This window comes from Pseudomonas sp. (assembly GCF_030150285.1).
Lineage (GTDB): Bacteria > Pseudomonadota > Gammaproteobacteria > Pseudomonadales > Pseudomonadaceae > Aquipseudomonas.
The window spans coordinates 1-43,338 of record NZ_JASLGE010000098.1 but is presented as its reverse complement, the minus strand read 5'-3'; the positions used below and the strand labels follow the sequence as shown (position 1 = coordinate 43,338).

Below are 43,338 nucleotides of genomic sequence, written 5' to 3'. Positions count from 1 at the left end.
CAAATCTGACCAAACTCACTTCCTGCAAAATTTTCGCGCCCGCGCCCTCTATGAAGTTCCGCAGGAAAAAGGGTTTTGCATGCCCTATGGCTTCGTTAAAGACGGCACACCACAAAGTCGAAGCATGGGCACCATCATGCGGCTTAAAGATCATCCTGACGTCAGAATCCTTTTCCGGGATCAAAGTGCATCCTTTATGAAAAGCTACTCAGGAGAAGAAAATCCAACCGTCGAACATGAACTGCGGGCATTTTGGGAACGTCCCGATTGGGATGGCCTTAAATACCAAGCCCTCGGCTTCCGCAAATTCCCCTCAGTCCAAATGGGTGGCTACAAAGGTCAATCGACCTTTGTCGAAATAACCCGCCGCACACGTTCATCCAAAGACCAATGCTCCTGGGACGATAAATACTTCTCCAAAGCCGAGAAAAAAGAAGCGGGCTGTTTGCCGCAAACGAAGGACTACGGCTATATCGCCTATGTCAAAGGCGACCCTGATGCCAAGGAAGACACCCCCAACCTGCTGCTCTACGTGATGCAAGACTCGCGGAACGCGCCTGACGGCAAGCCAACCATTGGCAAGGATGAACTTCGCAAGATGGCCGATACCATCGCTGCGTCGATCAAGCGCCGTTGAGGCTATGGCCGCTAACCCATCGTTGATGACGGTCTATTTGATCAAGGCCGCACTCAACCTGCGGTGGTCGATGAGCGACTGAGGCGCTACTGGCGGGGCATCGTGAGTCGAGTCCATTGGCCGATGCACACCGGGCAGTGGGAAGGGATAAAACCTCGAATAAAGGCTATCAAACGAATGGTGTACGGCTACCGGGATAGCGAATGCTTGTTCATGAAGATCAAGAGTGTGTTTCCCGGTAATCCGTGATGAACCTGTTTAAATCCCTACACGTGGTGCGTCAAACCCGTGAAGCGTCGCCCAGTATCAGGTCGGCACCGCGCTCCGCCACCGCCATGACAGCACCCTGGATATTACCGGACACCATCGACGGAATCACCGAGGCGTCCACCACGCGCAACCCGCTCAGGCCTCGCACCCGCAGGTGGGAGTCCACCACGGCATCGGCATCCTCGCCCATCCGGCAGGTGGCTATCGGGTGATAGATCGTCTGGCCGTTGGATTGCGCGAAATCCAGCCATTGCGCGTCGGTGCGAACCTCACTGCCCGGCCCGGTTTCCTGTGCCACAAATTCGCTCATGGCCGGTTGCGCCATGATCCGTCGGGCGATTTTCATGCCTTCAATCAGGCTGATGCGGTCCTCTTCCTCGCTGAGGAAGTTGGGCCGAATGGCCGGCATCACGTCCGGGTCGGCCGACTGGATATGAATGCTGCCCGTCGAGGTGGGCCGCAACTGGCTTACACCGATGGTCAGCCCCGGATGCTTGTCGAGAATCCGCTCGGCGGCGTTGGCATAGCTGGCATGCACCACAAAGTACTGCACGTCGGGCGTGGCCATCGCCGGCCGGGTTTTAACAAAACCGTGAACCAGCCCGGTGCCCAGCGTCAGAATGCCGGTGCGTTTGGTGAAGTACTCGGCCACCGCCAACCCCAGGCGCCAGCCGCGCGCCATTTCATTCAAGGTGACGGCGTTCTTGATTTTCCAGTTCATGCGGGTGGCGAAGTGGTCGATGTAGTGCTCACCCACGCCGTCCAGCCGGTGCTTGACCGTGATGCCCACTTTTTCCAGCACGTCAGGGCGGCCAATCCCGGACAGTTCCAGGAGCTGCGGTGACTGAACGGCCCCTGCGCATAAAATCACGTCTTGCGCCGCCGTCACCGTTACTTCCTTGCCGCGCTGACGGTACGTGACGCCGGTGCAGCGGTTGCCCTGCAATTCCAGACGCAACACGTGGGCGTCGGTTTCCAGGCTCAGGTTGGGCCGGCCCCGCGCGGGGTTCAGGTAACCGTCCACCACCGACCAGCGCCGCCCCTTGCGCTGGGCAACCTGGTAGTAACCGAACCCCGTCTGGTCATCGCCGTTGTAATCGGCATTCAAGGGCTGGCCGTCCTGCTGGGCGGCCTGCAAAAACGCCTCGGAAATCGGGTAGCGCTCGTTCACCTGGTCCAGGTGCATGGGCCCGTCATGGCCTCGGCCAGCATCGCCCTGAGCGTAGTTTTCGATTTTCTTGAAGTACGGCTTCAAGGTGCTGAAATTCCAACCCTTGGCCCCCTTCTGTTCCCAGGCGTCGTAATCGCCCGGCTGGCCCCGCACGTAAATCATGCCGTTGATCAGGGTCGAGCCACCCAGGCCCTTGCCCCGTGGAACGGCAATTTCCCGGCCACGGGTGTTTTCTTCGGCCTGGGTCTTGAAGCGCCAGTTGTAGCGCTTGTCGACCAGCAACTTGCTAAAACCGGCCGGGATGGGAATCCAGAAGCCGTTCGGCTCGCCACCCGCTTCCAGTACCAGCACCCGGTACTTGCCCGAGGCCGTCAGACGGTTGGCCAGGATGCAACCTGCCGTACCGCCACCCACAATAATGTAATCAAAGGTGCTCATGGCTTTATCCGTTTTTAGTAGACGCCATTGCTGCTGCCATCAATTCGATCTGGCAGAGCAGCATGGGTAAACCTGGGTGAATGCGGCAGCCGGCCTGTTGCGCCGCGGCCAGCAAGGGCGTGATGGCAGGCTGCATAATGATCTCCGCGACCACCTGCTGAGCCGTCAGGCGCGTCACGTCACACGGCAAGGCATCGCCTTCGCGCAAGCCCAATGACGTGCCATTGACCACCAGGTCATGCCCGGACGGGTCGCTGCTGCCCACCACCACGGGTACCCCCACAAAAGCCGCCGCCACGCGGTCGACCAGTTCCTGGGCCTTGGCCTGCGTGCGGTTGGCAATGGTCAGGCGGCCCACCCCCGACGCGGCCAGCGCAAAAGCGATGGCATTTGCCGCGCCGCCCGCCCCTGCCAGGTACACCGAGCGGCCCTCAAGTTCAATGCCGGCCTGGCGCAGCCCCGCGACAAAGCCTTCGCCATCGAGGATTTCGCCGTGCAGCGTGCCGTCACTCAAGCGTGTCACCACGTTCACCGCGCCCACCTGCCGCGCCGCTACTGAAACGGTGTCGCACAGCGGCAAAATTGCGGTTTTGTGCGGCACCGTGACGATAAAGCCGTCCAGGCTCTGAATGCCGCGCAGGCCCGCTACGACACCGGCCAACTCGGCAGGGTTCACATGAAAGGGCACCATCACCCGGTCTTCACCCCGTGCCGAGAACAGGGTGTTCATGGCCTGTGGGGTCTGCACATGGTGAATGGGGTCGGCAATAATGGCGTACACCCGGGTAGTGCCGCTGATTTCTTTGATATCGGTCATCGCATCAGGCCAGTGTGTAGGCGGTTTTAACGCCGGTGTAAAACTCACGCGCATAAGCACCTTGCTCGCGCGCCCCGTAGCTGGAACTTTTTCTGCCGCCAAACGGCGCGTGGTAGTCGACCCCGGCGGTGGCCACGTTGACCATGACCATGCCCGCCGCCGAACGCTGCTTGAAATCCGACGCATGCTTGAGGGACTTGGTGCAGATGCCCGATGACAGCCCGAACTCGGTGTCATTGGCCAATGACAGCGCCTCTTCGTAGTCCTTGACCCGAATCACGCTGGCCACTGGGCCAAAGACTTCTTCGCGGTTGATACGCATAGCGTTAGTGGTGTCAGTGAGCAACGCCGGGGCCAGGTAAAAACCCGGGGTGCCGCGTTCCAACCGCTCACCGCCGAACGCCACGTGAGCCCCTTCCTGGCGCGCAATATCGAGGTAGGCCAAGTCCTGATCCAGTTGCGCTTGCGACACCACCGGCCCCATGTCGCAGCCGTCTGCCAGCGCATGGTCCACTTTCAGGCTGGCGAGCCGGCGCGTCACCGCTTCGACAAAGCGGTCATGGATGCCGTCCTGCACAATCAACCGGCTGGACGCGGTGCAGCGCTGGCCCGTCGAGAAGTACGAGCCCGAGACCGCCACTTCCACGGCCTGCGGCAAATCAGCATCATCGAGCACCACCAGCGGGTTTTTGCCACCCATTTCCAGTTGCACCTTGGCCCCTCTTTCCATGCAGGCCAGGCCCACCTGACGGCCGGTGAAGGTCGACCCGGTAAAGGTCACGGCCCGCACTTTGCGCGACCGCGCAAACACATCACCGACCTTCGAGCCGGGCCCCATGACCAGATTGAACACACCGGCGGGCAGCGTCCCGGCCCGCACAATAATCTCTGCCAGCGCCCAGGCACTGCCCGGCACCAGATCGGCCGGTTTGAACACGACGGTATTGCCATAGGCGAGTGCGGGGGCAATCTTCCAGGCCGGGATGGCGATCGGGAAATTCCAGGGCGTAATGATGCCAATCACCCCTTCCGGCTCGCGGCGCACGTCTACCTCGACACCCGGCCGGATGGAAGGCAAGCGTTCGCCCGACAGGCGCAACGCCTCACCGGCAAAAAACTTGAACACGCGACCGGCCCGCACCACTTCACCGATGCCCTCGGCCAGGGTTTTGCCTTCTTCACGGGCGAGCAAGCGGCCCAATTCTTCGCGGCGCGCCAGCACCTCAGTGCCAATCCGGTCCAGCGCATCACTGCGCTGCTCGGCGGTGTACCCGGCCCAGGCCGGCAACGCGTCAAACGCCGCGTCGACGGCACACTGCGCCTGAGCGCCATCAGCCCGGGCATACTCGCCAATCACGTCATCCGTGTCCGAAGGGTTGATGTTCAGGTTTACATCAACGCCGGTAACCCACTCACCGCCTATATAGTTCTTGTTCACGCGCATGACTCCAACCAGGGCATTGACTCGAAAGTCCAGACGAACAGCGTCCCGTCGGCCCATGCGCAGCGTTCACAGAACGCCTGGCACGGGCCAATAAAAAGAGTTCGTTTTAACGAAAGGAGTGAGCCATTGGCAGGCTCACGATGGATGGACAAAACATACGCCACCCCCCTGCCCCGAGTCTATGAATTGGCCATGACGTGGATTCACACCGGCTATGCCAAATAGGCACACTGCGCGTGCGCGGCACGGAGTCAAACGTTAGCCAGCCACCTCGACATAGCTGGACTCACCGCCGCCCGTTGCCCCTGACAACCACCCCCACACAAAGAACAAGGTTGTTTGCCCGGCGTCGTTAACCCCGACCGTACCCCGCGACCACCCGGCCAACAGTTCCCCGTCAAGGGTCAGGCACTGGTAAAGCAGTTCAATGGTGTCGGGCCCTGTGACACGGCCGACCTGCTGCCCGGTCCGAATCCGCCCCCCCTGATAGGTGCCCGAAATGGCATCGCCCTCAACCTGGTAATGAAACACCGTGCCTGAACCGGACAGCCCGTGGGTGTTGCTGGCGACGGCAAAACGTCGGTTGTTCAAGCGTTGAGCGAGCTGAGACGAAGGCGTGACCATAGGTAGTGCGTCCTTGAGCATGAGAAAAAGAGCATCACGCTACCTCATAACGCGGTTATTTCCTGAATCGCAGGCAAAAAAAAGCCTGCATCGCTGCAGGCTTTTTCTTTATCTGGCTCCACGACCTGGACTCGAACCAGGGACCCAATGATTAACAGTCATTTGCTCTACCAACTGAGCTATCGCGGAATGGCGTCTATCTTACTGATATAAAAAGAGAAGTCAACACTTTCGATGACTTCTCAGTGCATTATTCAGATCACCTGAACAATGGCGTCGGTAACCGCTTCAATGTTGCTCTGGTTCAAAGAAGCCACGCAGATTCGACCGGTGTCCAGCGCGTAAATGCCGAATTCGCTGCGCAGGCGTGCCACTTGTTCAACGGTCAAGCCGGAGTACGAGAACATGCCCCGCTGGCGCGCCACAAAACTGAAGTCGTGACCGGGGGCTTTTTTGGCCAACAGCTCAACCATCTGCAAGCGCATGCCGCGAATGCGCAGGCGCATTTCAGCCAGTTCTTCTTCCCACATGGCACGCAGCTCAGGGCTGTTGAGCACCGCCGCCGCAATGGTTGCACCGTGGGTTGGCGGGTTGGAGTAGTTGGTACGGATCACGCGCTTGACCTGGGACAGAACGCGGGCGCTCTCTTCCTTGGAATCGGTGATGATCGACAGTGCACCCACGCGCTCGCCGTACAGCGAGAACGATTTGGAGAACGAGCTGGACACAAAGAAGTTAAGGCCCGAGCCGGCGAACAGGCGCACAGCGGCTGCGTCTTCATCGATGCCGTCGCCAAAGCCCTGGTAGGCCATGTCGAGGAACGGGATCAGTTTCTTCTCTTTAACCACGTCCAGCACGTTCTGCCAGTCAGCCGGGGTCAGGTCGACACCGGTCGGGTTGTGGCAGCACGCGTGCAGTACAACGATCGAGCCTGCAGGCAAGGCGTTGAGGTCTTCCAGCATGCCGGCACGGTTAACGTCGTGGCTGGCCGCGTCGTAATAACGGTAGTTCTGCACCGGGAAACCCGCGGCTTCAAACAGCGCGCGGTGGTTTTCCCAGCTCGGGTCACTGATGGCAACCACGGCACCCGGCTGCAACTGCTTGAGGAAATCGGCACCGATTTTCAGTGCGCCGGTACCGCCCACGGCCTGGGTGGTGATCACGCGGCCAGCGGCCAACAGTGGCGACTCGGCACCGAACAGCAGGGTTTGTACGGCTTTGTCGTAAGCGGCAATGCCATCGATCGGCAAGTAACCGCGCGAAGCATGCTGGGCAACCCGAATCGTTTCGGCTTCGATAACGGCACGCAAGAGTGGAATTCGTCCCTCTTCGTTGCAATAAACCCCGACCCCCAGGTTCACTTTGCTGGTGCGAGTATCGGCGTTGAATGCTTCGTTGAGGCCCAGGATAGGATCACGTGGTGCCATTTCGACAGCGGAGAACAGGCTCATTATTACGGCGGCTCTGAATGGGGAATGGAGGGGTCACAACGCTCCAGCCGATTGCACTAGAGCGGTGCACAAACGGGGAGCTAGTATAGAGGCGATCAGTGTCGCGAGCGACAGCCGAATCGGTGTTTTGACGAACTATTTCAGTTTATTTACAGGCCACTGGTCTAATTGCAATTCCTGCTGCTTCTGCCGTGTCAGACACGTACCTTGAAACCATCAGTCATCACCTCCATATTTATCAGTATCCTGTTTTTTCCTGCGGCATGCGTCGTGTGCAGTCATTCGCGTGCCCTTCAGCTTCTGGCTGATAAGGGCACGAACCCAGAGGTCAGCTATGTCCGATTTTCAACTCGTTACCCGCTTTAAGCCCGCAGGCGATCAACCCGTAGCCATTGCCCAGATGATCGAAGGCATCGAGGCCGGCCTGTCGCACCAAACCCTGCTTGGGGTAACAGGTTCGGGCAAGACCTTCAGCATCGCCAACGTGATCGCCCATGTGAACCGGCCTACGCTGGTGTTGGCACCCAACAAGACACTGGCGGCGCAGTTGTACGGCGAATTCAAGTCGTTCTTTCCGAACAACGCCGTGGAGTATTTCGTCTCGTACTACGACTACTACCAGCCCGAAGCCTACGTACCCTCCTCCGATACCTTTATCGAGAAAGACGCTTCGATCAACGACCATATCGAGCAGATGCGGCTGTCCGCCACCAAAGCGCTGCTGGAGCGCAAGGACGCCATCATCGTCACCACCGTGTCGTGTATCTATGGCCTGGGCAGCCCGGAAACGTACCTGAAGATGGTGCTGCACGTGGATCGCGGCGATAAGCTCGACCAGCGCGAACTGCTGCGCCGCCTGGCCGACCTGCAATACACCCGCAATGATATGGATTTTGCCCGCGCCACGTTCCGCGTGCGCGGTGACGTGATCGACATCTACCCGGCCGAATCGGACCTGGAAGCGATCCGCATTGAGCTGTTCGATGACGAAGTGGAAAGCATCAGCGCCTTCGACCCGCTGACCGGCGAAGTGATCCGCAAAATGCCGCGCTTTACCTTCTACCCAAAAAGCCACTATGTAACGCCGCGTGAAACCCTGCTCGACGCGGTTGAAGGCATCAAGGCCGAACTCAAAGAGCGCCTCGACTACCTGCGCACGCACAACAAACTGGTGGAGGCCCAGCGCCTGGAGCAGCGCACCCGTTTCGATCTGGAAATGATCATGGAGCTGGGCTACTGCAATGGCATCGAAAACTACTCGCGTTACCTCTCGGGCCGTGAGTCGGGCGCACCGCCGCCCACCTTGTTCGACTACCTGCCGGCCGACGCGCTGTTGGTGATCGACGAGTCTCACGTTAGCGTGCCGCAAGTGGGCGCGATGTATAAAGGCGACCGTTCGCGCAAGGAAACCCTGGTGGAGTATGGTTTCCGTCTGCCCTCGGCACTGGACAACCGGCCCATGCGCTTTGATGAGTGGGAGCGCATCAGCCCGCAAACCATTTTTGTGTCCGCTACGCCGGGCAACTACGAAGCCGAACACGCCGGCCGAGTGGTTGAACAAGTTGTACGCCCCACGGGCCTGGTGGACCCGCAAATCGAAATCCGCCCGGCGCTGACCCAGGTGGACGATTTACTGTCGGAAATTGCCAAGCGGGTCGCGCTGGAAGAGCGTGTGCTGGTGACGACACTAACCAAACGCATGTCCGAAGACTTGACCGACTACCTGGCTGACCACGGCGTGCGGGTGCGCTACCTGCACTCGGACATCGACACCGTGGAGCGGGTCGAGATCATCCGCGACCTGCGCCTGGGCGTATTCGATGTGCTGGTGGGCATCAACTTGCTGCGCGAAGGCCTGGACATGCCTGAGGTGTCGCTGGTGGCCATTCTCGACGCCGACAAGGAAGGCTTCCTGCGCTCGGAACGTTCGCTGATCCAGACCATCGGCCGGGCGGCCCGTAACCTCAATGGCCGGGCCATTCTGTATGCCGACCGCATCACAGGCTCGATGGAGCGAGCGATTGGCGAAACTGAACGCCGTCGGGAAAAACAAATCGCCTTCAACGCCGCCAACGGCATCACCCCCAAAGGTGTGTTCAAGGACGTTGCCGACATTATGGAAGGCGCGGTAGTGCCAGGCTCGCGCAGCAAGAAACGCAAAGGCATGGCCAAGGCCGCAGAAGAAAACGCCAAGTACGAAAACGAGCTGCGCTCACCGAGCGAAATCAGCAAACGCATTCGTCAACTGGAAGAAAAAATGTACGCCCTGGCCCGCGACCTGGAGTTCGAGGCCGCCGCGCAAATGCGCGACGAAATCGGCAAGCTGCGCGAGCGCCTGCTACAGGTCTGAACCATCACCTGCAGCAGTTAACCTGGCACGGCCCCGTCACAGCGCGACAGCCGCCACGGCTTCCACTTCAAACAGCATGGCGTCCAGCGCCAGGCGGGGCACAGGAATCAGGGTGCACGCCGGCGCGGGCAACGCACCCCAGACCCGCGCCACTTCAGCGCCCAGAATATGCAGCCGCTCCTGATTATGATCCACAATCAGCACGGTGATCTTGGCCACGTCCTTGATCTGCGCATCGGCCGCCGCCAGGGCGATCTGCAGGTTGGCAAACGCCTGGCGCACCTGCTCGGAAAAGTCCGGCGACAGGTCACTGTCAGCGTTCTCGCCCCCTTGGCCGGCGGTGTACACCAGACGCACACCGGGAGCCAAACGGGCGACATGGGAATAGCCGTTGCCCGACGGGTCATACAACCCTTGGGGATTAAGCAATTGCACAGCGGGTTGGGTGGGAGTCGTCATCGGGAACGCACCTGAGGCAGTTGATCTTGCAGGGGGCATTATTCAACCACTCGAGCCACGATCTGTGCCAGCCTCCTCGCGACAAACGACGCATATATGTCAGGATATTGAGCTGCGTCACAGACCCGCCCGCCAAGGATGCCCATGACCGCCCTCACCTCACGCACGCCCTTTGCCCCCGGGCGCCTTGAACAAATGTCGACCCGTGTTGCCTTTTTTATCGCTGGTTTGGGGCTCGCCGCCTGGGCCCCGCTGGTGCCTTACGCCAAAGCCCGGGCCGGGCTCGATGAGGCCACACTGGGGCTGTTGCTGCTGTGTCTGGGGGCAGGCTCGATTCTGGCGATGCCCGCTGCCGGGCTACTGGCCACCCGTTACGGCTGCCGTCGGGTATTGACGGGCGGCACGCTGCTGATTTGCCTGACCTTGCCGCTGCTGGCGACCGTCAGCTCCATCCCGCTACTGATTGCTACCCTGTTCGTGTTCGGGGCCGGGCTGGGCGTCGTCGACTCTACGGTGAACCTGCAAGCGGTTATTGTGGAGCGCGCCAGCGGGCGCACCATGATGTCGGGTTTTCATGGGCTGTTCAGTGTGGGCGGCATTGTCGGGGCCGCCGGTGTCAGCGCCCTACTCGCGTTGGGGCTGTCGCCGTTATGGGCCATTGTGGCGGTGGTGGTAGTGATCCTTGCCGCTTTGCTTAAAGCCGCACCGCACTTACTGCCTTACGGCAGCGAAAGCACCGGCCCGGCCTTTGCCGTACCCCACGGCGTGGTGTTGTTTATCGGTTTACTGTGCTTCACGGTATTCCTGGCCGAAGGCGCGATGCTCGACTGGAGCGCCGTCTTCCTGACCACGGAAAAACACATCGAAGACGCCTATGCAGGGCTCGGCTATGCCGCCTTCGCCATGACCATGACCGTTGGGCGTTTGCTGGGAGACGTGATTGTCAGCCGTTTGGGCGCACGCACGGTGATTGTGCTGGGCGGGCTGTTCGCGGCGGGCGGCATCGCCCTGGCCACACTGGCGCCGGGTTGGGAAATGGCCTTGCTGGGTTATGCCCTGGTGGGCGTAGGGTGTTCAAACATAGTGCCGGTGCTGTACACCGCCGTGGGCAAGCAAACGGTCATGCCCGAAAACATCGCCGTGCCGGCCATTACGACGCTGGGCTATGCCGGCATATTGGCAGGCCCGGCGGCGATCGGCTTCATCGCCCATGCCAGCAGCCTGGGCAGTGCATTTCTGCTGATCGCCGCCTTGCTGGTGGCCGTAGCCATCAGCGGGCGGATCTTAAAAGTCTGACCCGTAGGCGAAACATCAGCCCACTTCACCGCACCATAGGTGCGAGCTTGCTCGCGATCTGTTGATCTGACTTTTGATCCAAGGGCTCCTTAAACCACGCTGGCCGAACGCAGCAAGACCTGTAGGAACGAGCTTGCTCGTGATCTGTTGATCTGGCTTGTGATCTAAAGATCCCCCGTCAACCATGTGTCCGGTCTGTACAGCTTTTCAAAGTGGCACGGCGTAAGGCCGGAACCTTAAGTGGCCGTGACCGCAGCAATGGATTGGATTGCTGAACGACAGCGCGGCGTGATTGCGCTTTTAAAGATCAACAGATCGCGAGCAAGCTCGCTCCTACGGATCACGGATGGCAGCGTTTGTAGGAACGAGCTTGCTCGTGATCTGTTGATCTGGCTTGTGATCTAAAGCCCCCCGTACACCCGTCAACCCTATGCCCGGTCTATACGGCTTTTCAAAGTGGCACGGCGTAAGGCCGGAACCTTAAATCGCCGTGACCGCAGCAATGCATAGGATTACTGAACGACAGCGCGGCTGTCATTGCGCGTTTAAAGATCAACAGATCGCGAGCAAGCTCGCTCCTACGCTGGCTGTTGATGTTTATTCGCGCGTCAGAAGCCTACACTCGCCTGTACAAAGAACGTGCGCGGTTCGCCCAGGTAAAGGCCCGCGTTGTTGTCGCTGGAACGCGTGTAGTACGACTGATTGAACAGGTTCTTGATGCCCGCACCCACTTTCAGGTTCGAGGCTTCTGGCCCGAAGTCATACCCCACACGGGTGCTCCAGGTGGCATACCCCGGAATGTCACCGTACTGGCCGTCCGGTGTCGGGTCGGTGATATACACACCGCCGGTGCCCGGTGCCCGTTGCTGGGATTGGGCGAACATGTCGAGGTTGTATGTCCAGCGGTTCACCACGTAGCGCGCCCCAAGGTTCACAACCTGACGTGAATACAGCGGCAAATCACGGCCTTTGAAGTTGACGATATCGCCTTCCGCGGTGGCCTTGGTGTAGGTGAAGGCGGCATTGACCGACAACCCGTCCAGGCGCGCATCGAGGTTCGACAGGTCGTAGTGGGCGGACGTCTCGATCCCCACGTGCTTGGTCGCCCCCAGGTTGGTCCAGCCCACATCGTTACTGACGTACTGCAACTCATCGGCAAAGTCGATGTAGAACAGCGTCACTTCACCGCCCCACACACCATTGTCAAACCGCGTGCCCAGCTCATACGTCTTGGCTTTTTCCGGTTTCAGTCCGGCCGCGGCCTCGTCGCCCTGGCCACCCTGACCCAATTGGAAGTACTGCAGGCTGCCAAACGAGGTTTCGTAGTTGGCAAACAGTTTCCAGTCTTCCGACACGTGGTACATCACGCTCAGCGCTGGCAATGCCTCGTTGCTGTCAATGTTGCGGTTCTTCGCCTGAACCGGCACGCCCTTGTTATCCAGTACCGCGTGGTCTTGCCAGTGCGTGCTGATCCGCTCAAAACGGATGCCCGGGGTGACCGTCCAGTTGCCGACATCAATTTTGTCATCAATATAGAACGCATTGGCTTCGGAGCCGCCCGTGCGTCGTTGATACACATGGCCGTCTGCGCCAGGCCGTGGTACGGGCACGTTATTGACCAGTTGCAGTTGGCTGGCCTCTTCCTGCATAGCCTCTTTGAGGTAGCGGTAACCCACGCCCACTTCCTGCGTGACCGGCCCCAGCGTAAACACATGGGACACCCGCGGTTCGATGCCGAAGGTGTGGTAGCTACGCGGGTAAGCCGCCAAGGTTTGCAGGTTACGGGCGGCGATATGACTGCCACGGAAACTGTCGGTGTAGTACGTCAGGACTTCAAACTGGGTTTGGTCGCTGATCTGGCGCAGGTACTTGAAAGACACGTCCTTGCGTCGGCCCGTGAAGTTGTCGTAGTCACGCACCGACTGATACGGATCGGCATCAAATTGCTTTTGTGTCAGGCCGCCGGGCATGTCGGCCGTGGCATCGTAGTAGTGGAAATTAAGGCTGAAATCGTCCTGATCGGTAGGTGCCCAGTGAGTCTTGAGCAACACGTCATCGATGTCGTTGTTATTGTTGTTGGTGCGGTAGCCATTGCCCTTGACCCCGGAATACAACAGCGCCGCGCCGATGCCATTGTCGGCCGTGCCGCCCAGGAAAGCTGACTCCATGTGCTTCCAGCCGCCGCGCTCGGACGTTTCAAGGGTGCTGCCCACTTCACCCTGAAATGTCTCGGGGATGGCGCGGGTCACAAAGTTGATCACCCCACCGACGTTTTGCGGGCCATACCGAACCGACCCCGCACCGCGGACAACGTCAATACTGTCCAGGTTGCCCGATGAGATCGGGGCCATCGACAGTTGCGGCTGGCCATACGGCGCGAAGGCCGCCGGAACACCGTCAATCAATACCGTCGAACGCGGCGACAGGCGCGACGTCAGGCCGCGCACGCCCACGTTCAGGGAAATATCACTGCCACCGGTACCGTTGGACTCTTGCACCTGCACACCGGGAATGGTCTTGAGGACGTCAGCGACATTCATCGCGCCTTTCTCGACCATCGCCTCGCGGCGCACCACTGTGCGGGCACCAGGGTGGTTCTGCACCACCGCTTCATTGGCATCACCCAGCCAGTTGCCGACCACCTTGACGTCCACCGGGCCCAATTCCAGCGGCCCGGAACTGCTCGAGGTGCCCGCTACCGGAGCGGCCAACAGGGTCACGGCATCGCCATTCAGTTCATAGCTCAAGCCGCTGCCCTGCAACAACTGGCGCAAAGCCTGTTCAGCAGACACCTGACCATTAACGGCCGGGGCTTGCTTGCCGGCCACCAGTTGCGGGTTGAAGAACAGTTGCAGTGAGGTCTGTTGCGCCAACTGGCTCAATGCGGCCCCCAGGGGTTGGGCCTGAATATGAATCGCGCTCGACGTGGCCTCGCCCGCAAAAGCACTCGGCATTGCAGCACTGACCGCCAGGGCCAGGGCCATCGGTAACCAGCGGCCCCGCGCCATGGCAACTGGAGTGCCCCCAGGGGTTTTAAACGAAGATAGTCGCCCACACAGCTTGTTATTGTTCACGTCGAGTCTTGCCCCATTGATCGCAGTTGAGTGCGACTGTTAATGCAAACCAGTTGCAGTTGATCAAGAAGACGAAGAACTCGAAAAAAACCTGAATCTAACGTGAAATTATTTCCTGGGAGCCGTCTGCACGGGTTTGAATCGCCACCGGAAGGATGCGCGGCAAGGCCTGAATCAACGCGTCGGTGTCATCGGTTTTAAACACGCTGGAAAGACGCAATTGGGCCACCGCCGTAGCGTTCACCACCAACGGCTGTTCACGGTAACGCGAGACTTCCTCGGCCACTTCGCTAAGGCTGGCGTTATCGAACACCAACTGACCGTTGCGCCACGCCATCAGCGCGCTGACATTGACCGGCTGCGCCGCCGCTACCCGCCCTTGGGCATTGACCCGGGTACCCAGCCCGGTGATGAGTTCGACCGCCTCCAGCGGGTCAGTGCCTTGCACCCGCACGGTGCCCGACTCCACAACCACCCTCGCCTCCTCGCTGTCGTGGCGCACATCAAAGCGGGTGCCGGTGACCGTTACCCGGCCGGGGCCCGCCTGCACCACAAAGGGCCGGGCGGGGTCGCGGGTGACGCTGAACATCGCCTGCCCCTGTTCAAGGTCGACGGCACGCTGCTGGTTCTCAAAGTGCACCTGCAGCCGAGTGTGGCTGTTGAGCTCTATCACTGAACCGTCGGGCAAGGTGACGGTGCGCCGCTCACCCGGCGCGGTGGCGTACGCTTCGCTAAACTGCAAAGACGGCTGCAACTGGGTCCAGACACCCGCCCCGACCGCCACGGCCAGCACCCCGGCCGCCAGCCCGAACCCCACCAGCGAACGACGGCTGAGCCGGGGCATCGGCACCTCGCACAATGCCTGCAAGCGGGCCTCGGGCAACAAGTCAGCCGCCGACCACAAGCCCGCCAGCCACTGGTATTCCGCTTCATGGCTGGCATGCCGGGCACGCCAGGCGTCAAATTCAGCCTGCTCGGCCTCATTCAGGGGCTGATCCTGCACCCGCGCAAACCAGGCAGCGGCAGCCTCCCGAACAGTGGCGCTGCCACACGAACACTCACGCGTATCCATCATGCAATCCTTACTGGTGCAGGCGCGCAGGCACAACGCCACACCTTCTTTGGTTGCGACCGAACCGATGTCATCACGGTGCCTCCACCCGTTCACGCAGATGACGCAGGGTGCGAATCATGTATTTTTCCACCATGTTCTTTGATAGCCCCAGGCGCTCAGCAATTTCGGCCTGGCTCAGTCCTTCGAGTTTCTGCCACACAAAGACCTTTCTGCAATTCAATGGCAGCTCCTGCAGAGCCCTTTCGACTGATTCCGCCAGCTCGATAGCGCGCATGTACTGCTCCGGATCGCCCGTTTCGGACGAACTTGGTGGAACACCGGCCTTCTCCTTGGCGTCACGTAGTTCTTCTCTGCGAAAGCCATCGATGGCGATGTTGCGCGCCATCTGATGCAAATATGCACGCGGTTGCTCGACCGCCTCCGATTTGGACTCGAGCACGCGGACAAAGGTGTCATGGGTCAGGTCCTGCGCCTGCTGACGATTGCGCAGGCGGCGGGTCCAAGTGCCAATCAACTCTTCGTAATAGTCAAAAAAGCCCGGGCGACGGGGCGTTTTGTGGGTCATGGCACTGGGCTATGAAGGTGGGGCGCGAATAATAATGGGTCTTATTCATGCCTGCAATCATTGCCGTGCGTTATCCGCGTTCAACCTCCGCCAACAGCCGCCGCTCCACCTGACGGCCCTGGGCAAAACCGTAAGCCCGCGCGGTGAACACGCCAACCAGGCCCATCACCGCGCTGAAAATCACGCACACCCACGGGCTCTGCGGCATCAGCGCAATCAGCATCAGCGGCGTAGTACTTGCCCACAAGGCATACGCAATATTGTAGGTGAAGGAAATGCCTGACACACGAATGGGCGCAGGAAAAAGCCCCACCATCACCGACGGCACCACGCCCACAATGCCGCAGGTCAACCCGGCAAAGGCATACGCCAACCCCGGCATGGCCCACTGCCCCACCAGGCTGGCATACAGCAGGCCAATGCCCAGTGGCAGCAACAGGCTGTACAGCACGATGCTGCGCCAAACGCCAATGCGGTCGACCATCAACCCGGCCAGCACGCAACCGATATTCAAGAACACGATACCCAGGCTGCTAAGGGCAAACGTGTGGCTGGCAGTCATGCCGAAACGCTGCTGCATCACGGTCGGGGTAATGACCACAAACACCACCACGGCACTGGTCAACACGCAGGTCAGCAGCGCAGCAGGCAGCAATGCCCGACGGTGGTCACGCAACACGGTACGCAGCGGGAACTCTGCCCGCCCTTCACGTTGCTCGCGCAAGGCCAGAAACACGGGGGTTTCGCTCAGCCAGCGGCGCAACCACACGCCGATTACGCCAAAGATGCCCCCCAGCAAGAACGGGTAGCGCCACGCGTAGTCGAGTATTTCGGCGGGGGTAAACAGCTGTGCCAGCAACGACGCGGTCAGGGCCCCGATCAGGTAGCCAAACGTCAGCCCGGCCTGCAGGAAGCCCAAAGCGAACCCGCGCCGCCCTGCGGGGGCGTGTTCGGCCACAAACACCCAGGCACTGGGCACTTCGCCGCCCACCGCCGCGCCCTGAAGAATGCGCAAGGCTAGCAAAATCAAGGGGGCGAAGTAGCCGATGTCAGCGTAGGTGGGCATGATCCCGATCAGCAGGCACGGCAACGCCATCATCAGAATGCTCAAGCTGAACACCCGTTTGCGTCCCAGATGGTCGGCAAAATGCGCCATCAGAATGCCGCCCAGCGGGCGCGCCAGATAACCCGTAACGAAGATCCCGAAGCTTTGCAGCAAACGCAGCCACTCGGGCATGTCCGGCGGGAAAAACAGCTGGCTGAGGGTCAGGGCAAAGAACACAAAAATGATGAAATCATAGATTTCAAGCGCCCCGCCCAGGGCCGCCAGCCCGAGGGTCCGGTAGTCAGAGCGCGAGAAACGCACGGGAGTGGGTTGCAGATCGGCAGGCATAAATACGCTCAAGGGAAACTGGACACGCCTATAGGGGCGCTGCGGTCAGGGTGGCGAGCATAACAAATCTTGCTGCGTGGCGGCCGACGGGGCTGCCCCACAAATGAACCCGACACGCGGCCATGCACCATTGTTGCGCATCACGTAACACAGCTTCGCATTTACTTAGCTAGCTAACCAACTAAGGCTTTGGTACATTCCCGCCCGTCAGGCTGATACCTGACGCTCTCTTTGGTTGAGATTTTTGGCCATTACCCGATCCCCATGAAGGTAATGGCCTTTTTTATGTGCCCCGGTTTTCCCGGCTCTTGACCCCTTCGCAGTGATCCCTTTTAACGATCGCAGAGTGCTCTGCCCAACCCTGAACTAAGCTGCCACCCGATTCCATGACGGCTATTGGGGGCTTTATGCAGTTGGGCAAGAAAATCACGACACTGGAAAAGTTGACCTGCCAGTACAGCCGCTGGATTCACGCCTCGCGCATCAGCCTGGCGTTTTTGCTGACGTTTATCGCCATTCGTTACTTCAACCTCGTCAACGCCACTTACGCCCTGATCACCCTGCTGATCATTTTGGGCCCGCAGCCTTATTGGGGCACCGTGCTGCCCCGGGCCTTGCAGCGTACCGCTGGCACGGTGCTGGGTGCGCTGTCGGGCCTGGTGGCGCTGTACCTGGAAACCTGGTCGTTTACAGCGATGCTGTTGTGGTGCGCCTTTATGATGTTCGTCGCCGGTTACCTGACCCTCGGCAAGCGCCCCTACATGGCCCTGCTGATCGGCGTCACGCTGGCCGTGGTCAGTTGCGCCCCGCCCAATGACATGGGCTCGGCGATCACCCGCAGCTTTTATGTGCTGGCGGGCTCGCTGCTGGCCATGCTGTTCTCCAGCCTTTACCCGCAACGCGCCTACACCGACTTGCGAATCAAGTTCAGCGAGAGCCTGGGTCAGATCAACGAGTTGTATCAGGCGTATTTCTCGCCGCAAACACTGGAAAGGCCCAACCTCGATGAACAATTGAAAAAAGAGCTCGACGCCGTACTCAAGTTGCGCACGCTCATGGTGCCGGCCAGCCATGAGAGCCATCTGGACAAAGAGGTGTTTGAGGCCTTGCAGACCCAGCACCGCAACCTGCTCGCCACCATGGGCCTGATGATCAATGCTTACTGGTCGTCGCCGGACAACCACCGGCAAATCAAAAACGAGCCCGCCTTGAGCGACCTGCACGGTTTGATTTCCCAAGCCTTGACCTCGCTACAGAACAAGCTGTGCCTGGGCATCCCGGACAACAAAATCAGCGGCGAACTGCGCAGCAAAACCCACACCCTCAAAACGCTGGTGGTTAGCAGTATTGACAGTAAGCAGTTTCAGACGCCCTTTTACGCTTACGTCTGGCTCAGCCTCGAAATGCTCGGCCAGCTCACCGAGATGAATGACCAGCTCCATACCGCACTCTATAACCGCCATAAGCATTTGTTTGTTAAGCACATTTCTTCAGAGAAACAGTGAGGAACGACCATTCAGACAAAGAAATTTCTTACACCATTAAGAGATCCATATCACTAATATTGAAAATAATACCTTCAAAAAAACATCTGAAAAACTCTGAAACCCGACGTTTGAAGAAAGACGAACAACCCTAACTGATTGTTTTGTATATAAAAAATAAAAAAATCAAACCAAGAAAGCGTTGTCAATCACCTATTCAAGCGCAGCGGGCATTGCCCCACCTCCTGCCAAATATAGTCTAGGCTCTCAGCGCGCCCGTCTTAATGGATTTGAACGGTTGAGCCTTATGACCCCTGCACACACCCGCACCGCCACCCTTGCTCCATGTGTAAACCATCGCCTGCGATTTGCTTTCGCCGGGCTTGCGCGCGCGCAGTACAGCCAGGGTCACCCACCCGTTTGACCGCCTGATCGGCACTTCACCCCCAAATGTCCACCGTACTGTAGCTAGGAGGGCTTATGCAGCTCACCCCGAGAGAAATCGACAAACTGATGATTTACACCTTGTCGGACGTGGCGCTCCGACGTAAGGCTCGCGGCTTGAAGTTGAACTACCCGGAGGCTGTTTCCATCATCACCGTGACCGCCCTGGAAGGTGCACGGGACGGCAAGACCGTTGAAGATGTGATGGCTGAAGCGAGCAAGGTGCTGACCAAGGATGATGTCATGGAAGGCGTCAGCGACTTGATTCCCAACGTGCAGGTTGAAGCGATTTTCACCGACGGCAGCCGCCTGGTGACAGTTCACGACCCCATCAAGTAACGGCGCTTTCCCGAATCGGTACACGCCCAAACAGATCCGTTGGAGATACCTGTCATGAGCACCAAGAAAACTACCGCTCCCGCTCCCGCAGCCGCGTCACCGCATCAGGACACCCACCCCGATCACCATATCCCCCATGCCAAAAACCCGGGTGGCGTGGTCTCCGGCAACAAAGAAGCCGACGTGCCGCTGGGCGGCTGTATTTATGCCAGCAGCCCCATCACGTTCAACGAAGACCGTGAGGTCACCAAGGTCAAGGTGCGCAATACCGGCGACCGCCCTATTCAAGTGGGCTCGCACTTCCACTTCTTTGAAGCCAACCGCGCCCTGGAATTTGACCGCGCAGCAGCGTTCGGCAAGCGCCTGAACATCACCGCCACCACGGCGATCCGGTTTGAACCGGGCGATGAGATTGAAGTGCCGTTGATTCCCTACGGCGGCAAACAAACCGTGTATGGCTTCAACAACCTGGTGGATGGCTGGGCACCGGACCGCACGGTCAGCGCCCATGAGCGCCCCGAGAAACTGCAGGCCATCCAGCGCGCCGCAGACCTTGGTTTCAAGTCGTCCACGCCATCAGGCAAGTAACCCATTTGCAGCTGTGCACACGCGCCGTTGAATCGACGACGCCGGTGCGGCATTAGAAAAGGAGCCACCGATGCCAACCATTTCACGCAAAGAATACGCAGGCCTGTTCGGCCCGACCACTGGCGACAAGATCCGCCTGGGCGACACCAACCTGTTCGTTGAAATTGAAAAGGACCTGCGCGGTTACGGCGAAGAGTCCGTCTACGGCGGCGGTAAATCCCTGCGTGACGGCATGGGCGCCAACAACCACCTGACCCGTGACAACGGCGTGCTGGACCTGGTGATCACCAACGTCACCATCATCGACCCGATCCAGGGCGTGATCAAAGCAGACGTCGGCATTCGCGACGGCAAAATCTGCGGTATCGGCAAAAGCGGCAACCCGGACGTCATGTCCGGCGTGACCAACAACATGGTCGTGGGGGTGAGCACTGACGCCATCTCGGGCGAGCACTTGATCCTGACCGCCGCCGGTATCGACAGCCACATCCACCTGATCTCGCCACAGCAGGCGTATCACGGCCTGTCCAACGGCATCACCACCTTCTTCGGCGGCGGCATTGGCCCAACCGACGGCACCAACGGCACCACCGTGACGCCGGGTCCGTGGAACATCCGCGCCATGCTGCGTTCCCTCGAAGGCCTGCCGATCAACGTGGGCCTGCTGGGCAAGGGCAACTCCTTTGGCCGTGACCCACTGGTCGAACAGATCATTGCCGGTGTGGCCGGGCTTAAGGTTCACGAAGACTGGGGCGCAACGTCCAACGCCCTGCGCCATTCGCTGCGCATCGCAGACGAAATGGACGTTCAGGTCTCGGTACACACCGACAGCTTGAACGAAGGCGGCTACGTCGAAGACACCATCGATGCCTTTGAAGGCCGCACCATCCACACCTTCCACACCGAAGGTGCAGGCGGCGGTCACGCCCCGGACATCATCAAAGTGGCCAGCCAGCCCAACGTGCTGCCCAGCTCGACCAACCCGACCCTGCCCTACGGCATCAACAGCCAGGCCGAGTTGTTCGACATGATCATGGTCTGTCACAACCTCAACCCGAACGTGCCGGCCGACGTGTCCTTTGCCGAGAGCCGCGTGCGGCCCGAGACCATTGCCGCCGAAAACGTGCTGCAGGACATGGGCGTGATTTCCATGTTCTCCAGTGACTCCCAAGCCATGGGCCGTGTGGGCGAAAACTGGTTGCGCGTGATGCAAACCGCCCACGCCATGAAAGCCTCCCGTGGCAAGTTGCCGGAAGACAGCGCCGACAACGACAACTTCCGCGTGCTGCGCTACGTGGCCAAGATCACCCTTAACCCGGCTATCGCTCAAGGCGTCAGCCATGTGCTGGGCTCGGTCGAAGTCGGCAAGATGGCCGACCTGGTGCTGTGGGACCCGCGTTTCTTCGGGGCCAAGCCCAAGCTGGTGATCAAGGGCGGCATGATCAACTGGGCCGCCATGGGTGACCCTAACGCCTCCCTGCCAACCCCGCAGCCGGTTTACTACCGTCCGATGTTCGGGGCCTTCGGCAAAACCATGCAAGACACGTGCGTTACGTTTGTCTCGCAAGCGGCGCTGGAAGATGGCGTGAAGGAAAAAGCCGGCCTGGAGCGTCAGGTCATGGCGGTGCGCAACTGCCGCACCATCTCCAAGAAAGACCTGGTGCGCAATGACCAGATGCCGAAGATCGAAGTCGACCCGGAAACCTTCTCGGTGAAGGTCGACGGCGTGCACGCCACCTGCAAACCGATTGATGTGGCCAGCATGAACCAGCGTTATTTCTTTGGCTAAGGCCTGAACGGGACGCTGGCCGGGTGTGAACGCCCTGCCAGCCGTACCCGATGACTGATTCAGGGAAGGAGTTGTTAACGTGATTTTGATTGAACACATTCTGGGCAACGCCAAAAAAGACGAGGCCTGGAAACAAAAGCTTGAAGGGGCCAACGTCGACCTGTTGGTACTGGACCAGCGCGAAGCCCAAAAAAGCCGTTGCCGACGCACCAGCCTCGGCGGCCTTGACCTGGGTATTTCCCTGGAGCGCAACGTCGTGCTGGCGGACGGCGACGTGCTGATGTGGGACGAAGCCAATAACACCGCCGTGATGGTGCAACTGAACCTGCGCGATGTGATGGTCATCGACCTCAAGGAACTCAAGCAACAGCCGCTGGACGTGCTGATCAAAACCAGCTTTGAACTGGGCCATGCCCTGGGTAACCAGCACTGGAAAGCCGTCACCAAGCATAACGAGGTGTACATCCCGCTGACCGTTGAAACCCGCATGATGGACTCGGTGATGCGCACCCACGGGTTTGAGCACCTGCCCTACGCCTTTATCGGCGGTGCCGAAATCCTGCCGCACCTCACCACCTCCGAAGCCCGCTTGCTGTTTGGCGGCGCGGAAGAAACCGGCACCCACGTTCACGTCGACAGCCCCCAGGACAAGCTGGACGCGCTGAAGATTCATGGCCAGCACACTCACGGTGATAGCCAGCGTCACAGCCACGACAATGGGCTTACCTACCACGACCACAAACACTAAGTCCGGCAAAAGGCGTGACCATGAAGGCAGCAGATCTCATCCGCATCATGCAGTTCGGCGACTCAGTCTTGCCGGTGGGCGCATTCACGTTCTCCAACGGTATTGAATCCGCGATTCAAACCGGCATCGTGCACGATGTGGCCACCCTTAAAGGCTTTGTCCTGACCGCCCTCAAGCAGGCCGCCAGTTGCGACGGCATGGGCGTCGTCGCGGCGCACCGGGCCGCCGTGGCGCAAGACCGTGAAGGCATCCTGCGGGCGGACTGGGCGGTGCATAACCGCAAGCTCAACGAAGAAAGCCGTCTGATGGCCACCCGCATGGGCAAAAAACTGGCGGAAATGTCGATTCATGTGGTCGAGACCCCGCTGGTGCGCTGGTGGCTTGAGCAGATCAAGGCCGGCAACGCGGCGGGCACCTACCCGGTGACCCAGGCGGTGGTGATGTCCACACAAGGCATCGGGGCCCGCGAAGTGGTGGTAATGCACCAGTACGGCGTGGCCATGACCATCCTCAGCGCCGCCATGCGCCTGATGCGCGTCACCCACCTGGACACCCAGCACATTCTGTTCGAGCTCAACCACGATATTGAAAGCTTCTGCGACATCGCTGAAATCGGTGACATCGACCAAATGGCCTCGTATGTACCCATTGTCGATGTGCTCGCCGCCGTCCACGTCAAGGCGCACGTGCGGCTGTTTATGAACTGAAGGCGTTTATCGGCGTGGGCCCGTGTGCCCACGCCGCCTCAACTTGTTTTATTGCATCAGGAGCATGCTTGTGAAAAAGATTACGCGTATTGGTATTGGCGGCCCGGTCGGTTCAGGCAAAACCGCCATCATCGAAGTGATCACCCCGATCCTGATCAACCGTGGCTACAAGCCGCTGATTATCACCAACGACATCGTGACCACCGAAGACGCCAAACAGGTCAAGCGGACCCTCAAGGGCATCCTCGACGAAGACAAGATTTTGGGCGTTGAAACCGGAGCCTGCCCGCACACGGCCGTGCGTGAAGACCCGAGCATGAACATCGCCGCCGTAGAGGAAATGGAAGAAAAGTTCCCCGACAGCGACCTGATCATGATCGAGAGCGGCGGCGACAACCTGACCTTGACCTTCAGCCCGGCCCTGGCCGACTTTTATATCTACGTGATCGACGTAGCCGAAGGCGAGAAAATCCCGCGCAAAAATGGCCCTGGGCTGGTACAGGCCGACATTCTGATCATCAACAAAATCGACCTGGCCCCGTACGTCGGTGCCAGCCTGGATGTGATGGAAAGCGACACCAAAGTGGTGCGCGGCAACCGCCCTTATATCCTCACCAACTGCAAGACCGGCCACGGCATTGAAGCGCTGGTGGACATGATTGAGCACATGTTCCTGTTCGCCCAAAAACCGACTGCAACGGCCAAGAGCGAGGTCACTGCATGACTGTCCCGAGCCAGATCGTGAACACCCCTTCACGGCTCCGCGCTCACTCGTTAGGCAATGACGCGCCGGAGCTGGCGGAGTATCAGGACGAGCCGCCGCAAATGGCCAGCGGCTCGGCGGGCAAAAGTGGTTACTTGCGCCTGGGGTTCGAAAATCGCGGCACGCGCAGCATTCTGGCTGACATGGAGCGGCGCGTGCCGTCCCTGGTGCAGCGGGCGTTGTACTGGGACGAGGAAATGCCCCAGCTGCCGTGCGTCACCATGATTTCGACGTCGGGTTGCGTGTTGCAGGGCGACCGGCTGGCCACGGACGTGAACGTGGGCGTGGGTGCCTGCGGGCACGTCACCACCCAGTCGGCCACCAAAGTGCATTCGATGAATGCCAACTACGCCTCGCAGATCCAGCATTTTCGTATTGAAGAGAACGGCTACCTGGAGTTTATGCCAGACCCGCTGATCCCTCATCGCAATGCACGGTTTATCACCGACACGCAAATCAAGATCCACCCGACGGCGACGGCGATTTATTGCGAGATTCTGATGTCGGGCCGTAAATACCACCACGTCGATGAGCGCTTTGGCTTCGATGTGTACTCCTCGCGTGTCTCGGCCGAGACCCTCGAAGGCAAGGAACTGTTTGTCGAGAAATACGTGCTCGAGCCGAAAAAGGAAAGCCTGGACGCCATTGGCGTGATGCAAACCTTCGACGTATTCGGCAACGTGGTGTTGCTCACCCCCAAAGAACACCACGACCGGATTGTCGAGCGGGTACCTGCCCTGTTCGATATGAAGGCGGGCCTGGCCAGCGGCGTCACGCGACTGCCCAACAACTGCGGGCTGATCTTCAAGGTGTTGGGCAATGACAGCGGTCAGGTGAAAGCGCAAATCCGCGAGTTCTGGAAAATCGCCCGTGAAGAAGTGCTGGGCGTCACACTGCAACCGCAATTTTTGTGGCGCTAGGGTAAGCCTGTCGTCGCTGACGAAGGAACGAGGCGGCGAGATCGCAGCCTTCGCCAGCGACGACGCGGGTTTCAACAATGATGGACGACGACAGTGCCCCCAGGGGCCGGCCACTACGCGGGAGAATCGAAGATGGATGCTGATAACGCCGTGACCTCCACCTGGTCACGCTGGGTCAATGGCAATGCCGGGCTGCAATTTATTGACGTGACCCTGCGCGGCTGTGCTCAGGTCATGTTCCAGAACAACCCCCTGACCGGGTTGCTGTTCTTTGCAGCAATCTTTGTCGGGGCTTTTGCCGAAGGCAACCCGGCCGTCGCGTACGGTGCCGTGCTGGGCACGGCAACGGCCACCCTGTTTGGCATGAAACTCCCGGACCAGACCTCCTGGAAGGCTGGTTTATACGGCTATAACGGTTGCCTGGTGGGTGTGGCCTTGCCGACCTTCCTGCAGGTTTCACCCGTGCTATGGCTGTGCATCCTGCTGGGCAGTGTGGTCTCCGTGATTGTCACGATCTGTATCGCTGACATTCTCAAAACCTGGAAAGTCGCGGCCCTCACCGCCCCTTTCGTCCTGGTCACCTGGACGCTGCTGCTGGCCAGCTACTCGTTTGGCGGCATGGAAGGCAATGCCTTGCCGGTGCCCAACCTGCCCCACGACCTGGTGGCGCATAACAGCAACGTGTTTGACGGCATCGATTTTCTCAAGAGCACGTTTTACGGCGTCTCTGAAGTGTTCTTGATCAGCACCGTGATCGGCAGTGTGCTGTTCCTGGCCGGGCTGGCCGTGTCTTCACTGTGGGCGGCCGTGTTTGGCTTTTTTGGCTCGGTGCTGGCGGTCCTCACCGCCACCCTGCTGCAAGCCGATCACGCCGGCATTAACAACGGGCTGTATGCGTTCAGCGCCGTGTTGACCGCCATCGCTCTGGGTTCGACCTTTAACAAGCCGAGCTGGCGCGTGCTGATCTACACCTTGATCGGGGTGGTGTTTACGGTCTTTGTGCAAGGGGCGCTGAACACCCTGCTGGGGCCGATCGGTATCCCGAGCCTGACCATGCCGTTCGTACTGGCTTCCTGGTTGTTTTTGGTACCCAACAAGGATGCCATGCCCGAACACCGTCAATGAGCGGCCTGAAGGTCGCCGTGCCGCGAACGGGGCGGGGCAATCGCTCCGCCCTGTCTTTCAACCCCTTTTAAACGTGGCGTCGAAGAGCTTATGACACTCATACAGGCCGTAAAATCGCGACTCTCCTTTGCCTACGGGGTCGCCTTGATGGTGGCCATCAATGGCTTCCTGCTCTTTGTCCCCGTGTTGCAACGCGGGATCACCCACTCGTCGGCCTCATCCGGCGGTTTTGACACCTGGAAAGAAGCCCTGGGCTTTCTGGCCTTGCTGGAAATCCCCGGCTTCGTGGTGGGCTTTGTCCTGGTGCTCATGGCACTGGGGCTGCTGATCAAGTCACGTATCAGTTGGTTCTTTGCCTTGCTGCTGCTGGTGGCCACCGTCTGCGTCAGCCTGTTTATCCTGAAAAAACCCACGGGGGTGACGTATTACTCACTCGCGACCATTGCCGTACTGATCTTTTACTGGCGCCATTTCGATCACTACAGCCTTGCCAGCGGCAGTTTCTTTGCCGTGGTCAGCATTGCCTCGCTGATTGTGTACAGCACGCTGGGCACGCTTTACATGGGCGAGCAGTTCGCACCGCCGGTCACCGACCTGCCGTCAGCGTTCTACTTCGCCATTGTGGTCATGTCGACGGTCGGCTTTGGCGACATCATCCCGCATACCACCGACGCCCGCTTTTTCACCCTGACGGTGATCATTCTGGGCATCACGATCTTCGCGATTTCCGTGGCCTCCATTGCTGGCCCGCTGATCAGCAACAACATCCAACGCATTGTTAAAGGCAGGATTACTCACATGGCGCGTAAAAATCACTACATCCTCGTGGGCACCGGCTCAATGGCCCAAAACGTGTACAAGGGCCTGACCGACCGTGGTGAGCATGTCACTGTCGTGTGCGCACCGAACAGCCCGCACGACTTGCCCGAAAAGGCCGACCTTATCGAAGGTGACCCCTCCTCGGCCGCGACCCTCAAGCTGGCCGGCGCAGCCGATGCCAAATACATTGTGGCCCTGAGCGAGAGCGACGCCGAAAACGTCTTCATCGTACTGGCGGCCAAGGAAGTCGAGGGTGAAGACACTCAAACCATCGCGCTGGTCAACGAAACGCGCAACATGCCCAAGGTCAAGCGCGTCAACCCGACCCTGGTGCTGTCCCTGCCGTTGCTGGGCAGCGAACTGCTGGTACGTACCCTGCAGGGCGACCAGATCAACAACGACCTGATCACCGAAATGTTCTTCGGCAAGCGCAACTCGTTGGGCTAATACGCAAGATCAAAAGATCGCGAGCAAGCGCCCTCCTACCCAGCTTTGCTCGCGATCGGTTGATCTGGAAGGCCGTTACTCAGACGCCGGCACAGGCGTGGCTTTGCCCCCCACATACAGCCCCGCTTCCACGGCCGCAAAGCCGATGACCAGGCTGGTCACCAAATAGCAGATAGCAACCAGCACCCCGATCGGGTTGTCCATCATCTGCACCGCACCGAACACAAAACTGGAAAACGTCGACAGCCCGCCCATGATCCCCGTACCCACCATGACGTGCACGTACTGGTTGATGCGGTTGCTCTTGAACAGCGACGTGGCCACGCCCAACAAAAACGCGGCGACGATATTGGCGACGAAAATATCCATGGGAAAGCCATCGGCCAGGTGCGGCACCGACAGCATCACAAACTCGCGGCACATGGCCCCAAACGCCCCGCCCACAAAAATCAAGATTACAAAATTCAGCATCGTTCCTGCTCCTTGTCAGCGCGCCAGCCAGGCGCCAAAAGCGGCGGCGGCCAGACCCACCAGTACCGAGAGGATTAAATAACCGGCCGCCCACGCGCGATCCTTCGCCTTGGCCAGTTTGGAGGCATCCAGTTGCATGCTGCTGAATGTGGTGTAGCCCCCGAGGATCCCGGTGAGGACGGCGGCATTGAGCATGTCGCCGTAGCGGTCACGCCAATCGACACTGAACAGAATGCTCAGGTAGCCGATCACAAACGCCCCGCTGACGTTGATCAACAACGTGGCCAGCGGCAGCGGGCCCTTGTAGAGTCGGGCAACCCGCAAACCGATCCACCAGCGCAAGAGCGACCCCAGGCCGCCCCCCAGCCCAACCCAAAAAACATCCAGCGCCGTCATGAGGCTCCCTCTCGTGTGTGTCCGATAGGGAGCAACTCTAGTTCATATACGTCGCCAGGCGGCGGATACCGGCTGCAATTAACCGCCCATCAAGGCAATCATCGCCGGCACACTCAATACGGCGGTGTAATAACCCATAAATTGCACGCCGATATTGAAACCCAGGAACCGCGACAGGAACCCGCCCAGCAAGCCCACGGTGACAATCACCAGCAACCCGAGCAAGCCGCCTTCCCAAATGCCGATCACCAGGATCAGGCCCACAAACGTCGCAATCACTGCTTCGTGACTGATTTTGCGCGAGACCCAGGACGCGGCCCGGTAGGCGTAGTTCATGGTGAAGGGGTAAGCGATCAAAATGGCCACTATCACGGCCAACATGCCGTAGCCGAAGAACTCCCAGGTGGTCAGCAAGGTGTGCAGGTTGTGCACTTCGCCCGTGGCCGAGTCCACGGTGAAACGTGGCGGTGCGTTGAACAGCGGTGCCGCCGGGCCGGCGGCCACAGGGCTCAGGGGCAAGCCGAAGGCGATCAGCGGAATCAGGGCTTCGGCAATATAGGTTGATTCAGTCACGCCATTACGGGCGGTCAAGACGGTGGTGAGGCGATGATAAACATGCTTGATCCGCGCGCCGACCATTTCCCCCATGATCACCGTCATGGCCACCGGGCTGAACACAAACGTGGCGCTGGAAATCACCGCCGTGATGGCGGTCCAGCGGCTTTGTTGAGGGTCCAGCACCTTGAACGGGTTAGGGAAAAACCCGCCACTGCTTTTAACGTCTGGCGACAGGGAAAAGGTGCGTACTTCACTGCGCCGCATACTGGCGCGTTCCGCCGGTGCAAGCATGGCGAACAAGGCCGCAATCAACGGGCCGATGGCAATGCCCAGAAAGTAGCTGACGGTCAGCTTCACCCCGTGCTGCGCGGTAAGGGCTTGCAGGCCGAGGATAATCAGCACAAACGGAATCAACGCCAGCACCGCCGCCAGACGCCCTTTGGAGAACCATGCGATGGCTACCGCCGCTGCAAGGAAAATCCACGGGGCGGTGCGTTTGATCGTGTCACCAAACGGTGCCAGCATGACCGCGAACAGTACAGCCATCGGCACCGCAATCAGCGCGGCGATCACCGCTCCCGAGAGCATTTTGCGCAAGGCAATATGCGGCACCCCCAGGTTGCGCAGCAGGTTGGCTTCACGCATCAGGGGCGTGGCCAGAGTGTCGCCCGGAATGCCCAGCAGTGCCGTCGGCACCGCATGGGTCATGTGCTTGGCGACGGCCCCGGCCAGAAAGAAGGTCAGCACCCCGGGAGCCGGCACGCCCAGCAGCACCACCAGCAAGGTCAACGGTGCCAGGGTGGTGGTTTCGTCACTGCCGGAAATGAGCCCGATGGCAGCAAACACCACCGCCCCCAAAATGCCCATGCCCAAGGCAATCAGGATTTGATCCATAAGTGGTTCGATCATGACCGGCCTCCTTCGGCGCGCAGGCCATCCGGTGCCGTGGTCGAGGCTGGCGCAGCCAGGCCCTTCTCGTAATCGACGAACAGGTCGTAGAGGTCCATTTCACGCAACTCAGCGATGGTCTGAGGCGGCAGGTCGGCCAGCCGGCCCAGGTCGCCAAACTCATTTTGCAGGTCGATCAGCGCCTGCCCACGCCAGGCCGGATCGACCTGATGCACCACCACATGGCGCTTGGGCTTGAACAGCGACGCACTTAACGCGCCGCCCCCCAGGCAACCGAGTATCCCCACCAGCATGGCGTAGGCCCGCGCCATTTGCGCGGACTCCACCCAGTCGAGCAGAACGTACTGAGCCGTAAAGAACGTCCCCAGGCTGACGACAGCACCGATGCCAATCGAATACAGCAAATGCCGGGGGTCGACGGTGTCGCCCCATACTTCATAGAGTTCGGGTTTCAAGGGAGTCTCCCACTGCCCGTGCGGGCTTTTATTGTTATGAATGGGGTGCGCGTGCCACGGGCAATCACTGCCCGCGCTTGCCCTTCAACAGGGTCGCGGCATGATCGGCACGCACGTCCCGAGCCTCGACCATCTGTTTAACCAACCAGTTGACCTCTTCACCCCGTGCGCCGGCCGACAAGGCAATATTGCGTGCATGCAGCGCCATGTGCCCGCGCTGGATGCCTTCGGTGGACAATGCCCGCAGTGCGCCCAGGTTTTGCGCCAGGCCCACGGCCACGGCGATTTCAGCCAGCTCTTGCGCGGTCTTCACCCCAAGGATGCGCAATGATAACTGCGCCAGCGGATGAGTTTTAGTCGCACCGCCCACCAAGCCCACCGGCATCGGCATTTCCAGGGTGCCCACCAGGTTACCGTGGCTGTCTTTTTCCCAGGTGGTCAACGAGCCGTAATGGCCGTCGCGGCAGGCGTAGGCATGCGCGCCAGCCTCTACGGCGCGCCAGTCGTTGCCGGTGGCAACGATCAGCGGGTCGATGCCGTTCATGATGCCTTTGTTGTGGGTGGCCGCGCGGTACGGGTCAACCACGGCGAAGTTGTAGGCATCGAGGATGCCTTCGATCACGTCCTCCCCCTTGTACGCCTCGGTGGTCAACAAGTGCGGGGCCACGGTGATTTGCGCGCGGGCCAGCCGCAGGTCCGCCAGGTTGGACAGAATACGCAGGCGCACCTTGCCCCCGGTAATCTCTTCCATCAACGGTGCCACGGCTTCGGCCATGGTGTTGACGGTGTTGGCCCCCATGGCATCGCGCACGTCGACAATCAGGTGCGCCACCAGCATTGGCCCACGCGGGCTCTGGGCAAAAGTGTGGATTTCCAGGTCACGGCAACCGCCGCCCAGGGAGTTGAGCAACTGGTCCTTGCGATTGGCCAGCTCGATGATTTCGTCCTTGCGGCGCATCAGGCTCAAACGGGCGTTGTAAGGGTCAGACACCTCGACAATCTGCACTTGGGCGCGCATCAACGGTTGCGAGCTGGAGGTCTGAAAACCGCCCGCTTCCCGCGCCAGCTTGGCCATAAACGAGGCGGCCGCCACCACCGACGGCTCTTCGACCACCATCGGCACCACGACGTCCCGGCCATTGAGCTGGAAATTGCTCGCCACCGCATAAGGCAGCTCAAACGTGCCGATCACGTTTTCGATCATCCCGTCAGCGATTTCCAGTGCCAGCGCACCCGGCTCGCGCAGCAGCGCCACGTCATCGGCGGACAGTTGCAGGGCGGTTTGCAGATGATCGAGGCGTTCGGCGGGGGTCAAGCTGCGGAACTGGGGAAGGCGCGAATCAATAGGCATACGTACAGTCCTGAGTCTTTATTGTTGTCGATGCCCTGCACCCTAATTCCCCAGGCACCCACAGAGAAGGTACAGTTCGGACAAACAGTACCCAAGCTGTACCCTTAACAGGAATTCCGGCATGTCACGCCTGACCCTCGCCCAACAATTGGCTGCTTCACTGGTGGAACAGATCGGCAATGGCACGTACCGCGTGGGCGATCGTTTGCCGTCGTTGCGCGAGTGCATGCGCCTGTTTGGCCATTCCAAAAACACCGTGATCAACGCCTATGAATCACTGGCTTCCCAAGGGCTGGTGGAAGCCCGCCACGGCCAGGGTTTCTTCGTGCGCCAGGGCGCGCCCACCGGCAGTGAACCCGACGAGCCGTTGCCCTACGCCCGAGCCATGGACACGGTGTGGCTGATGCGCCAGCAGTTTGTCCGCGAGCCGGGCCAGTCCCCGCTCGGCGAAGGCTTTCCGCCCGTGGAATGGCTGATGGACCTGCGCCTGGACAAATTCACCCGGCAGATCATGCGCACCGGCGTCAGCACCCTGTTCCGCTACGGCAACCGGCTGGGCAATGCGAGTTTGCGCCAGCACCTGGTGCAAAAGCTGGCGAGTTACTCGATCACCGTCAGCCCGCGCCAGATCGTCACCACCCACGGTGCCAATCACGCACTGGACCTGATCATTCGCCGCTTTATCGCGCCGGGCGATACCGTGCTGGTCGAAGACCCCGGCTACTACCCGCTGTTCGGCAAACTGCAATTACAGGGCGCACGCATGCTGGCAGTACCGCGTTTGGCAGACGGGCCCGACATGGATGCGCTGGAGCAGCACCTGCGCGAACACACGCCCAAGCTTTTTTTTATCCAGTCGGTGGGGCATAACCCCACCGGCTCCGATATTTCACCGGCCAAGGCCCATCGGCTGGTGCAACTGGCGCAGGCCCACGGTTTTATCCTGGTGGACGACGACGCCCTGGCCGATTTCAAACCCGCCTCGGCCATCAAGGTGTCGGCGCTGGACCAGCTCAGCCGCTCGCTGTATGTGGGCAGCTTTTCCAAGTCGGTTTCTGCGGCGTTGCGGGTGGGGTTTATCGCAGGCAGCAAAGACCTGATCGATGAGTTGGGCGACCTGAAAATGCTGCTGCACACCAGCTCCTCCGAGTTCTGCGAGCGCACGGTGGATGTGGTGTTGATGGAGGGGCACTTTTTGCGCCACCAGCTTCGTCTGCAAGAACGCCTCACAGAAGCCACGGCCCAAGGGTTGCAACTGCTGGATGAGATCGGGGCTCAGGTGTTTTGCCGCCCGGAACAAAGCCTGTACCTGTGGGCACGGTTTGCCCACCTGAACGACGCGCGGGAACTGACGCGGCAACTGCTGCCCAAGGGTTTTATGATCGCCCCGGGGCATATCTTTTCCCCTGAGCAGTCACGTATCAACCCTTGGACACGCCTGAACGTGGCGTACCTGAACGACCCCCGGCTCAAGGCGGTGTTCAAGGACGCCAACGCCTATCAGAAACCGACCGTGGCCGACAGCAGGTAGGTGCGCGGGGTCGCGAGGGTCAGGCCGGGGTCGCTGTCATCCGGCGCACCGGCCGAACTCCAGAAGCGGGTACCCAGCACGTTTTCCACCGACCCGCGCACCGTGACGGCTTTGTCATCCACTTTGAAGGCGTAGCGGGCCCCTACATCGAAGCGTTTCCAGCCATCGATTTTCTTGGTATTGGCCTGGTCCAGGTACTGGGAGCTGGAGTAAATGCTGCGGCCGGTCAACGTCAGCCCCTGCACCGCCGGCAGGTCCCACTCCGCGCCCAGGCTCACGTTGAAGGTGGGCGTGGCCGGGGCGCGGTTGCCGTCAAAGGCACCGCTGAGGGTGTCTTCCAGCTTACTGTCGATGTACATCACACCGCCCAGCAGCCGCACGCCCTTGTGCGGCTCGCCAAACACGCTCACCTCAACGCCCTGGTTCTGGCGCTTGCCATTGGGGCCGAACACCAGCGAGGTGGCATTGGTTTCATAGGCCGGTTGCTTGATGCGGAACGCACTCGCCGTGACGGCCACTGTGCCCAGGTCGTACTTGGCACCAACCTCGACCTGACGGCTGATAAACGGCGGAAAGATTTCGTCCGAGTTTTTCGCGATCGAGGGCGCAATCTTGCCCTGGCTCAAGCCTTCCATGTAGTTGGCGTACACCGACAGTTCATCGGTCAACTTGTAGAGCACCCCACCCGACGGCGAGACTTTTTCTTCGTCGTAGGCCGTTTTGCCCTTGATGCCATTGCTCCAGTCATCCACTTTGATCCGCTGCCAGCGGGCCCCGAGGGTCAACAGTAAACGGTCGTCAAAAAAACCCAGCGTGTCGGACAGCGCCACACCGCTGAAGCGGTTTTCGGTGTAGGCCTTCGGGTCATCACGCACCGGTTGGAGCGGTTTGGGCGTGGGCACCGGGTCATAAATATTGCTGGTGGACTGCCCGTAACGGGCACCGCCGTTCTGGAAGTCCATGTAGAAGTAGTTGGCCGCCAGGTTGAGTTCATGGCTGACGCTGGCGGTGTGAAACCAGCTGCGAACCCCGGCAGTGGCCGTGCGCACGTTTTCGTCCCGGGTGAAGTAGCGCGGCAGCACGGTAAAGTCGCCGGCGTCGTTGCTCACCGACACGGCGTGCCGCAAAAACGCGTGGTTGCCTTTGCGCGCCCCGACCCCGCCGTAGACCATGACCGAATCATTGACATCGAATTCGCCATTCACTGCGCCAAACGTGTCTTTGGTGCGGCCCCAGCTCCAGGCCTGGGCATAGTTGTGCCGTATAGCGTTGGCATCCGGCACTTTGGCCTTGGGGTTGACCTGCACCCGTTCCTGCGGGGCATCGGTGTCACGCTCGCTGTGGCCGATGTCCGTGGACAAGCGCAACCGCTCACCGTGGAAATCCAGCCCCAACACCGCCATTTCGCGGTCTACGTTTTGATGGCCCCATTCGGTGTCACCGCCCTGTTTGACGCCGTTGAACCGCACGCCGAACTGGTTGCCTTCACCGAACCGGCGGCCGATATCCACTGCGCCGCCCACTTGGCTGCTGGAAGCGTAATTGGCGGTGAACTCGGTCACGGGCGCGTCGGTGGCCCGCTTGGGCACCACGTTGATCCCGCCGCCGACACTGCCCCGGGGCGAAATACCGTTGATCAACTGGGTGGGGCCTTTGAGGATATCAATACGGTCGGCCATCTCCATGTCGATGGTGTACGTGGGCAAGATGCCGTAGAGGCCGTTATAGGACACGTCGCTGTTCAACAGGCTGAAACCGCGAATGGAGAATTGCTCGAAGCGCCCGCCTGCCGGGTTGATGGCGCGCACCGAGGGGTCGCTGGCGATCACATCGCCCAGGGTGCGGGCTTGCAGGTTCTTGGCGGTTTCACCGGTGTAGGTGGTCATGCTGAACGGCGTGTCCATAAAGTCCCGCGAGCCCAGCAAGCCTTGCGAGCCACGGCGTGCCACCTGGCCGCCGGCAAACACCTCACCGCCCGCTGCACCCTCCGTGCCCAGTACCGAGGTGCTGGGCAGGTGCAACGAATCGCTGCCCTCGGGCACCGGCATCAAGGTGTAAGCCTGAGTGCCGAGCGGCACCAATTGCAGGCCAGACCCTTGCAGCAGGCGTTCGAAGCCCTCCTGCACCGCATACTCCCCGGACAAGCCAGCACTGGCGTGGCCGCTGACCAGTGCAGGGTCCACAGACAGGCTCACCCCAGCCAGCCCGGCAAAACGGGTCAGGGCTGCGTCCAGGCTGCCCGCAGGCACCTGATAACTGCGGCGTTGCGAGGTGTCGGCCCAACTGGCGGTCATCAACAGGGGGCTGGCGCTCAGGGTCAGCGCAAACCCCAAATGCAACAGCGGGCGCAAGCGCAAGGACGGTACGGCGGTCATGGCACAACTCTCTTGTAGGGATTCACTTGCCTTACATGACCGGCGAGATTGAAAAAAGGGACACCGATGTGCATCCCTTTGTCGAGACGGCGCGATTAAGCGTGTCGATGACGCGGCACCAGGGTGACCCAATAGCGCGTACGGGTGTGGACCTCCACCGGCAAGGTCACGGCCAGCAAGGCGAGGATGCGATCGGTGTCGTCCAGTTGAAAACTGCCCGTGACCCGCAAGTGTTCAAGGGACGGTTCCCAGCGCAGCACCCCGGGCCGGTAGCGGTCCAATTCCCGCAAAAAGTCCCCCAACGGCTGGTTGTGCGCCATCAACACGCCGTCCCGCCAACCGGGCACATCGGCGTCGAACGAAGTCACCGCCGTTGCGCCCGAGGCGCGCAACATAACCTGTTGCCCGCCATGCAACTGCACAGCAGCCCCCTGCAACGGCTGCACCTGGACTGTGCCGCGCAGAACCGACACCTGACAACCGCTGGCCGTAAGGCGCAGACAGACGTCGCTGTGGCTAACGCTGACACGCCCGTAGGGTGAGCCAACCGTCAGCGCAGCGCGGCCCGGTACCGAGAGCGCGAGTTCGCCGCGTAGCAGCGTCAGCTGGCGGGCCTTCAGGTCGACATTGACCGCCGAGTCGGTGTTCAGTTGCACCGCACTGCCGTCCGCCAGCCGCACCCGCGTGCGCTCGCCGGTGGCGCTGTGCAAGTCGGCGCGCCATACGTCCAACGGCATGTGCCGCGTCAACAGCCAGGCGGTCGGTACCACCACGGCAACGCCCAAGGCGTGTTTCAAGAGGGCCCGCCGTGCCACATCCGGCCGGTCCAACGTGGCCATGGCCAACGCCGGCGGCAAGCCACTGAAACGCTGGCGCAGCCCTTGGGCTTTCTGCCAGGCGCTTTCGTGAGCGCTGTGACTCTCACGCCAGTGTTGCAACTGTGCCAGGTCCTGGGCGCTCGCCGAGCCGGACTCGATGAGCGCCAACCATTGCGCTGCCGCCCGAATCACTTCGCGCTCCCCTGCCGCAGGCGCGGTCACGCTCACATCGGCACCCGCAAGCAATGCTCATAGGCCTGGGCCATGTAGCGTTTGACGGTGCGTTCAGACACCTTTAGCCGCTCGGCGATGTCCTGATACCCCAGCCCTTCGAGCTGGCTCCAGAGAAATGCGCGGCGCACCACGGCCGGCAAGCCGTCGAGCAGCTCGTCCAGTGCTTGCAGGGTTTCCAGCAGCAGCCAGCGCTGTTCGGGGGACGGCACGCAGGCTGGCGGCAACTGTGCCAGCGCCTCCAGATACGCCTGTTCCAGGCTGCGCCGGGTATAGAAATTACTCAGCAGGCGCTTGCCAACGGTCAACAGGTAGGCCCTGGGCTCGCGCACCTCGGCCAGTGGCTGGGCGCTGGACAGCACCCGCACAAACGTGTCCTGGCTCAGGTCCGCAGCATCCCAAGCGTTGCCCATGCGCTTGCGCAGCCAGCACTGCAGCCAACTGCTGTGGTCGCGGTACAAGGTGTGCAAGGTCTGCTCGTGGGTAGGTGCGGCGTCAGTCATGTCAAGGAACCCGGTGAAAGGCTGAGTAAATGAGACTGATTCTAATTAGTGTTTCTTCATATATCCAAGCTCTTTTTGCACCCAGGTGCCTCAGAGCACCCTGCGAAAAGCCTGCGAATGCGCCTACAATCGCGTTTATTCCCGTACTTCAGGCAGGCCGGTCACTCCATGGCACTCGACCCTCTCACCCTGTTGACCCTCACTGTCGCGCTGGCGGCGGCCGCCGCATTCTACCTGGCCATTGAATGGCGCAGCGTGCGCGAACCGTCACTGCTGTTCTGGAGCGCGGGGTTTGCCACCATTACCGTGGGCTCGACCCTGGCCCTGTTGCGCAGCCACGGGTTGTTGCTGATCGGCATCTGGTTCGCCAATGGCCTGCTGGTGGTCGCCCACTGGTTGTTCTTGCTGGGCGTGGCGCGCTTCACCCAGTCACGCCTGGCACGGGGCTGGTACCTGGTGTTTGCCGTCTGGCCCCTGCTGCTGTTGGTACCGAGCCAGCCGTCCTGGTCGTGGGTCATGTTGCTGGTCAACTCACTGCTGGTGGCCCTGTTAACACTCAAAGCCTGCTGGCTATTGCGCCCCCACGGTAAGTCGCTGAGCGTGGGGGCTGTGCAGTTGCGCTATGTGCTGCTGATCCACGGGCTGTTTTATATCGCCAAGGCCATCACGGCAGTGATACCGGGAGAATTGATCGACCTGGCGGCGTTTCGCGGTGAGATCATTCAAATTTCCCTGGTCGAGGGAGCAATGGCCATCATGCTGATTGCCTTGTCGATGACCGGCACCGAGCGCTACCGACGCGAAAAACTGATCGCCCGCCTTGCCGCTCGAGACCCGCTCACCGCCCTGTACAACCGCCGCGCCCTTGAAGTACGGGCACCGCACCTGTTGAACGGTGTGTCTGCCGCGCAGCCCGGGGCGTTGCTGCTGATTGATATCGACCACTTCAAACTGGTCAATGACCTGTACGGCCACACGGCCGGTGACCGCTTGCTGGTCACGCTGAGCGAGATGATTCGGGCGCACTTGCCCAAAGGCGCACTGGCCGCCCGGCTGGGGGGCGATGAGTTCGTGATGCTGTTGGGCAACGTGTCAAACGAGCACATCGAAACCCTGGGCAACAGCCTGCGCGATCAGTTTTACCACGCCACATCACAGGCCTTTGCCACCCCCCAACCGGTGACGCTGAGCATCGGAGCCGAGCGGTTCGACAGCCCGCCCGCCAGCCTCAGCCACTTGATTGAACTGGGCGACGCTGCGCTTTACGCCTCTAAACGCGGCGGCCGCAACCGCCTGCGCCTGGTCGACCGGACCGTGGCCGGTGAGATGGCGTCATCGCCATGAATGGCTCAAAACAGCCTTCTCAGGGCGCGGTCCAGACCATTGTCTGAACGTTGATATGAGGGTAGCTAGCCAGTGGCTCCCATTCATCAATAAAGACAAAACCCTGTTTGAGATAAAAACGGCTGGCACCGATGTTGTCCGGGGAGACGTCGAGGTAAACCTGTGAATGGCCGTCTCGCAGGGCGAATGCCTTGACCCCCATGACTAACTGGTCAGCCACCCCGCTACCGCGAAGTGCAGGGTGAACCCACATGCCGATCAGGTTGCAGCGGCCGACGTTATTTATCACCGCACCTACCATACCCAGTGGGTTACCGCCCTCGAGGGCCAGCCAGAATTGCGTGCCGGTGCTGGAGTCGGCACGTTCTTGCCATTGCTCATCCGTGTTGTCCAGCGCTGACCCATAACTCACGCCAAACGCCGTAGGGGTGTCCAGCAAGGCGGCCAGACGCGCCTGTTTCAGCAACTTCCAGTCGCGCTTTTGTGTCAGTCGTATGTCCATGCTCATCCTGGTTGGTACTCCATCGGGGGGTGAATCTTGAGGTCCTCTTTCGTTGCTAAAGCGCTGTGCCACAGGCCCATAATGTGGGTGACGGCGGTATCGAGGGTGGCATGCGCAACACCATCGCGAACCAACGTCGACAGGCCCAGCAGAAAGCTGTCGAACACCGTGGCCAGCGCTTGCGCTGACACACTTGGTGCCAACTCGCCCGAGGCGATGGCGCGCTCAACGCAGGCCAGCAAGCCCGCCCGGGTTCTGTCCCGCGCTTGAGCCAAGGGCCGGGAGATGAGTGTGCTCTCCTGCGAACAGGTGCTCATCAACCCCAATGCCACCAGGCACCCCTTGGGGTGGTCCGGCTCGCATTGCATACGGGCCGAGCGCCGCAAGGCCAGCTCGATGGCTTCAGCGGGCGGTAGCGAGGTGTCGAACAGGCTGTCGGTGACCCGCCCGTGGGTGGCCAGGTAACGTGCCATGACTTCACTGAACAAGGCCTGTTTAGAGCCGAATGCCGCGTAGAAACTGGGCGCGGTGATGCCCCCGCCGATACCCGCCTTGAGTTGACTGAGTGATGTCGCGTCATAACCATGCTCCCAAAACAGGTGCATGGCCTGTGTGATTGCCACGTCACGGTCGAACGTGCGCGGGCGTCCCATTCTTGCCATGTGAACCTCCTTTCGCTTCACATACATACTAGTCGATACATAAGTCATTGACCATCCATGCGCCCCTCTCTATATTTATATCGATCAGTACATAACTTGAGAGCGCTTCGATGACAACCGCTGAACCGCAGGGCGAAACACTTCCACTGGGGGCGCTGCTGGCGCTGGCGATGACCGGCTTTCTGTGCATCGTGACCGAAACATTGCCCGCCGGCTTGTTGCCCGAAATTGGCAGCGGCCTGGGCGTCAGTGAGGCGCTGGCCGGCCAGTGGGTGACGGTCTATGCCCTGGGCTCGCTGCTGGCGGCCATTCCGCTGACCATCGCCACTCAAGGTTGGCGTCGACGCACGGTACTGCTGCTGACCATCATCGGCTTTTTAGTGTTCAACACGCTCACCGCTTTGTCTCACGATTACGCACTGACCCTAGTTGCGCGGTTTTTCGCCGGGGTGTCTGCGGGGCTGGCCTGGAGCCTGATTGCGGGCTATGCGCGGCGCATGGTTGTGCCCAAGCTGCAGGGGCGGGCACTCGCCGTGGCGATGGTGGGTACGCCCATCGCTTTGTCACTGGGCGTGCCATTGGGCACTTGGCTCGGCGGGGTAATGGGGTGGCGCATGGCGTTTGGCATGATGTCCGGGCTGTCCCTGGTGCTGATTGCCTGGGTCGTAATCAAGGTTCCGGATTACGCCGGGCAGCCATCCTCCCGCCGCCTGCCCCTGCGCAAGGTGCTGTTCACGCCCGGTGTCGGCTCGGTGCTGGGCGTAGTGATGACCTGGATGCTGGCCCACAACATTCTGTACACCTATATCGCACCCTTCGTGTCCACGGCCGGGCTGGGTCGCGAAGTGGGTCAAGTGCTGCTGGTATTCGGTGTCGCGGCACTGTCGGGCATCTGGATCACCGGCCGCCTGGTTGACCGTCACCTGCGCACCGCCGTGCTGGCCAGCCTCGCGGCGTTCGCCGCCGTCGCCGTTGCTTTCGGGGTGTTCTCAGGCTCCGCCACCGCCATTTACGCCGGCGTGCTGGTCTGGGGTGTGTCGTTTGGCGGAGCCGGGACGCTGTTGCAAACCGCCTTGGCCGACGCGGCAGGCGATGGGGCCGATGTGGCCCTCTCCCTGAACGTAGTGGTGTGGAACAGCGCAATTGCAGGCGGTGGGCTGTTGGGCGGCGTGCTGCTCGGCCAATGGGGGCCCGGAGCCTTTGCCTGGGTGATTGCCGCCCTGATGCTGATCAGCCTGGCCATCGCCTTTCGCGCCCGCGCCCAAGGTTTCCCCCACGGTGAGCGGCAAGGCGTTGCAGCCATCGCCGCACACTAAGGGGTGGCCGCTGCGGTCAGGCGAGTACGTGATAACGGCTTTGCACAAAGCCGTTATCGGACACCGAGGCGTCAATCAAACGTAACGCTCGCGGTTCGCCCACCAGGCTGAACAGCGTAATGCCCTGGCCCAGCAATACCGGAATGCGCGTGATCACCAGTTCGTTAATCAACCCCGCCGCGAGAAACCCTTGAATGGTCTGACCGCCATCAATGTACAGGTGCTTGAGCCCGCGCGCCGCCAGTTGCGCCACGATGACGGCGGGTTCACCCGCCAGCACTTCGACCTTGTCACGCAAGGCCTCGGGCAAGGTCACCCCGGCCTGTGAAAGCACAACGACGGGCGTGTTTTCGTAGGGCCAGTCTGGAAACGACAGCACTTTTTCCAGGGTTTTACGCCCCATCACCAGCGCGTCAACGCTGGCCATAAACGCTTCGTAGCTGAGCCCGTTCAGCACAGGGCATTCGTACTCAGGCCGGTGCAGCCACTCAATATCGCCATCCGCCCTGGCAATAAAACCATCCACACTGGCTGCAATAAAAACCGAACACTTGATATCCATAGCCTGGGCGCTCCTTTTTGGGGGCGTTTATATACCACGAAGACCGCCCCGGGCAGAGCGGCACTTTTCGCACTTGCCTTATATGTGAATATCCGTATATTCATATAAGCCTACCTTAAGGACACCTTCCATGCTGACCCCTGCCGCCCTGTTCAAGTGCCTGGCCGACGAAACCCGTGCACGGGCCACATTGCTGATCTGTCGTGAAGGTGAGTTGTGCGTCTGCGAACTGGTGTGTGCACTGGGCGACAGCCAACCGAAAATCTCCCGCCACCTCGCCCTGTTGCGCAGTGGCGGGCTGTTGCTCGACCGCCGTCAGGGTCAATGGGTGTACTACCGCCTCAACCCCCACTTGCCAGACTGGGTGCGCACCGTGCTGGACACCACCCAGATCGGCAATGCCGACTGGCTGGCGGATGACAGCGCCCGGCTGCGTGCCATGGGCGACCGCCCGCTCAATACGTCGGCTTGCTGCCAAGCCACGACCTGACGAGGTTTATATGCTGATTGCCTTCGCCATTTTTGTACTCACGCTGGTGCTGGTCATCTGGCAACCCAAAGGCTTGGGTGTGGGCTGGAGTGCCTCATTGGGTGCGCTGCTGGCGTTGCTGGCCGGGGTGGTGAGCCTGGCGGATATCGGGGTGGTGTGGGGGATTGTATGGAACGCCACCGGCACCTTTATCGCCGTGATCATCATCAGCCTGCTGCTCGACGAAGCCGGCTTTTTCAAATGGGCCGCCTTGCATGTGGCCCGCTGGGCCAAGGGTGACGGGCGCCGCCTGTTTGTGTTTACCGTGCTGTTGGGGGCCGGGGTTTCAGCGCTGTTCGCCAATGACGGGGCCGCGCTTATTCTGACCCCCATCGTGATTTCGATACTGCTGGCGCTGCGCTTTTCGGCCGCCTCCACCCTGGCCTTTGTGATGGCCGCCGGATTTATCGCCGACACGGCCAGCCTGCCGCTGGTGGTGTCGAACCTGGTGAATATCGTCTCGGCGGACTACTTCGGCCTGGGCTTCAGCGACTACGCGGCGGTGATGGTGCCAGTCAATCTGGTGTCCGTGGCGGCCACATTGCTGGTGCTGTACGGGTTTTTCCGCCGCGACATTCCTCGCCACTACGCCCTGACGGACTTGCCCGACCCACGCCAGGCAATCCGCGACCCACTGACCTTTTATGTCGGCTGGGCCGTGCTCGCCTTGCTGCTGATCGGGCTGTTCGTGCTGGAGCCCCTGGGCATTCCCGTGAGTGTGATTGCCGCCGTGTGCGCCGCCCTGCTCTTCGCAGTGGCAGCACGGGGCCAGGTGATTTCGACCCGGCGCGTGTTGCGCGAAGCCCCTTGGCAAGTGGTGACCTTTTCACTGGGCATGTACCTGGTGGTCTACGGCTTGAAAAACGCAGGCCTCACCACCTGGCTGACGCTGGCGCTTAACCACTTGGCCACCCTAGGCCTGTGGGGCGCGACGGTAGGCACCGGCCTGCTCGCGGCGCTGTTGTCGTCGGTCATGAACAACATGCCTGCCGTGCTGCTGGGAGCCCTGTCGATTCAAGCCAGCGACACCAGCGACGCCGTGCGCGAAGCCATGATCTACGCCAATATCATCGGCGCAGACCTGGGCCCCAAAATTACCCCCATCGGCAGCCTCGCCACCCTGCTGTGGCTGCATGTACTGGCGCGCAAGGGCATCCGCATCACCTGGGGTTACTACTTCAAAACCGGCGTGATCCTGACCCTGCCGATTCTGCTGATCACCTTATGCGCACTGGCTTTGCGCCTGAGTGTGTAGTACTGGCCAACCCTGGGCAAACACCGGCGCGCGCTGTTTACAGGCACCACTGCGCCTTGGCCCGCGCACGCTTACCGCTCATCAAGAAATATCTGCGACGGCAAGGTGAAGCCGCGCAGGGCGAGTAGCGCCATCGGCCCTGCGCCCAGTTCCGTGCGCAAGTGCCAGGTCAGGTCCAGGCCGTCCGGGGCTTTGAGGACCATGCGGTACTGGCTGTCGCTGTCGTCCAGAGCGGTGATCCGGGCGGCTTCCAGTAGCCGGATCAGCCCCCAGGTGCCTTGGTAGTCGCCATACAGGCGCTCTCCCGCCGTGACGCTGGTCCACCTCAGGCTC

The 43,338-nt window shown here is 60.5% G+C and carries 40 protein-coding genes, 1 tRNA gene and 1 pseudogene; 19 read left to right on the top strand and 23 right to left on the bottom strand.

The window, feature by feature from the left end:
* Together Q1W15_RS23375 and Q1W15_RS23370 are read left to right on the top strand one after the other, a co-directional pair.
* A partial coding sequence (locus Q1W15_RS23375) for a T6SS immunity protein Tli4 family protein (RefSeq protein ID WP_300733359.1) occupies positions 1 to 637 on the top strand: 637 nt, incomplete at its 5' end.
* A gap of 123 nt (positions 638 to 760) precedes the next feature.
* On the top strand, positions 761 to 886 hold the full coding sequence (locus tag Q1W15_RS23370; protein WP_300733366.1) for a transposase: 126 nt from the start codon (positions 761 to 763) through the stop codon (positions 884 to 886).
* Between the two features lie 31 nt (positions 887 to 917).
* On the opposite strand, the gene Q1W15_RS23365 is transcribed toward Q1W15_RS23370, so the two are convergent.
* The 6 genes from Q1W15_RS23365 to Q1W15_RS23340 all read right to left on the bottom strand — a co-directional run bounded on the left by Q1W15_RS23365 (position 918) and on the right by Q1W15_RS23340 (position 6,852).
* The gene (locus tag Q1W15_RS23365) at positions 918 to 2,516 is read right to left on the bottom strand and encodes a GMC family oxidoreductase (RefSeq protein WP_300733356.1); all 1,599 of its coding nucleotides are present in this window, start codon (positions 2,514 to 2,516) and stop codon (positions 918 to 920) included.
* A 4-nt stretch (positions 2,517 to 2,520) separates the two neighbouring features.
* A complete protein-coding gene (locus tag Q1W15_RS23360) occupies positions 2,521 to 3,333 on the bottom strand; it encodes a shikimate dehydrogenase (protein ID WP_300733355.1) in 813 nt (270 codons plus the stop codon).
* A 4-nt stretch (positions 3,334 to 3,337) separates the two neighbouring features.
* Entirely contained in the window at positions 3,338 to 4,777 is a 1,440-nt protein-coding gene (locus Q1W15_RS23355; protein WP_300733352.1) for an aldehyde dehydrogenase family protein, read from the bottom strand.
* Positions 4,778 to 5,035: 258 nt separating this feature from the next.
* Positions 5,036 to 5,401, bottom strand: a complete 366-nt coding sequence (locus Q1W15_RS23350) for a hypothetical protein (protein WP_300733349.1) — start codon at positions 5,399 to 5,401, stop codon at positions 5,036 to 5,038.
* Positions 5,402 to 5,514: 113 nt separating this feature from the next.
* Positions 5,515 to 5,590, bottom strand: a tRNA-Asn gene (locus Q1W15_RS23345).
* A 65-nt stretch (positions 5,591 to 5,655) separates the two neighbouring features.
* Entirely contained in the window at positions 5,656 to 6,852 is a 1,197-nt protein-coding gene (locus Q1W15_RS23340) for an amino acid aminotransferase (RefSeq protein WP_300733346.1), read from the bottom strand.
* 334 nt (positions 6,853 to 7,186) lie between these two features.
* On the opposite strand from Q1W15_RS23340, the gene uvrB reads away from it, so the two are divergent.
* Entirely contained in the window at positions 7,187 to 9,202 is a 2,016-nt protein-coding gene (gene uvrB / locus Q1W15_RS23335) for an excinuclease ABC subunit UvrB (RefSeq protein ID WP_300733344.1), read from the top strand.
* 36 nt (positions 9,203 to 9,238) lie between these two features.
* Here uvrB and Q1W15_RS23330 read toward each other — a convergent pair whose 3' ends face one another.
* Complete coding sequence (locus Q1W15_RS23330) at positions 9,239 to 9,661, bottom strand: RidA family protein (protein ID WP_300733341.1); 423 nt, start codon at positions 9,659 to 9,661, stop codon at positions 9,239 to 9,241.
* A gap of 144 nt (positions 9,662 to 9,805) precedes the next feature.
* Here Q1W15_RS23330 and Q1W15_RS23325 point away from each other — a divergent pair, with 144 nt between their 5' ends.
* Positions 9,806 to 10,957 carry an MFS transporter gene (locus Q1W15_RS23325; RefSeq protein ID WP_300733338.1) on the top strand — a complete coding sequence of 384 codons (1,152 nt, stop codon included), beginning with the start codon at positions 9,806 to 9,808 and terminating at the stop codon, positions 10,955 to 10,957.
* A gap of 608 nt (positions 10,958 to 11,565) precedes the next feature.
* Here the strand turns inward: Q1W15_RS23325 and Q1W15_RS23320 are convergent.
* The 4 genes from Q1W15_RS23320 to Q1W15_RS23305 all read right to left on the bottom strand — a co-directional run bounded on the left by Q1W15_RS23320 (position 11,566) and on the right by Q1W15_RS23305 (position 17,064).
* On the bottom strand, positions 11,566 to 13,965 hold the full coding sequence (locus Q1W15_RS23320; RefSeq protein WP_300733336.1) for a TonB-dependent receptor: 2,400 nt from the start codon (positions 13,963 to 13,965) through the stop codon (positions 11,566 to 11,568).
* A 163-nt stretch (positions 13,966 to 14,128) separates the two neighbouring features.
* The gene (locus Q1W15_RS23315; protein ID WP_300733333.1) at positions 14,129 to 15,103 is read right to left on the bottom strand and encodes a FecR family protein; all 975 of its coding nucleotides are present in this window, start codon (positions 15,101 to 15,103) and stop codon (positions 14,129 to 14,131) included.
* A 73-nt stretch (positions 15,104 to 15,176) separates the two neighbouring features.
* Complete coding sequence (locus tag Q1W15_RS23310; RefSeq protein WP_300733329.1) at positions 15,177 to 15,671, bottom strand: sigma-70 family RNA polymerase sigma factor; 495 nt, start codon at positions 15,669 to 15,671, stop codon at positions 15,177 to 15,179.
* A gap of 70 nt (positions 15,672 to 15,741) precedes the next feature.
* On the bottom strand, positions 15,742 to 17,064 hold the full coding sequence (locus Q1W15_RS23305) for an MFS transporter (RefSeq protein WP_300733325.1): 1,323 nt from the start codon (positions 17,062 to 17,064) through the stop codon (positions 15,742 to 15,744).
* A gap of 386 nt (positions 17,065 to 17,450) precedes the next feature.
* On the opposite strand from Q1W15_RS23305, the gene Q1W15_RS23300 reads away from it, so the two are divergent.
* The 10 genes and pseudogenes from Q1W15_RS23300 (at position 17,451) to kch (ending at position 27,237) form a co-directional block, all read left to right on the top strand.
* Positions 17,451 to 18,569, top strand: a complete 1,119-nt coding sequence (locus Q1W15_RS23300) for an FUSC family protein (RefSeq protein ID WP_300733322.1) — start codon at positions 17,451 to 17,453, stop codon at positions 18,567 to 18,569.
* A 459-nt stretch (positions 18,570 to 19,028) separates the two neighbouring features.
* Positions 19,029 to 19,331: an urease subunit gamma gene (locus Q1W15_RS23295; protein WP_300733318.1), complete on the top strand. Its 303-nt coding sequence runs from the start codon at positions 19,029 to 19,031 to the stop codon at positions 19,329 to 19,331.
* A gap of 54 nt (positions 19,332 to 19,385) precedes the next feature.
* Positions 19,386 to 19,811 (top strand): annotated as a pseudogene (locus Q1W15_RS23290) (urease subunit beta); the annotation flags it as partial.
* 178 nt (positions 19,812 to 19,989) lie between these two features.
* Positions 19,990 to 21,708 (top strand): urease subunit alpha, encoded by a 1,719-nt coding sequence (locus Q1W15_RS23285; protein ID WP_300733288.1) that lies wholly within the window; start codon positions 19,990 to 19,992, stop codon positions 21,706 to 21,708.
* Positions 21,709 to 21,787: 79 nt separating this feature from the next.
* Positions 21,788 to 22,456 carry an urease accessory protein UreE gene (gene ureE, locus Q1W15_RS23280; RefSeq protein ID WP_300733282.1) on the top strand — a complete coding sequence of 223 codons (669 nt, stop codon included), beginning with the start codon at positions 21,788 to 21,790 and terminating at the stop codon, positions 22,454 to 22,456.
* A gap of 20 nt (positions 22,457 to 22,476) precedes the next feature.
* Positions 22,477 to 23,163: an urease accessory protein UreF gene (locus Q1W15_RS23275; protein ID WP_300733280.1), complete on the top strand. Its 687-nt coding sequence runs from the start codon at positions 22,477 to 22,479 to the stop codon at positions 23,161 to 23,163.
* A 70-nt stretch (positions 23,164 to 23,233) separates the two neighbouring features.
* Positions 23,234 to 23,887 carry an urease accessory protein UreG gene (gene ureG / locus Q1W15_RS23270; RefSeq protein WP_300733274.1) on the top strand — a complete coding sequence of 218 codons (654 nt, stop codon included), beginning with the start codon at positions 23,234 to 23,236 and terminating at the stop codon, positions 23,885 to 23,887.
* Positions 23,884 to 24,846 carry an urease accessory protein UreD gene (locus Q1W15_RS23265; RefSeq protein ID WP_300733265.1) on the top strand — a complete coding sequence of 321 codons (963 nt, stop codon included), beginning with the start codon at positions 23,884 to 23,886 and terminating at the stop codon, positions 24,844 to 24,846. The genes ureG and Q1W15_RS23265 overlap by 4 nt, the downstream gene beginning before the upstream one ends.
* A 132-nt stretch (positions 24,847 to 24,978) precedes the next feature.
* A complete protein-coding gene (yut, locus tag Q1W15_RS23260; RefSeq protein ID WP_300733260.1) occupies positions 24,979 to 25,971 on the top strand; it encodes an urea transporter in 993 nt (330 codons plus the stop codon).
* A gap of 90 nt (positions 25,972 to 26,061) precedes the next feature.
* Positions 26,062 to 27,237 carry a voltage-gated potassium channel protein gene (gene kch / locus Q1W15_RS23255; protein WP_300733257.1) on the top strand — a complete coding sequence of 392 codons (1,176 nt, stop codon included), beginning with the start codon at positions 26,062 to 26,064 and terminating at the stop codon, positions 27,235 to 27,237.
* 75 nt (positions 27,238 to 27,312) lie between these two features.
* On the opposite strand, the gene crcB (Q1W15_RS23250) is transcribed toward kch, so the two are convergent.
* From crcB (Q1W15_RS23250) to Q1W15_RS23230, 5 genes are all read right to left on the bottom strand, one after another.
* Entirely contained in the window at positions 27,313 to 27,708 is a 396-nt protein-coding gene (crcB, locus tag Q1W15_RS23250; protein ID WP_300733254.1) for a fluoride efflux transporter CrcB, read from the bottom strand.
* A 15-nt stretch (positions 27,709 to 27,723) separates the two neighbouring features.
* Entirely contained in the window at positions 27,724 to 28,104 is a 381-nt protein-coding gene (gene crcB / locus Q1W15_RS23245) for a fluoride efflux transporter CrcB (RefSeq protein WP_300733251.1), read from the bottom strand.
* 78 nt (positions 28,105 to 28,182) lie between these two features.
* Positions 28,183 to 29,571, bottom strand: a complete 1,389-nt coding sequence (locus Q1W15_RS23240; RefSeq protein ID WP_300733248.1) for a tripartite tricarboxylate transporter permease — start codon at positions 29,569 to 29,571, stop codon at positions 28,183 to 28,185.
* Positions 29,568 to 30,026: a hypothetical protein gene (locus Q1W15_RS23235; protein WP_300733242.1), complete on the bottom strand. Its 459-nt coding sequence runs from the start codon at positions 30,024 to 30,026 to the stop codon at positions 29,568 to 29,570. The genes Q1W15_RS23240 and Q1W15_RS23235 overlap by 4 nt, the downstream gene beginning before the upstream one ends.
* Before the next feature lie 64 nt (positions 30,027 to 30,090).
* Positions 30,091 to 31,377: a hydroxymethylglutaryl-CoA reductase, degradative gene (locus tag Q1W15_RS23230; protein WP_300733237.1), complete on the bottom strand. Its 1,287-nt coding sequence runs from the start codon at positions 31,375 to 31,377 to the stop codon at positions 30,091 to 30,093.
* A gap of 121 nt (positions 31,378 to 31,498) precedes the next feature.
* Here Q1W15_RS23230 and Q1W15_RS23225 point away from each other — a divergent pair, with 121 nt between their 5' ends.
* A complete protein-coding gene (locus tag Q1W15_RS23225) occupies positions 31,499 to 32,908 on the top strand; it encodes a PLP-dependent aminotransferase family protein (protein WP_300733232.1) in 1,410 nt (469 codons plus the stop codon).
* Here Q1W15_RS23225 and Q1W15_RS23220 read toward each other — a convergent pair.
* The 3 genes from Q1W15_RS23220 to Q1W15_RS23210 all read right to left on the bottom strand — a co-directional run bounded on the left by Q1W15_RS23220 (position 32,878) and on the right by Q1W15_RS23210 (position 36,835).
* The gene (locus Q1W15_RS23220; protein WP_300733229.1) at positions 32,878 to 35,283 is read right to left on the bottom strand and encodes a TonB-dependent receptor; all 2,406 of its coding nucleotides are present in this window, start codon (positions 35,281 to 35,283) and stop codon (positions 32,878 to 32,880) included. The genes Q1W15_RS23225 and Q1W15_RS23220 overlap by 31 nt on opposite strands.
* Positions 35,284 to 35,378: 95 nt before the next feature.
* Positions 35,379 to 36,329, bottom strand: a complete 951-nt coding sequence (locus Q1W15_RS23215; RefSeq protein WP_300733226.1) for a FecR domain-containing protein — start codon at positions 36,327 to 36,329, stop codon at positions 35,379 to 35,381.
* Positions 36,326 to 36,835, bottom strand: coding sequence for a sigma-70 family RNA polymerase sigma factor (locus Q1W15_RS23210; RefSeq protein WP_300733223.1), 510 nt, complete (start codon positions 36,833 to 36,835; stop codon positions 36,326 to 36,328). The genes Q1W15_RS23215 and Q1W15_RS23210 overlap by 4 nt, the downstream gene beginning before the upstream one ends.
* A gap of 168 nt (positions 36,836 to 37,003) precedes the next feature.
* On the opposite strand from Q1W15_RS23210, the gene Q1W15_RS23205 reads away from it, so the two are divergent.
* Entirely contained in the window at positions 37,004 to 38,179 is a 1,176-nt protein-coding gene (locus Q1W15_RS23205) for a GGDEF domain-containing protein (RefSeq protein WP_300733363.1), read from the top strand.
* A gap of 19 nt (positions 38,180 to 38,198) precedes the next feature.
* Here the strand turns inward: Q1W15_RS23205 and Q1W15_RS23200 are convergent, their stop codons facing one another.
* Positions 38,199 to 38,681 (bottom strand): GNAT family N-acetyltransferase, encoded by a 483-nt coding sequence (locus tag Q1W15_RS23200; RefSeq protein ID WP_300733220.1) that lies wholly within the window; start codon positions 38,679 to 38,681, stop codon positions 38,199 to 38,201.
* A gap of 2 nt (positions 38,682 to 38,683) precedes the next feature.
* Positions 38,684 to 39,343 (bottom strand): TetR/AcrR family transcriptional regulator, encoded by a 660-nt coding sequence (locus tag Q1W15_RS23195; RefSeq protein WP_300733216.1) that lies wholly within the window; start codon positions 39,341 to 39,343, stop codon positions 38,684 to 38,686.
* A 110-nt stretch (positions 39,344 to 39,453) separates the two neighbouring features.
* Between Q1W15_RS23195 and Q1W15_RS23190 the strand changes: the two genes are divergently transcribed.
* Entirely contained in the window at positions 39,454 to 40,659 is a 1,206-nt protein-coding gene (locus Q1W15_RS23190; protein WP_300733211.1) for an MFS transporter, read from the top strand.
* Positions 40,660 to 40,675: 16 nt separating this feature from the next.
* On the opposite strand, the gene Q1W15_RS23185 is transcribed toward Q1W15_RS23190, so the two are convergent.
* Positions 40,676 to 41,221, bottom strand: coding sequence for a dihydrofolate reductase family protein (locus Q1W15_RS23185; protein ID WP_300733208.1), 546 nt, complete (start codon positions 41,219 to 41,221; stop codon positions 40,676 to 40,678).
* 130 nt (positions 41,222 to 41,351) lie between these two features.
* Between Q1W15_RS23185 and Q1W15_RS23180 the strand changes: the two genes are divergently transcribed.
* Together Q1W15_RS23180 and Q1W15_RS23175 are read left to right on the top strand one after the other, a co-directional pair.
* Entirely contained in the window at positions 41,352 to 41,711 is a 360-nt protein-coding gene (locus tag Q1W15_RS23180) for a metalloregulator ArsR/SmtB family transcription factor (RefSeq protein WP_300733204.1), read from the top strand.
* A 10-nt stretch (positions 41,712 to 41,721) separates the two neighbouring features.
* Positions 41,722 to 43,005: an arsenic transporter gene (locus Q1W15_RS23175; RefSeq protein ID WP_300733196.1), complete on the top strand. Its 1,284-nt coding sequence runs from the start codon at positions 41,722 to 41,724 to the stop codon at positions 43,003 to 43,005.
* A gap of 71 nt (positions 43,006 to 43,076) precedes the next feature.
* On the opposite strand, the gene Q1W15_RS23170 is transcribed toward Q1W15_RS23175, so the two are convergent.
* Positions 43,077 to 43,338: type VI secretion IcmF C-terminal domain-containing protein (locus Q1W15_RS23170; RefSeq protein ID WP_300733193.1), on the bottom strand; the 262-nt coding region annotated here is incomplete at its 5' end.

Excerpts from the sequence above, each read along its gene's own strand:
- Q1W15_RS23370 (WP_300733366.1), top strand. The coding sequence starts at position 761 with ATGCACACCGGGCAGTGGGAAGGGATAAAACCTCGAATAAAGGCTATC.
- Q1W15_RS23220 (WP_300733229.1), bottom strand. The coding sequence starts at position 35,283 with ATGACCGCCGTACCGTCCTTGCGCTTGCGCCCGCTGTTGCATTTGGGG.
- Q1W15_RS23190 (WP_300733211.1), top strand. The coding sequence starts at position 39,454 with ATGACAACCGCTGAACCGCAGGGCGAAACACTTCCACTGGGGGCGCTG.
- Q1W15_RS23225 (WP_300733232.1), top strand. The coding sequence starts at position 31,499 with ATGTCACGCCTGACCCTCGCCCAACAATTGGCTGCTTCACTGGTGGAA.
- yut (WP_300733260.1), top strand. The coding sequence starts at position 24,979 with ATGGATGCTGATAACGCCGTGACCTCCACCTGGTCACGCTGGGTCAAT.
- crcB (WP_300733254.1), bottom strand. The coding sequence starts at position 27,708 with ATGCTGAATTTTGTAATCTTGATTTTTGTGGGCGGGGCGTTTGGGGCC.
- Q1W15_RS23265 (WP_300733265.1), top strand. The coding sequence starts at position 23,884 with ATGACTGTCCCGAGCCAGATCGTGAACACCCCTTCACGGCTCCGCGCT.
- Q1W15_RS23200 (WP_300733220.1), bottom strand. The coding sequence starts at position 38,681 with ATGGACATACGACTGACACAAAAGCGCGACTGGAAGTTGCTGAAACAG.
- Q1W15_RS23365 (WP_300733356.1), bottom strand. The coding sequence starts at position 2,516 with ATGAGCACCTTTGATTACATTATTGTGGGTGGCGGTACGGCAGGTTGC.
- Q1W15_RS23300 (WP_300733322.1), top strand. The coding sequence starts at position 17,451 with ATGACGGCTATTGGGGGCTTTATGCAGTTGGGCAAGAAAATCACGACA.
- Q1W15_RS23180 (WP_300733204.1), top strand. The coding sequence starts at position 41,352 with ATGCTGACCCCTGCCGCCCTGTTCAAGTGCCTGGCCGACGAAACCCGT.
- Q1W15_RS23305 (WP_300733325.1), bottom strand. The coding sequence starts at position 17,064 with ATGCCTGCCGATCTGCAACCCACTCCCGTGCGTTTCTCGCGCTCTGAC.
- Q1W15_RS23185 (WP_300733208.1), bottom strand. The coding sequence starts at position 41,221 with ATGGATATCAAGTGTTCGGTTTTTATTGCAGCCAGTGTGGATGGTTTT.
- Q1W15_RS23175 (WP_300733196.1), top strand. The coding sequence starts at position 41,722 with ATGCTGATTGCCTTCGCCATTTTTGTACTCACGCTGGTGCTGGTCATC.
- Q1W15_RS23295 (WP_300733318.1), top strand. The coding sequence starts at position 19,029 with ATGCAGCTCACCCCGAGAGAAATCGACAAACTGATGATTTACACCTTG.
- Q1W15_RS23205 (WP_300733363.1), top strand. The coding sequence starts at position 37,004 with ATGGCACTCGACCCTCTCACCCTGTTGACCCTCACTGTCGCGCTGGCG.
- Q1W15_RS23325 (WP_300733338.1), top strand. The coding sequence starts at position 9,806 with ATGACCGCCCTCACCTCACGCACGCCCTTTGCCCCCGGGCGCCTTGAA.
- Q1W15_RS23230 (WP_300733237.1), bottom strand. The coding sequence starts at position 31,377 with ATGCCTATTGATTCGCGCCTTCCCCAGTTCCGCAGCTTGACCCCCGCC.
- Q1W15_RS23195 (WP_300733216.1), bottom strand. The coding sequence starts at position 39,343 with ATGGCAAGAATGGGACGCCCGCGCACGTTCGACCGTGACGTGGCAATC.
- Q1W15_RS23285 (WP_300733288.1), top strand. The coding sequence starts at position 19,990 with ATGCCAACCATTTCACGCAAAGAATACGCAGGCCTGTTCGGCCCGACC.
- Q1W15_RS23240 (WP_300733248.1), bottom strand. The coding sequence starts at position 29,571 with ATGATCGAACCACTTATGGATCAAATCCTGATTGCCTTGGGCATGGGC.
- Q1W15_RS23210 (WP_300733223.1), bottom strand. The coding sequence starts at position 36,835 with ATGACTGACGCCGCACCTACCCACGAGCAGACCTTGCACACCTTGTAC.
- Q1W15_RS23330 (WP_300733341.1), bottom strand. The coding sequence starts at position 9,661 with ATGACGACTCCCACCCAACCCGCTGTGCAATTGCTTAATCCCCAAGGG.
- Q1W15_RS23315 (WP_300733333.1), bottom strand. The coding sequence starts at position 15,103 with ATGGATACGCGTGAGTGTTCGTGTGGCAGCGCCACTGTTCGGGAGGCT.
- Q1W15_RS23355 (WP_300733352.1), bottom strand. The coding sequence starts at position 4,777 with ATGCGCGTGAACAAGAACTATATAGGCGGTGAGTGGGTTACCGGCGTT.
- Q1W15_RS23320 (WP_300733336.1), bottom strand. The coding sequence starts at position 13,965 with ATGGCGCGGGGCCGCTGGTTACCGATGGCCCTGGCCCTGGCGGTCAGT.
- crcB (WP_300733251.1), bottom strand. The coding sequence starts at position 28,104 with ATGACGGCGCTGGATGTTTTTTGGGTTGGGCTGGGGGGCGGCCTGGGG.
- Q1W15_RS23360 (WP_300733355.1), bottom strand. The coding sequence starts at position 3,333 with ATGACCGATATCAAAGAAATCAGCGGCACTACCCGGGTGTACGCCATT.
- Q1W15_RS23350 (WP_300733349.1), bottom strand. The coding sequence starts at position 5,401 with ATGGTCACGCCTTCGTCTCAGCTCGCTCAACGCTTGAACAACCGACGT.
- kch (WP_300733257.1), top strand. The coding sequence starts at position 26,062 with ATGACACTCATACAGGCCGTAAAATCGCGACTCTCCTTTGCCTACGGG.
- Q1W15_RS23275 (WP_300733280.1), top strand. The coding sequence starts at position 22,477 with ATGAAGGCAGCAGATCTCATCCGCATCATGCAGTTCGGCGACTCAGTC.
- Q1W15_RS23340 (WP_300733346.1), bottom strand. The coding sequence starts at position 6,852 with ATGAGCCTGTTCTCCGCTGTCGAAATGGCACCACGTGATCCTATCCTG.
- Q1W15_RS23310 (WP_300733329.1), bottom strand. The coding sequence starts at position 15,671 with ATGACCCACAAAACGCCCCGTCGCCCGGGCTTTTTTGACTATTACGAA.
- uvrB (WP_300733344.1), top strand. The coding sequence starts at position 7,187 with ATGTCCGATTTTCAACTCGTTACCCGCTTTAAGCCCGCAGGCGATCAA.